The sequence below is a fragment of the Cryobacterium levicorallinum genome (assembly GCF_004402405.1).
Lineage (GTDB): Bacteria > Actinomycetota > Actinomycetes > Actinomycetales > Microbacteriaceae > Cryobacterium > Cryobacterium levicorallinum.
The window spans coordinates 1-55,990 of the sequence record NZ_SOFE01000021.1; the positions used below are offsets into that span (position 1 = coordinate 1).

At 65.6% G+C, this 55,990-nt stretch carries 57 protein-coding genes and 2 tRNA genes (1 of these 59 cut by a window edge); 32 read left to right on the forward strand and 27 right to left on the reverse strand.

Features of this window, described 5'->3' with window-relative positions; all coding sequences use genetic code 11:
• Window positions 1–458 (reverse strand): DUF222 domain-containing protein (locus E3O11_RS10105; protein WP_134495528.1); only part of this gene is annotated, 458 nt, incomplete at its 3' end.
• Between the two features lie 57 nt (window positions 459–515).
• On the reverse strand, window positions 516–818 hold the full coding sequence (locus tag E3O11_RS10110) for a hypothetical protein (RefSeq protein ID WP_092452389.1): 303 nt from the start codon (window positions 816–818) through the stop codon (window positions 516–518).
• A gap of 124 nt (window positions 819–942) precedes the next feature.
• On the opposite strand from E3O11_RS10110, the gene E3O11_RS18760 reads away from it, so the two are divergent.
• Window positions 943–1,155 (forward strand): GNAT family N-acetyltransferase, encoded by a 213-nt coding sequence (locus tag E3O11_RS18760; RefSeq protein ID WP_373866168.1) that lies wholly within the window; start codon window positions 943–945, stop codon window positions 1,153–1,155.
• Window positions 1,156–1,256: 101 nt separating this feature from the next.
• Here E3O11_RS18760 and E3O11_RS10115 read toward each other — a convergent pair whose 3' ends face one another.
• From E3O11_RS10115 to E3O11_RS10125, 3 genes are all read right to left on the reverse strand, one after another.
• Window positions 1,257–1,763 carry an SRPBCC domain-containing protein gene (locus tag E3O11_RS10115; RefSeq protein ID WP_092452531.1) on the reverse strand — a complete coding sequence of 169 codons (507 nt, stop codon included), beginning with the start codon at window positions 1,761–1,763 and terminating at the stop codon, window positions 1,257–1,259.
• Window positions 1,764–1,848: 85 nt separating this feature from the next.
• Window positions 1,849–3,450, reverse strand: coding sequence for a phytoene desaturase family protein (locus E3O11_RS10120; protein WP_092452392.1), 1,602 nt, complete (start codon window positions 3,448–3,450; stop codon window positions 1,849–1,851).
• A 135-nt stretch (window positions 3,451–3,585) separates the two neighbouring features.
• Window positions 3,586–4,551: a LysR family transcriptional regulator gene (locus E3O11_RS10125; protein WP_092452395.1), complete on the reverse strand. Its 966-nt coding sequence runs from the start codon at window positions 4,549–4,551 to the stop codon at window positions 3,586–3,588.
• A gap of 156 nt (window positions 4,552–4,707) precedes the next feature.
• On the opposite strand from E3O11_RS10125, the gene E3O11_RS10130 reads away from it, so the two are divergent.
• The 4 genes from E3O11_RS10130 (at window position 4,708) to E3O11_RS10145 (ending at window position 13,698) form a co-directional block, all read left to right on the forward strand.
• The gene (locus E3O11_RS10130) at window positions 4,708–8,289 is read left to right on the forward strand and encodes a proline dehydrogenase family protein (RefSeq protein WP_092452534.1); all 3,582 of its coding nucleotides are present in this window, start codon (window positions 4,708–4,710) and stop codon (window positions 8,287–8,289) included.
• A 122-nt stretch (window positions 8,290–8,411) separates the two neighbouring features.
• Window positions 8,412–9,434 carry a 3-oxoacyl-ACP synthase III gene (locus E3O11_RS10135; RefSeq protein WP_092452398.1) on the forward strand — a complete coding sequence of 341 codons (1,023 nt, stop codon included), beginning with the start codon at window positions 8,412–8,414 and terminating at the stop codon, window positions 9,432–9,434.
• 225 nt (window positions 9,435–9,659) lie between these two features.
• Window positions 9,660–12,698, forward strand: coding sequence for an alpha/beta fold hydrolase (locus E3O11_RS10140; RefSeq protein WP_241994696.1), 3,039 nt, complete (start codon window positions 9,660–9,662; stop codon window positions 12,696–12,698).
• A gap of 10 nt (window positions 12,699–12,708) precedes the next feature.
• Window positions 12,709–13,698, forward strand: coding sequence for an NAD-dependent epimerase/dehydratase family protein (locus tag E3O11_RS10145; RefSeq protein ID WP_092452402.1), 990 nt, complete (start codon window positions 12,709–12,711; stop codon window positions 13,696–13,698).
• 63 nt (window positions 13,699–13,761) lie between these two features.
• Here the strand turns inward: E3O11_RS10145 and E3O11_RS10150 are convergent, their stop codons facing one another.
• The 3 genes from E3O11_RS10150 to E3O11_RS10160 form a co-directional block, all read right to left on the reverse strand.
• Complete coding sequence (locus tag E3O11_RS10150) at window positions 13,762–14,124, reverse strand: GntR family transcriptional regulator (protein WP_369828635.1); 363 nt, start codon at window positions 14,122–14,124, stop codon at window positions 13,762–13,764.
• The gene (locus E3O11_RS10155) at window positions 14,121–15,113 is read right to left on the reverse strand and encodes a hypothetical protein (protein ID WP_092452405.1); all 993 of its coding nucleotides are present in this window, start codon (window positions 15,111–15,113) and stop codon (window positions 14,121–14,123) included. Before E3O11_RS10155 ends, E3O11_RS10150 begins: the two co-directional genes overlap by 4 nt.
• Before the next feature lie 141 nt (window positions 15,114–15,254).
• Window positions 15,255–15,629, reverse strand: coding sequence for a GntR family transcriptional regulator (locus tag E3O11_RS10160; RefSeq protein ID WP_092452408.1), 375 nt, complete (start codon window positions 15,627–15,629; stop codon window positions 15,255–15,257).
• 169 nt (window positions 15,630–15,798) lie between these two features.
• On the opposite strand from E3O11_RS10160, the gene E3O11_RS10165 reads away from it, so the two are divergent.
• Complete coding sequence (locus E3O11_RS10165) at window positions 15,799–16,569, forward strand: ABC transporter permease (RefSeq protein WP_092452411.1); 771 nt, start codon at window positions 15,799–15,801, stop codon at window positions 16,567–16,569.
• A gap of 9 nt (window positions 16,570–16,578) precedes the next feature.
• Here the strand turns inward: E3O11_RS10165 and E3O11_RS10170 are convergent, their stop codons facing one another.
• Entirely contained in the window at window positions 16,579–17,016 is a 438-nt protein-coding gene (locus tag E3O11_RS10170) for an Lrp/AsnC family transcriptional regulator (protein ID WP_092452413.1), read from the reverse strand.
• A gap of 226 nt (window positions 17,017–17,242) precedes the next feature.
• Between E3O11_RS10170 and ddaH the strand changes: the two genes are divergently transcribed.
• The 5 genes from ddaH to E3O11_RS10195 all read left to right on the forward strand — a co-directional run bounded on the left by ddaH (window position 17,243) and on the right by E3O11_RS10195 (window position 21,121).
• Window positions 17,243–18,097 carry a dimethylargininase gene (gene ddaH / locus E3O11_RS10175; protein ID WP_092452416.1) on the forward strand — a complete coding sequence of 285 codons (855 nt, stop codon included), beginning with the start codon at window positions 17,243–17,245 and terminating at the stop codon, window positions 18,095–18,097.
• Between the two features lie 26 nt (window positions 18,098–18,123).
• Window positions 18,124–19,386: an ornithine--oxo-acid transaminase gene (rocD, locus tag E3O11_RS10180; RefSeq protein WP_092452543.1), complete on the forward strand. Its 1,263-nt coding sequence runs from the start codon at window positions 18,124–18,126 to the stop codon at window positions 19,384–19,386.
• 152 nt (window positions 19,387–19,538) lie between these two features.
• Window positions 19,539–20,501 (forward strand): acetylxylan esterase, encoded by a 963-nt coding sequence (locus E3O11_RS10185; protein WP_092452419.1) that lies wholly within the window; start codon window positions 19,539–19,541, stop codon window positions 20,499–20,501.
• Window positions 20,502–20,546: 45 nt separating this feature from the next.
• Window positions 20,547–20,753: a ribbon-helix-helix protein, CopG family gene (locus E3O11_RS10190; protein WP_170851596.1), complete on the forward strand. Its 207-nt coding sequence runs from the start codon at window positions 20,547–20,549 to the stop codon at window positions 20,751–20,753.
• The gene (locus E3O11_RS10195; protein ID WP_092452422.1) at window positions 20,750–21,121 is read left to right on the forward strand and encodes a type II toxin-antitoxin system death-on-curing family toxin; all 372 of its coding nucleotides are present in this window, start codon (window positions 20,750–20,752) and stop codon (window positions 21,119–21,121) included. Before E3O11_RS10190 ends, E3O11_RS10195 begins: the two co-directional genes overlap by 4 nt.
• Before the next feature lie 37 nt (window positions 21,122–21,158).
• On the opposite strand, the gene E3O11_RS10200 is transcribed toward E3O11_RS10195, so the two are convergent.
• The 4 genes from E3O11_RS10200 to E3O11_RS10215 all read right to left on the reverse strand — a co-directional run bounded on the left by E3O11_RS10200 (window position 21,159) and on the right by E3O11_RS10215 (window position 24,809).
• On the reverse strand, window positions 21,159–22,553 hold the full coding sequence (locus E3O11_RS10200; protein WP_092452425.1) for an alpha-hydroxy acid oxidase: 1,395 nt from the start codon (window positions 22,551–22,553) through the stop codon (window positions 21,159–21,161).
• 12 nt (window positions 22,554–22,565) lie between these two features.
• Window positions 22,566–23,267, reverse strand: a complete 702-nt coding sequence (locus E3O11_RS10205; RefSeq protein WP_092452428.1) for a FadR/GntR family transcriptional regulator — start codon at window positions 23,265–23,267, stop codon at window positions 22,566–22,568.
• A 245-nt stretch (window positions 23,268–23,512) separates the two neighbouring features.
• A complete protein-coding gene (locus E3O11_RS10210; protein WP_092452431.1) occupies window positions 23,513–23,842 on the reverse strand; it encodes a metal-sulfur cluster assembly factor in 330 nt (109 codons plus the stop codon).
• Between the two features lie 40 nt (window positions 23,843–23,882).
• On the reverse strand, window positions 23,883–24,809 hold the full coding sequence (locus E3O11_RS10215) for a 2-hydroxyacid dehydrogenase (protein ID WP_092452434.1): 927 nt from the start codon (window positions 24,807–24,809) through the stop codon (window positions 23,883–23,885).
• Window positions 24,810–24,975: 166 nt separating this feature from the next.
• Between E3O11_RS10215 and E3O11_RS10220 the strand changes: the two genes are divergently transcribed.
• Window positions 24,976–26,256, forward strand: coding sequence for a peptide MFS transporter (locus E3O11_RS10220; protein WP_092452437.1), 1,281 nt, complete (start codon window positions 24,976–24,978; stop codon window positions 26,254–26,256).
• A gap of 83 nt (window positions 26,257–26,339) precedes the next feature.
• On the opposite strand, the gene E3O11_RS10225 is transcribed toward E3O11_RS10220, so the two are convergent.
• Together E3O11_RS10225 and E3O11_RS10230 are read right to left on the reverse strand one after the other, a co-directional pair.
• Window positions 26,340–27,749, reverse strand: a complete 1,410-nt coding sequence (locus tag E3O11_RS10225; RefSeq protein WP_092452440.1) for an MFS transporter — start codon at window positions 27,747–27,749, stop codon at window positions 26,340–26,342.
• 5 nt (window positions 27,750–27,754) lie between these two features.
• On the reverse strand, window positions 27,755–28,246 hold the full coding sequence (locus tag E3O11_RS10230) for a MarR family winged helix-turn-helix transcriptional regulator (RefSeq protein ID WP_092452444.1): 492 nt from the start codon (window positions 28,244–28,246) through the stop codon (window positions 27,755–27,757).
• Between the two features lie 84 nt (window positions 28,247–28,330).
• Between E3O11_RS10230 and E3O11_RS10235 the strand changes: the two genes are divergently transcribed.
• Together E3O11_RS10235 and E3O11_RS10240 are read left to right on the forward strand one after the other, a co-directional pair.
• On the forward strand, window positions 28,331–29,173 hold the full coding sequence (locus E3O11_RS10235; RefSeq protein WP_092452446.1) for an alpha/beta fold hydrolase: 843 nt from the start codon (window positions 28,331–28,333) through the stop codon (window positions 29,171–29,173).
• A gap of 9 nt (window positions 29,174–29,182) precedes the next feature.
• Entirely contained in the window at window positions 29,183–30,235 is a 1,053-nt protein-coding gene (locus E3O11_RS10240; protein WP_092452449.1) for a lipoate-protein ligase LplAB, read from the forward strand.
• A 71-nt stretch (window positions 30,236–30,306) separates the two neighbouring features.
• Here the strand turns inward: E3O11_RS10240 and E3O11_RS10245 are convergent, their stop codons facing one another.
• Window positions 30,307–30,645 (reverse strand): GNAT family N-acetyltransferase, encoded by a 339-nt coding sequence (locus E3O11_RS10245; RefSeq protein ID WP_092452452.1) that lies wholly within the window; start codon window positions 30,643–30,645, stop codon window positions 30,307–30,309.
• A 49-nt stretch (window positions 30,646–30,694) separates the two neighbouring features.
• Here E3O11_RS10245 and E3O11_RS10250 point away from each other — a divergent pair, with 49 nt between their 5' ends.
• Window positions 30,695–31,591 carry a DNA-methyltransferase gene (locus E3O11_RS10250; protein ID WP_092452455.1) on the forward strand — a complete coding sequence of 299 codons (897 nt, stop codon included), beginning with the start codon at window positions 30,695–30,697 and terminating at the stop codon, window positions 31,589–31,591.
• A complete protein-coding gene (locus E3O11_RS10255) occupies window positions 31,588–32,511 on the forward strand; it encodes an LLM class F420-dependent oxidoreductase (RefSeq protein ID WP_092452458.1) in 924 nt (307 codons plus the stop codon). The genes E3O11_RS10250 and E3O11_RS10255 overlap by 4 nt, the downstream gene beginning before the upstream one ends.
• Before the next feature lie 123 nt (window positions 32,512–32,634).
• On the opposite strand, the gene E3O11_RS10260 is transcribed toward E3O11_RS10255, so the two are convergent.
• Window positions 32,635–34,050: a GH1 family beta-glucosidase gene (locus tag E3O11_RS10260; RefSeq protein ID WP_092452461.1), complete on the reverse strand. Its 1,416-nt coding sequence runs from the start codon at window positions 34,048–34,050 to the stop codon at window positions 32,635–32,637.
• A gap of 180 nt (window positions 34,051–34,230) precedes the next feature.
• Here E3O11_RS10260 and E3O11_RS17645 point away from each other — a divergent pair, with 180 nt between their 5' ends.
• Together E3O11_RS17645 and E3O11_RS10265 are read left to right on the forward strand one after the other, a co-directional pair.
• Window positions 34,231–34,368, forward strand: a complete 138-nt coding sequence (locus E3O11_RS17645; protein ID WP_158251572.1) for a hypothetical protein — start codon at window positions 34,231–34,233, stop codon at window positions 34,366–34,368.
• 27 nt (window positions 34,369–34,395) lie between these two features.
• Window positions 34,396–35,100 (forward strand): amidase domain-containing protein, encoded by a 705-nt coding sequence (locus tag E3O11_RS10265; RefSeq protein WP_166787566.1) that lies wholly within the window; start codon window positions 34,396–34,398, stop codon window positions 35,098–35,100.
• Here the strand turns inward: E3O11_RS10265 and pgm are convergent.
• Window positions 35,097–36,713 (reverse strand): phosphoglucomutase (alpha-D-glucose-1,6-bisphosphate-dependent), encoded by a 1,617-nt coding sequence (gene pgm / locus E3O11_RS10270; RefSeq protein ID WP_092452467.1) that lies wholly within the window; start codon window positions 36,711–36,713, stop codon window positions 35,097–35,099. The genes E3O11_RS10265 and pgm overlap by 4 nt on opposite strands.
• Before the next feature lie 35 nt (window positions 36,714–36,748).
• Here pgm and pheA point away from each other — a divergent pair, with 35 nt between their 5' ends.
• Together pheA and E3O11_RS10280 are read left to right on the forward strand one after the other, a co-directional pair.
• On the forward strand, window positions 36,749–37,705 hold the full coding sequence (gene pheA / locus E3O11_RS10275; RefSeq protein WP_092452470.1) for a prephenate dehydratase: 957 nt from the start codon (window positions 36,749–36,751) through the stop codon (window positions 37,703–37,705).
• On the forward strand, window positions 37,702–38,193 hold the full coding sequence (locus E3O11_RS10280) for a hypothetical protein (RefSeq protein ID WP_092452473.1): 492 nt from the start codon (window positions 37,702–37,704) through the stop codon (window positions 38,191–38,193). Before pheA ends, E3O11_RS10280 begins: the two co-directional genes overlap by 4 nt.
• Before the next feature lie 32 nt (window positions 38,194–38,225).
• Here the strand turns inward: E3O11_RS10280 and E3O11_RS10285 are convergent, their stop codons facing one another.
• Entirely contained in the window at window positions 38,226–39,209 is a 984-nt protein-coding gene (locus E3O11_RS10285; protein ID WP_092452476.1) for a diacylglycerol/lipid kinase family protein, read from the reverse strand.
• A gap of 63 nt (window positions 39,210–39,272) precedes the next feature.
• Between E3O11_RS10285 and serS the strand changes: the two genes are divergently transcribed.
• The 5 genes from serS to E3O11_RS10310 all read left to right on the forward strand — a co-directional run bounded on the left by serS (window position 39,273) and on the right by E3O11_RS10310 (window position 43,154).
• Window positions 39,273–40,553, forward strand: a complete 1,281-nt coding sequence (gene serS, locus E3O11_RS10290) for a serine--tRNA ligase (RefSeq protein ID WP_092452479.1) — start codon at window positions 39,273–39,275, stop codon at window positions 40,551–40,553.
• Window positions 40,550–41,365, forward strand: coding sequence for an HAD family hydrolase (locus E3O11_RS10295; RefSeq protein WP_092452482.1), 816 nt, complete (start codon window positions 40,550–40,552; stop codon window positions 41,363–41,365). The genes serS and E3O11_RS10295 overlap by 4 nt, the downstream gene beginning before the upstream one ends.
• 122 nt (window positions 41,366–41,487) lie before the next feature.
• Window positions 41,488–41,572 (forward strand) — tRNA-Ser (locus tag E3O11_RS10300).
• A gap of 86 nt (window positions 41,573–41,658) precedes the next feature.
• The gene (locus E3O11_RS10305; protein WP_092452485.1) at window positions 41,659–42,963 is read left to right on the forward strand and encodes an LCP family protein; all 1,305 of its coding nucleotides are present in this window, start codon (window positions 41,659–41,661) and stop codon (window positions 42,961–42,963) included.
• Window positions 42,964–43,065: 102 nt separating this feature from the next.
• A tRNA-Ser gene (locus tag E3O11_RS10310) sits at window positions 43,066–43,154 on the forward strand.
• Window positions 43,155–43,384: 230 nt separating this feature from the next.
• Here E3O11_RS10310 and E3O11_RS10315 read toward each other — a convergent pair.
• Complete coding sequence (locus E3O11_RS10315) at window positions 43,385–43,960, reverse strand: hypothetical protein (protein ID WP_092452488.1); 576 nt, start codon at window positions 43,958–43,960, stop codon at window positions 43,385–43,387.
• Between the two features lie 176 nt (window positions 43,961–44,136).
• On the opposite strand from E3O11_RS10315, the gene E3O11_RS18765 reads away from it, so the two are divergent.
• On the forward strand, window positions 44,137–44,517 hold the full coding sequence (locus E3O11_RS18765) for an integrase core domain-containing protein (RefSeq protein WP_092452491.1): 381 nt from the start codon (window positions 44,137–44,139) through the stop codon (window positions 44,515–44,517).
• Between the two features lie 10 nt (window positions 44,518–44,527).
• On the opposite strand, the gene E3O11_RS10325 is transcribed toward E3O11_RS18765, so the two are convergent.
• The 3 genes from E3O11_RS10325 to E3O11_RS10335 form a co-directional block, all read right to left on the reverse strand.
• Window positions 44,528–44,755 (reverse strand): transposase, encoded by a 228-nt coding sequence (locus E3O11_RS10325; RefSeq protein ID WP_166787567.1) that lies wholly within the window; start codon window positions 44,753–44,755, stop codon window positions 44,528–44,530.
• Window positions 44,756–44,948: 193 nt separating this feature from the next.
• Window positions 44,949–45,419: a cyanase gene (gene cynS, locus E3O11_RS10330; protein WP_092452497.1), complete on the reverse strand. Its 471-nt coding sequence runs from the start codon at window positions 45,417–45,419 to the stop codon at window positions 44,949–44,951.
• Between the two features lie 34 nt (window positions 45,420–45,453).
• The gene (locus E3O11_RS10335; protein ID WP_092452499.1) at window positions 45,454–46,113 is read right to left on the reverse strand and encodes a carbonic anhydrase; all 660 of its coding nucleotides are present in this window, start codon (window positions 46,111–46,113) and stop codon (window positions 45,454–45,456) included.
• Between the two features lie 115 nt (window positions 46,114–46,228).
• Between E3O11_RS10335 and cynR the strand changes: the two genes are divergently transcribed.
• Entirely contained in the window at window positions 46,229–47,101 is an 873-nt protein-coding gene (gene cynR / locus E3O11_RS10340) for a transcriptional regulator CynR (RefSeq protein WP_206750979.1), read from the forward strand.
• Window positions 47,102–48,058: 957 nt separating this feature from the next.
• On the opposite strand, the gene E3O11_RS10350 is transcribed toward cynR, so the two are convergent.
• From E3O11_RS10350 to E3O11_RS18445, 3 genes are all read right to left on the reverse strand, one after another.
• Window positions 48,059–48,754 carry a hypothetical protein gene (locus E3O11_RS10350; protein WP_092452507.1) on the reverse strand — a complete coding sequence of 232 codons (696 nt, stop codon included), beginning with the start codon at window positions 48,752–48,754 and terminating at the stop codon, window positions 48,059–48,061.
• Between the two features lie 72 nt (window positions 48,755–48,826).
• The gene (locus E3O11_RS18770) at window positions 48,827–49,312 is read right to left on the reverse strand and encodes a DUF2243 domain-containing protein (RefSeq protein ID WP_198415589.1); all 486 of its coding nucleotides are present in this window, start codon (window positions 49,310–49,312) and stop codon (window positions 48,827–48,829) included.
• 431 nt (window positions 49,313–49,743) lie between these two features.
• Entirely contained in the window at window positions 49,744–49,866 is a 123-nt protein-coding gene (locus E3O11_RS18445) for a hypothetical protein (RefSeq protein ID WP_255411816.1), read from the reverse strand.
• On the opposite strand from E3O11_RS18445, the gene E3O11_RS10365 reads away from it, so the two are divergent.
• Together E3O11_RS10365 and E3O11_RS10370 are read left to right on the forward strand one after the other, a co-directional pair.
• Entirely contained in the window at window positions 49,822–51,291 is a 1,470-nt protein-coding gene (locus E3O11_RS10365; RefSeq protein WP_241994697.1) for a multicopper oxidase family protein, read from the forward strand. The genes E3O11_RS18445 and E3O11_RS10365 overlap by 45 nt on opposite strands.
• A gap of 47 nt (window positions 51,292–51,338) precedes the next feature.
• Window positions 51,339–51,761: a DUF302 domain-containing protein gene (locus tag E3O11_RS10370; RefSeq protein ID WP_092452517.1), complete on the forward strand. Its 423-nt coding sequence runs from the start codon at window positions 51,339–51,341 to the stop codon at window positions 51,759–51,761.
• Window positions 51,762–52,168: 407 nt separating this feature from the next.
• Here E3O11_RS10370 and trxA read toward each other — a convergent pair whose 3' ends face one another.
• The gene (trxA, locus tag E3O11_RS10375; protein ID WP_134477884.1) at window positions 52,169–52,525 is read right to left on the reverse strand and encodes a thioredoxin; all 357 of its coding nucleotides are present in this window, start codon (window positions 52,523–52,525) and stop codon (window positions 52,169–52,171) included.
• 570 nt (window positions 52,526–53,095) lie between these two features.
• On the opposite strand from trxA, the gene E3O11_RS10380 reads away from it, so the two are divergent.
• The 3 genes from E3O11_RS10380 to E3O11_RS10390 form a co-directional block, all read left to right on the forward strand.
• The gene (locus E3O11_RS10380; RefSeq protein WP_092452524.1) at window positions 53,096–53,476 is read left to right on the forward strand and encodes a hypothetical protein; all 381 of its coding nucleotides are present in this window, start codon (window positions 53,096–53,098) and stop codon (window positions 53,474–53,476) included.
• 93 nt (window positions 53,477–53,569) lie between these two features.
• Window positions 53,570–55,315: a SulP family inorganic anion transporter gene (locus tag E3O11_RS10385; RefSeq protein ID WP_092452528.1), complete on the forward strand. Its 1,746-nt coding sequence runs from the start codon at window positions 53,570–53,572 to the stop codon at window positions 55,313–55,315.
• 417 nt (window positions 55,316–55,732) lie between these two features.
• The coding region annotated (locus tag E3O11_RS10390; protein ID WP_134495530.1) for a hypothetical protein crosses the window boundary (this coding region is incomplete at its 3' end): on the forward strand, window positions 55,733–55,990 show 258 of its 430 nt. The annotated region continues 172 nt past the right edge of the window.

The window sequence follows — 55,990 nt, forward strand, 5'->3', positions numbered from 1 at the left end:
ATGGGGGTGCGGGATCGCGCCGACAGGTAGGTGTCGAAGAGGGTGTCCATAACACCGCGGAGTTCGGCGGTGACGTCGGCGCGCAGCGGGTAGAGCCCGTTGCGGAGCAGGCCGAACGTCAGTGTGCTCTTTGCCTCGACGGCGTCGTCTCCCGGGGCGGTGCCGTCGGGGTCGAGCCGGCCCTGCCACTCCATCGCCTGCGCCCGCAGCATGTCGGGAGCGAAGCGGATGCCCGCGCCCGGCAGCCCCGCAGTTTCCGGCGTGATCGCTCCAGTCGCCGACGCGACCAAAGCGCGTTCGACGCGGTCGAGGTCGTCCGGACCAACCCGGCCCTGCAATGCGGTCAGGGCGGTGGCGATGATCTCCGCCGATTCCACCCCGAGGTCGCCGCTGACGAGCCCGTCGGCGATGACCGAGTACCGGGCGGGGACGGGCAGGCCAAGAGGCGTGCGCTCCACCGTGGTCTCGCCGAGCTTCAGGCGACGTTTGGCCTCACGGCCGGAGATGCCGGCGAGCTAGGTGATGAACTCGACCCAGTTGCGGCATCCGTTCTTGAACGCGAGCGACCCACTGCCGAGGTCGGTTTCGGCACGGGCACCAATGTCAGTGGTCGCCCGTACTCTTGCACCATCAACCTTGCGACCCAGCCCTTCCAGGGCCGCGAGCACCGCGACAGCCTCGCTGTCGTGGAGTTGACCAAACCGCACCCCGTCGAGAACGGAGGTCAACAATGCACCCGCCTGCGCAGTCACCGCGACCCGAGAACCCTCGTACTCCGGCATCGAACCGGCTGCTGCGGGCGGGGCGGTGAGGGTCATGGCGTCGGTGCCTCCTTCACCCCTAATTATGGCCGAAAGAGCACCTGAAAGCGAGAGATTCTCAGTAATATCATAAAGATTTTTCAGAGTTGTATACGACCTTCGGGAGCGGGGTGCCGCCGCCCTGCTCGCTTACGGCTTCGACGACGTGGGGCTGACCCAAATCTTCGCCGAAACGATGACCGTCAATGCAGGATCTCGTGCAGTGATGAGTCGCCTCGGCCTGACCTATCTAGGCACTCGCGACGAAGGGATCGCCGGCCCTATCCCCGGCTCCGACCAAGGCAATGTCGATTATGCAATCACGAGAGACCACTGGGCTGCGGGCGCGCGCTGAGGAAGCCGCCGAGCCAGCAGTGCCAGGCACCGGACGTCGTCGCAACCCCGGGTCTGCGCCGTGAGGCCGCAGACCCAGAGCAATTCGCCGAACGTTAGCGTTCAGGCGGTGCGAGCAGGAACGATCAGGTCCTTGTAGAACTGGGCGTGCGCGGGGTAGTAGTGCTCCCACTGCGGTAGCGGCAGACCGGCGCGCGAGGCCACCAGGCGATCGAGGTAGTAGTCCCATCCGGGGCCAACCGTGGAAGCTTCCGACGGGCTCCGCAGGCGCTGCCCGAAGGTCAGGTTGGTCATGCCGTCGCCCTCGACCAGGTGGAACATGGCCCGCCAGGAATCCTCACCCTTGCCGAAATCACCGTTGAACCGGTGCGGAGCCTGGCATTCGCGAACGCTCACGTACTCCCACTTAGCATCGGGTTCGGCGGTCATCTTGAACTTGACCGCTCCGGTGGCCGGCGAACCGGTAAAGGTGCCGATCCACTTCTCCAGCTCGGCCGGGCGGGTCAGGCTCGCCCAGACTTGTTCGATCGGCGCATTGAAGAGCCGATTGAGCATGAGGTACAGGCCGTCCTCGCGGTGAACGAGACGACCGGTGGGCTTGGCTGACATGGTGACCTCCACTTTGAGTGAAACGCGAGTCTTCTCTCAGGCTAGGCCACTTTCAACCCGTCGGCTACAAGCGTTGATCCGTCTACTACGCACCCTCGAGCACGGCCATCGCGGCGTTGTGGCCGCCGAGCCCGCTGACCCCGCCGCCGCGCCTCGCACCGGCCCCGCAGATCAATATGCGCGGATGCGAGGTGGCTACTCCCCAGCGCTCGGCTGGCGTGCCGCGCGGCTCGTCATCCTCGAGGAACGGCCAGGACAGCCCGCCGTGAAAAATATTGCCGCCGGGCAGATTCAGCGCCTGCTCGAGGTCGAGCGTGGTCTTGGTTTCGATGCAGGGACGACCGGCAGCATCCGTCATTAAGAGGGGTTCGATCGGCTCGGCCAGCACCGAATTGAGCGAACGCAGCACTGCGGCCTGCAACTGCGCCCGCATCTCGTCGTTGTTGGTCTCGGTGAGCGCGCGATGGGGCGTGTGCAGGGCGAAAACGGTGAGCGTGTGCGCCCCGGCCTGGGCGAGTTCGGGCGAAAGAATGCTCGGATCGGTCAGCGAATGACAGTAGATCTCGCACGGCAAAACGGAGGGAATCTCTCCGGCCAGCGCCTGCTCATACGCGGCCTGCAATTGCTCGTACGACTCGTTGATATGAAAAGTGCCGCCGAACGCGGCCTCGGGCGCGACGCTCGCGTCCAACAGTTGCGGCAACCGGGTCAGCAGCAGGTTGACCTTCACCTGCGCGCCCTCCGGCTTTTCTATTACAGCGGATGCCGTTTCTCCAGCGCCCAGTAGCTCCCGCAGCGACCAGGGCGCGACGTTCGCCAAAATCACCCCGCCGTGCGCCCTCTTGACGCGACCCTCCTGGAAGTACTCCACGGCTCCATCGGCGCTGACCGATGTGACTTCAGCCCCGACTTCAAGTCGCGCGCCGGCAGCGCGGGCCGCCCGCTCGAACGCCCCGGTCACGGCGCCCATGCCGCCGATCGGCACGTCCCAGTCCCCGGTTCCATTGCCGATCACGTGGAACAGGAAGCAGCGGTTCGCGTCGAGACTGTGGTCGGCGAGGCTCGTGAACGTTCCGATCAGCCCGTCGGTGGCCACGACGCCGCGCACGAGGTCGTTCTCGAAGCGGTCGCTGATGGTCAGGCCGAGCGGCTGCTCGATCAGCGCGGTCCAGAGCTCGTCGTCGTCGACCAGCCGCTTGGCCTCCGAGCGGGTGAGCAGCGGTTCGCAGACCGTGGGGAACACGGCGCGCGCCAGTCGAGCGGTGTCCTCGTAGAACGCGTTCCACGCGTCGAAATCGGCCGCAGCCCCGATGCGCGCGAACGAGTCCCTGGTCGCCGCGGCGTCGCCGTGATCGACCAGCAGCCCGGCTGCGCTGTCAGCCGACGCGCTGCCAGTAGACGCGACGCCCGGCATCGGCGTATATGACGAATACCGCCGTCGGGCGAGTTCAATGTCGAGCCCCAGCTCGCGAATGATTCTGGCCGGCAGCAGGCTCACCAGGTAGGAGTAGCGCGACAGGCGCGCATCGACGCCGGCAAAGGCATCCGTTGAAATGGCAGCGCCACCGACCTGCGGCTCCCGCTCGAGCACGAGTACGCTGCGTCCGGCTTGGGCGAGGTAGGTGGCGGCGACGAGGCCGTTGTGGCCGCCTCCGATGATCACGACGTCGTGTGTGGGTTCGCTCATGCGCCGAGCCTACCCACCGGCTCCGTGTCACCCCGCGCCCACGTCTGCACGCGAAAGCGGGTAAACGGTTGCTTCGGGGGTGCTGAAGCAGCACTTGACCCGCTCTCGCAGGAGGAGGAGGAGGAGGGCGGCCCGCTACACCGGCGCGAGGGGCTCGAACGGGCGCGGCGGCTCCAGCGGGTCGGATTCGGTGGGCTTTGCCACCTTGCTCACCGCCCGGTCGAGGGCGCCGCGCACCGCGACCACCCCCGGCCGCTGCGCGCTCGACCGGCGCGCGGCCGAAAACAGGGTGCGATGCGGGGTGCCCGGCAGATCGTGCAGCTGCACGGCCGGCATCCGCCCCGCCCAAACCAGGTCGGGCAGAATGCCCACCGCATTGCCCGATTCAATCAAGCGGATGTGCGCGATCAGGTCGGCGGTCTCAAACCGAACGTCCGGTTCGAACCCGGCGGAGCGGCAGAGCTGCGTGGCCCATTGCCGCGATGCTGTGCCGACAGGTTCCATCACCCAGGGCAGCCCGGCGGTCTCCTCCAGCGTCGCCGCACGCACGCGGCCCGAGCTGGCATCTTCGGGCGGCACCGCGAGCCGCAGCGCATCCGTGGCCAGATTGACCCGGTCGAGGTCGGGCCAGTGCGCGCGAGTATGGCCGGGGTACTGCTCGGCGAGTACGAGGTCGAAGTCGCGCGCGGCGACCTCGAACAGGCCACGTTCTGGCTCGCGCTCGGTCACTTCGACGCGCAGCGCCGGATAGTCTTCCGCCAGAAAGGTGAGCGCCCGGGGAATCACCGCAAGGGCCGCCGACTGGAACACGGCCACCCGCACGGTGCCCGACACGGTCGTGGTGCTCGCGCGCAGGTCCGCTTCGGCGAGTTCGAGTCGCTCCAGCAGGTAGGTGGTGTGCTCGACAAGAATCTCGGCCTGCGGCGTGAGCTGCACCCGGCGGCCGACCTTCTTCAACAGCACGACGCCGGCCTCCTTTTCGAGCAGCGCGAGCTGTTGCGACACCGCCGAAGGGCTGTAGGCGAGGGCCTCGGCGACCCCGGCGAGGGTGCCGCGAATCTTCAATTCACGCAGCAGTCGCAGCCGCCTGACGTCCAGCATCCACTGCCCCTTACACCCATCAACCCACCGAAAACCAAATCATTAGAAATTGTAACGAATATCATGCATAAACAATTGCTTTTGCTAAATATAGGCTGGCCTCAGACTTGAAGCATCAGAGCCACCCACCGCGAACGAAAGACTAGTCTCGTGACCATGACCAACGCCTCCACCCGTCCCGCCAACGAGGATTTCAGTTCGGAGGTCGTCAAGCTCGTTAAGAAATGGCTTGACGAAAGTGCCACCATCCCAGCGGATGCCGCGGCCGAGCGGCTCGCCGGCGTGCTGAAGGACCCCAACGGCCTCGACTTCACGGTGGGATTCGTCGACGGCGTCATGCGTCCCGAAGACAAGATGGTCGCCGGCTACAGCCTGCAAAAGGTCGCCAAGAAGGCGCCCGGTTTTCTGCCCGCACCGATGCGCGCGGCGATCGGTCTCGGTGGAATGCTCGGACCGGTGCTGCCCTGGGTCGTCATCCCGGCCGCCCGCACCGTGTTGCGCCAGATGGTCGGCCACCTCGTCGTCGACGCCACCCCCGACAAGCTCGGCCCCGCGCTCGTTCACCTGAAAGAAGGCGGCAACCGCCTCAACATCAATCTGCTCGGCGAATCCGTGCTCGGCGAGAAAGAAGCGCTCGAACGCCTCGAAGGCACCAAGCGCATCCTCGAACGCACCGACGTGGACTACGTCTCGATCAAGGTGTCCTCGATCGCCAGCCAGCTCTCGATGTGGGCGTTCGACGAGACCGTCGCCCGCGTGATCGAGCGCCTGACACCGCTGTTTGAGTTCGCAGCACAATCCGCTACCCCGAAATTCATCAACCTGGACATGGAGGAATACCGCGACCTCGACCTCACCATTGCGGTGTTCGAGGGCCTGCTCGACCAGCCGCAGCTCGCCCAGCTTGAGGCCGGTATCGTGCTGCAGGCCTACCTGCCCGATGCCCTCAGCGCCATTCAGGGTCTCACCCACTGGGCCCAGAACCGCCGCGCGGCCGGCGGGGCCCCAATCAAGGTGCGCCTGGTCAAGGGCGCCAACCTCGCCATGGAGCACGTCGATGCCGCCGTGCACGACTGGCCGCTCGCAACCTTCGGCACCAAGCAAGACAGCGACACCAACTACAAGCGGGTGCTCAACTGGGCGCTCACCCCGCAGAACACGGATGCCGTCAAGCTCGGCATCGCCGGCCACAACCTGTTCGACGTGGCCTGGGCGCACCTGCTCAGCGTCGCCCGCGGCGTCGACGACAAGGTCGAGTTCGAGATGCTGCTCGGCATGGCGACCGGCCAGGCCCAGGCCGTGCGCAAGGACGTCGGCCAGCTGCTGCTCTACACACCGGTCGTCGACCCTTCAGAGTTCGACGTGGCCATCAGCTACCTCATTCGCCGGCTCGAAGAGAACGCGAGCTCGGAGAACTTCATGTCGGCCGTGTTCGAGCTGACCAGCAACCCCGAGCTGTTCGACCGCGAAAAGGCCCGTTTCCAGGCCTCGCTCGACGCGCTCGATGACCGGGTCCCCACCCCCAACCGCGTGCAGGATCGTTCGAGCAGCTACGACCTTGATCGCCTGGCCGCCGCCGCAACGGATGCCCGCAGCCACGACGCCGAGACCGCCGCCGACGACGACCCGCAACTGACCGGCGTACTGCTCGGTATCACCCGCGGCTCGGTGCCCACCCACTCGACGTTCCACAACGAGCCGGACACCGACCCGTCGCTGCCCGCGAACCGCGCCTGGGGCCGTCGGATTTTGGCCCGCGCCGACGCATCCGTTCTCGGTACCGAGACGGTCGAGGCCGCCGCCGTTGCCGATGAGGCAGCGCTGAATACGATCATCGACGGTGTGCTCGAAGCCGGAAACGCCTGGGGCCAGAAGACCGGCGCCGAACGTGCCGCCGTGCTGCACCGCGCCGCCCTGGCGCTCGCCGCGAACCGTGACCGCCTGATCGAGGTCATGGCGAGCGAGTGCGGCAAGACCATTGCCGAGGGTGACGCCGAGGTGAGCGAGGCCATCGACTTCGCCAACTACTACGCCGAACGAGCCAAAGACCTCGACCGGGTGCAGGGCGCCATCTTCGTGCCGTCCAAGCTCATCGTGGTCACCCCGCCGTGGAACTTCCCGACCGCCATTCCGGCCGGCGGTGTCCTCGCCGCCCTCGCCTCGGGTGCCGGCGTCGTGATCAAGCCCGCCGCAGTAGCCCAGCGCACCGGCGCCATCGTCGTCGAAGCGCTCTGGGAAGCCGGCATCCCGCGCGAGCTGCTCGCGCTGGTGAACCTGCCCGACCGCGATCTCGGCGCCAAGCTCATCGCGCACCCCGCGGTGAACCGGGTCATCCTCACCGGCGGCTATGAGACGGCCGAGCTGTTCCGTTCATTCCGTCATGACCTGCCCCTGCTCGCCGAAACAAGCGGCAAGAACGCCATCATTGTGACGCCGTCGGCCGACTTCGACCTGGCCGCCGCCGACGTGGTGAAGAGCGCCTTCGGCCACGCCGGACAGAAATGCTCGGCCGCGAGCCTGGTGATTCTGGTCGGATCGGTCGCGAAGTCGGAGCGGTTCCTCGGCCAGTTGGTCGACGCCGCGACCTCGATCAAGGTCGGCCCGGCGAGTGACCCGGTCACCCAGATGGGCCCGATCATGATGCCGGCCGACGGCAAACTGCTGCACGCGCTCACCACCCTCGGCGCCGAAGAACAGTGGCTGGTAGAGCCCCGGCAGCTCGATGAGACCGGCAAGCTGTGGTCGCCGGGCATCCGCACCGGCGTCACGCCCGGATCGTATTTCCACCTGACCGAGTTCTTCGGACCGGTACTCGGCGTGATGCACGCACGCAATCTGGAAGAAGCCATCCGCTTTCAGAATGCCGTCGACTTCGGCCTGACCACCGGACTGCACTCGCTCGACGCCGACGAGCTGGCCCTCTGGGTCGACACGATCGAAGCCGGCAACCTCTACGTCAACCGCGGCATCACCGGCGCCATTGTGCAGCGTCAGCCGTTCGGCGGCTGGAAGCGCTCGGCCGTGGGCGCCGGCACCAAGGCCGGCGGACCGAACTACCTGCTCGGCCTCGGCAGCTGGGTCAACGAACCCGGCCGCAACAGCTCGACGCTGCACCTGCGTGGCCTGGAGCAGCGAGTCACCGACATCATCGAAGCCAGCCAGCCGTTCCTCGACTACGCCGACTTCGACGTGCTGCGCCGCTCGGCCGTGAGCGACGCCCTGGCCTGGCGCGAGGAATTCAACGTCGTGCGCGACGCCACCGGGCTCGGAGTGGAGCGCAACCTGTTCCGCTACCGCGCGCTGCCGGTCACCGTGCGCCTGACCGAGTCGGGAACGCTCGCCCAGCTGCTGCGCGTGATCGCCGCCGCAACGCTGTCCACGTCGCGCTTCGACGTCTCGAGCACCATTCCGGTTCCGCCAGCCGTGCGCAATATCCTGGCCGACCGCGAGATTCCGGTGTTCATCGAAAGCGACGAGGAGTGGCTCGCACGGGCCCGCACCGGCGGCATCACCGCCAGCCGGGTGCGTCTGATCGGCAGTGACCCGGTGCTCGGGGCGCGGGAGGCGGCATCCGCTCTCGCCGAGGCGCTGGCCGGCAGCCCGGACATCGCGGTGTATTCGAACGCTGTCACCCAGGCCGGCCGCATCGAGGTGCTGCCGTTCCTGCGCGAACAGGCCATCTCGATCACCGCGCACCGGTTCGGTAACCCGAGCACGCTCTCGGACGGTGTGATCTAGCCCGTCTGCCTGTGTGCCCCGAGCGGGCACACAGGCCACGTGCGGTTTACATACAGTTTCGTGGGTCAAACTGTTAGGGGACGTATGATTACCGCTGTCCACAATTCGACAGGGGTTCACGCTTGAACGGAAACGCGACGACGACGCATCGAAACGTCGCCTTGTTGTCGGTCGCGAGTCTGATGGCGCCGCTGATCACGACGTCAGAAGAAATCGACCGACGGTTGAAGCCCGTATTGACGCGCCTCAAACTGCCGACCGGGCTGCTGCAGCGCGTCGCCGGTGTCTACGAGCGACGCAATTGGGGCCCGGACGAGACCTTCGATGACGCCGCGGTCAAGGCCGGCAAAATCGCGCTAAAAGAGGCTGGCATCAAGCCGAGCGACGTGGGCCTGCTCATCAATACCTCGGTCACCCGCAAGCACCTCGAACCCTCTGTTGCCGTGCGTATTCACCACGGCCTCGGCCTGCCGTCGTCGGCGATCAACTTCGACATTGCCAACGCCTGCCTCGGCTTCGTCAACGGCATGACCCTCGCCGCCCAGCTCATCGACAGCGGGCAGATCAAGTACGCCGTGATCATCGACGGTGAAGACGCCGACGAGATCCAGACCAACACGATTGACCGCCTCGGTCGCCCGGGTATCAAGCGCAAAGACTTCATGAGTGAGTTCGCCAGCCTCACCCTCGGCTCCGGCGCTGCCGCCGCCGTGCTCGGTCCAGCGGATGCCCACCCCGCCGGCCACCGCATCCTCGGCGGAGTCACCCGCGCGGCCACTCAGTTCAACGGACTCTGCGTCGGCAGCGTCGATGGCATGTTCACCGACGCGAAAGCGCTGCTCAAGGGCGGCATGGAACTGGTCGTGTCGGCCTGGACCGAGGCGAAGCGCGACTGGAGCTGGTCCAACATGGACCGCTACATCGTGCACCAGGTCTCGGACGTGCACACCAACGCCATCGTCAAGGCGACTGGCATGGACAAAACCAAGGTTCCGCTGACCTATCCGAAGCTTGGCAATGTCGGCCCGGCATCGATTCCGATCACCCTCTCCCAGGAGGCGTCGAAGCTGCAACCGGGCAACCGGGTGCTGCTGATGGGCGTCGGTTCCGGCCTCAACACCGCCATGATGGAACTCGTCTGGTGATCGTGTTGGCCTCCAGCCACTTCGTCCGGATGCCTCTGGGCACCGGAGCCTACGTTGCCGCAGGAGGTAGCCATTCGGTTGGCTGGGCTGGACGAGGCACCTCGCGAGGTGCCACCTTTGGCCCCATTAAATGACTGGACGAGCATCCGCTACACTGTCACGGCCAAGCAACCAGCAGCAGGATTTCGGTAGTCAGGTGCATGACCCAATCGGAGAAGAAACACTGTGACCACTTCCCGCGCAACCGCAGCTAACCGCCTTCCGCGCCTGGTGCCAGCCCCGGCGACACTCCCGCCGGCCGGACTGACGGGGCTCGACCCAGAGTGGTCGCGCCTGATCGAGGTTCCGGAAGGCAGCGCTGCAGGCGGCCTAGGGGGTGGGTTGGGCAGCGATTTGGGTGCCGCGGCAACCGGCAGCACGGCGAGTGGCGTGACGCACGGCTGGCACCTGCTCGACAATGGCCCGCAGCTCGACGCGCTCGGCGTGATTCCGGTCGGAACGATTCTGTGCGTGCACGGCAACCCGACCTGGTCCTACCTCTGGCGCGGCCTGCTGTCGTCGGCAACGGATGCAGCGGCGTCGGGTGCGCTCGCCTGGCGCGTGATCGCCGTCGACCAGCTTGACATGGGTTTCTCCGAGCGCACCGGAGGTTTTCGCCCACTGGCCCGCCGGGTGCAGGACCTCGGCGACCTCACCGACGCCCTCGACCTGGCCGGCCCGGTCGTCACCCTCGGCCATGACTGGGGAGGAGTCGTCTCGCTCGGCTGGGCCGTCGACCACCCCGAACTGCTGGCCGGAGTCATGCTGCTCAATACGGCGGTGCATCAGAGCGCTGGCGATCCGATTCCGGCGCCACTGCGGCTCGCCCTCGGTCGTGGAATTCTCGGCCCGGCGACCGTGGCGACGCCGGCGTTTCTGGCCACGACGCTGGCGCTGGCGCATCCGTCGCTATCGACCGAGGTCAAGCGAGGCTACCGAGCTCCGTATTTGACGAGCGCTCGACGCGGGGGAATCGGCGGGTTCGTCGCCGACATTCCGGTCGCACTGAGCCACGAAAGTCGGCCTGAACTCGACCGCATAGCGGAGGGCGCGCGCGCCCTCGCGGTGCCGACGCTGCTGCTTTGGGGTCCCCGCGATCCAATCTTCAGCGACCGCTACCTCGACGACCTGGCCCGGCGGATGCCGCACGCCCGCGTGCACCGGTTCGAGGGCGCTGGGCATCTGCTGGCCGAGGATGCGGACTACAGTGCTGCCGCGCTGCTCTGGCTCGGCGACGCTGTCGCGGTCACTCCCGACGATGCGGCTAATGCGGTCACGTCCCCCTCCCGGACTGGCGATCTCGGCAAGCTCGATCAGCGGATGGGAGCGTCCAGCACGCTGCTCACCGCCACTTCGGGCGCCGAGGCGGTCGCACCATCTCCGTTGGCCGAGACCGCCGTAGGGGGACCGCAAGCCGCGTGGGAAGCCGCGGGGACGCATCCACTTTGGTATTACCTCGACGAATTGCAAAACTCCGACGAGACCGCCCTCGTCGATATGCAGCCGGCCTCGCGCACCGTCAGCTGGCGCTTACTGTCGCGGCGCGTACGCCAGATCGCGGCCGGTCTCGTCTTCATTGGCGTCAAGCCCGGCGACCGCGTCTCGCTGCTGGTTCCGCCGAGCGCCGACCTCACCGCGGTGCTCTACGCCTGCGTGCGCATCGGCGCGATCGTCGTCGTAGCGGATGCCGGCCTCGGCCTGGCCGGCCTCACTCGCGCCGTGCGCGGCGCTCGTCCCGACTTCGTCATCGGCGCAGCTCCCGGCCTCATGGCCGCCCGCGCCCTCGGCTGGCCCGGACGCAAAATCTCCACGGCGCGCTTCCCGGCTCCGATGGCCGCGCTCCTGAGCATTGAGCAGACTCTCGCCGAGCTCGTGCAGTTGGGCCAGGCGCGCCTGGACGCCGACGACGCACTCCCGCCCGGCCCCGCACCGACCGACCCGGCCGCCGTACTGTTCACCTCCGGATCGACCGGCCCGGCCAAGGGCGTCGTCTACACGCACGGCCAGCTCTCTGCTGTGAGCAATGCCCTCTTTCTGCAGTACGGAGTAGGCGTCGGAACCGGTCTCGTCGCCGGATTCGCCCCGTTCGCCCTGCTCGGCCCGGCCCTCGGCGCCCGCTCGGTCACCCCCGATATGGACGTCACGGCCCCCAAAACCCTCACCGCCACCGCCGTCGCGGCCGCCGTGGCCGCCATCGACGCGACGGTCGTCTTTCTCTCGCCCGCCGCGCTCGTGAACGTCGTCGCGACCGCCGGCGCGCTCACCCCCGCCGATCACGCGGCCCTCGCCGGGGTTCAGCGTTTTCTCTCGGCCGGCGCGCCAATCTCCGAGAGCCTGCTCGCCCAGGCCGCGACGCTCATGCCGCAAGCGACCGCGCACACCCCGTACGGCATGACCGAGGGCCTGCTCATGGCCGACATCACGCTCGAGGGCATCCGGGCTGCCACTGCGAGTGTTTCCATGCCTCGCAGAGCGGATGCCGCAGCGCACGACGGCGAGTCGGACCCGTCCACTGCCTCACTGCCCGACACTGCGGTCTCGGCAAGCTCGACCGGCGGAGATGGTGAGGCCGCGCTCATTGCAACGTCGGCTGAAGTGAACCCGGCCGGGGGAGTCTGCGTCGGGGGGTCGACGCAGACCACGCGCATCCGGATCAGCGCGCTCGACGCGAGTGGGGCATCCGTTGGTGAGTTGTCGGAGCAGCCCAACGTGACCGGCGAGATCGTCGTGTCGGCGCCGCACGTCAAGGACCACTACGACCGGCTCTGGCTCACCGAACGGGCCTCGCGTCGCGGCGGGGTGCCCGGCGAACGCTGGCATCGAACCGGCGACGTCGGTCACCTCGACAGCGCTGGCCGCCTCTGGGTCGAGGGCCGCATGCCGCATGTCATCGTGACCGCTGGTGGCGTCGTCACCCCGGTCGGTCCGGAGCAGCGCATCGAAACGCTGCCCGACGTTGCTCGTGCGGCCTTCGTCGGGGTCGGCCCGGTCGGTACCCAGCAGCAGGTCGCCGTGATCGAAACCGTGCCGCCGGCCCGCAGCGTGCACCGGGCATCCGCTCCGCTCGCCGCCGCCGTGCGCGCCGCTGTCGGCTCGCCGGTCGCCGCGGTGCTCGTCGTGCCCGGACTGCCCACCGATATTCGGCACAACTCCAAGATCGACCGCAGCCGGCTGTCGCGCTGGGCCACCGGCATCCTCTCTGGCGGTCGCTGGACTAAGCCATGAGGGGCGCGCCATGAGAGTGCTGGTGACCGGAGCCAGCGGCTTTCTCGGTCGCGCCGTCGCTGAGCGCATCAGCGCGGCCGGGCACGAGGTGCGCACCTTTCAGCGGCGGCCATCCGGCGTGGCCGGCGTCGAGGACGTTCACGGCTCCATCACGACGCCGGCCGACACCCCGTACGCCGGTCTCGCCTATGCCGTCAGCGGCATGGACGCGGTCGTGCACCTCGCCGCGAAGGTCTCGCTCACCGGGGATCCGGACGAGTTTGCGGCGGTGAATATCGGCGGCACCCGCACGGTGCTGCAGGCTGCGCAGCAGGCCGGCGTCTCCCGGTTCGTCTACGTGTCCTCACCGTCGGTCGCTCATGCCGGCAGTTCGATCATGGGTTCGGACGCGCTGCCGGCCGCGCCGGAACACGCTCGCGGCGACTACGCCCGCACCAAGGCTCACGCCGAACTGCTCGCGCTGGCCGCCGATGCTCCCGGATTCAGCGTGGTCGCCGTGCGCCCGCACCTGGTCTGGGGTCCCGGCGATACCCAGCTGATCGAGCGCATCGTCGACCGTGCGCGCTCCGGTCGGCTGCCGCTGCTCGGCCACGGCGCTGCACTGATCGACACGACCTACGTCGATAACGCGGCTTCGGCCATTCATGCCGCGCTCGACGCAGCTGTCACCGTGCATGGCCAGAGCTACGTGATCACCAACGGGGAACCGCGCCCAGTTGCGGACATCCTCGCCGGAATCTGCGGCGCGGCCAACGTGCCGGCGCCGACCTGGCGGGTGCCGGCATCCGCTGCCCGCGGTGTCGGCTCGCTCATCGAGGCCATCTGGCGGCGTCGCCCGGGTGTCGACGAGCCGCCAATGACCCGGTTTCTGGCCGAACAGCTCTCGACCGCGCACTGGTTCGACCAGCGCCGCACCCGCGCCGACCTTCACTGGACCCCCGCGGTCTCACTTGACGAGGGCTTCGGGCGTCTCGCCGCGCACTATCGCGCTCGCCCCTAGCTGCGACCCGCTCCGCCCACCACTGTGCTCGGGCCCAGACCGCTTTGGTGTGGGCGGCAGGCGCTACGCGCGAAACCCGAGGGCCGCGCGCGCGAACGTGAGCGCCTCCTCGGGGGCCACGCCGAGCTTGCGCGCCCGGGCGGCGAACGCGGCGGCGGCGGCCTGCACGTGCTGCTGGGCGGCATCCCCACTGGCGGCGATGAAGGAACCGTTGCGGCCGCGCGTCTCGATTACTTCGTCGCGCTCGAGCTCACGGTAGGCGCGGGCCACGGTGTTGGCGGCGAGCCCCAGATCGTCCGCGAGTTTGCGCACGGTCGGCAGCTTGTCGCCGGGGGCCAGTGAACCCGCACGAACGGCGGCGAGTACCTGCACCCGCAACTGTTCGTAGGGCGGTGTGGCGGAGCGCGGATCGACCAGCAGCATCATGCCGAGGTCTTCTCTCGGCTGTCTTCGTCGGGCCAGTTGTCGGCGGTTGGGCCGCGCCGGCGCCGGTCGAGTTCCCTGGCTGTCTCGGGCCACAGTCGACGCAGGTAGTGCGTGGTGCTGCGATTGCGCAGGCTCGTCACGCTCCAACCGATTAGGGCGAAGACCAGCACCGGTCCCATTATCGTGAACGATTCGACCAGAATCTCCCCGACCGAGCCGGGCTCCGGCAGATAGATCGAGTCGCTGAGTGACAGGAACAACACGCAGGTACTGACGGCCGCAATGATGCCCGGGATCCCGACCAGGCTGCGCAGGGTGGTGCTGCGAAAGGCATCGCTCCAGGCCAGTTCGATGGATGTGCTGGCCGGCTGGCCGCGATCGAGCAGCGCCCCGGCTGCCGCCCAGGTGAGCAGGCTCGCTGCAGCCGCGAGGGCCAGGAGCAGTCCGGCCGGCCAGAGAATAGTTCGCACCGAAACGTCATCGAACACCCGCTCAGGGTTGATCGCGATGACTCCGAGCACGGCAATGTAGCCGAGGGTGGCCAGCGCCAGGAATCCCAGCGAAAACGTGCGGTCGAGCGGCGTGACATAGTCGGCCAGCCGGGGCGACAGGCTGCGCGCGAGTCGCGGCGCCTCGGGAACCGGGGCGAAGGCCGCATGCGAATCGTTGAGGATCACGGCGCTTGTCGACGCAACCGTCATCGTGACCCCGACCAGAAGTCCGTTCCACGGGCTCTCGCTCCCGCCCATCGAGACGAGCGCCGCCGCTCCGACGACGAGTCCGATCATCGCTCCGACGACCCCGGCACGTTCCCGGCGATAGAGTCGGCGCGACAGCTCGGGAACGATCCCGGGCACCAACGCGAGCCCGACCTGCTGAGAGTAGGCGTGCAGCATCCGTCTGCGCGGTTCGGCTCTTGAGATATAGGCCAAACGGATGCCGAGACCCGCCATCACCAGCGCTGCCAAAATCACCAAGACCGGATTCACAAAACCCTCCCTTTGTGTGCGTTTTGTACCAGAGTAGCAATACAAACAACTGTGGCAATAGGTGCTCGGCAGGAAAAGCTGTCCTGGCCGTGCCTGACCGCGAAAACTCAATGCACCCAGAAAGAGCACAGCACCAGCGGTTCAGGCGCTGGGACGCTCCAGAGCTTCGGTGACGAGAGCGAGCGCCTCCTCCCGGCTCACCCCGAGCTGCTGAATGCGAGCGGCGAACGACGCGGCGGCCGCCTGGGCCTGCCGCGCCGCCGCATCGCCATTGGGAGCGATGAATGACCCGAATCGGCCGCGGGTTTCAATGACGGCGTCACGCTCCAGCTCACGATAGGCGCGGGCGACCGTGTTCGTGGCGAGGCCGAGTTCAGCGGCGAGGGCACGCACGGTCGGCAGGCGAGTGTCGTGGGCGAGCTCGCCGGAGCGCACGGCCGCAATCACCTGGCTGCGCAACTGTTCGAACGGCGGCGTACTCGACTGGGAATCAATGGCAACAAAGGAAGCGGGCACGGGACCCTCCGTTCAACGTTATGGACAATTTTGCCCCGCTACAACGGATGCTGCAACAGCATACCGTTGGTACGTTCCTCCAGAATGTCCGAGAGCGCGGGTGCCTGCCTGCCTCAACGCCCACGAAGCACCGTTCGTGAGGCCGCGGCGGCTCGGTAGGCTCGAACCCATGACTTTCCCGGCCGATCTGCCCGCCCAGCTGGCCGGGCTGCTGCCCACCCTGGTCGGTGTCATGCTGCTTCTGGCGGTGGTCGTGACGGTGCTGCGCGGCTATCGCACGCAGCATCCGTTCGCGCCGGCGTTGGCCCTGCTGCGCGGTACCCTGCAGCTGGCCGCGATCAGCCTGATCCTCAGCGGAATCATCAACGATCCGCTCTGGGTCGGTGTCGGACTGCTCGTCATGTTTGCGGCGGCCGTTGGCACGGTGGCCCGGAGGATCGGCTTCAACCGGCGCCACCTGGTACGGGTTGCTGCGGCGATGGGGCTCGGTGTTGTCGTCACGCTGACGATCGTGTTCACGACCGGAGCGATTGAATTTTCGCCGCGCTACGTGCTCGCCATCGGCGGCATCGTCATCGGCAATGCCATGTCGATCGCGACGCTGAGCGGTCGGCGCTTCACCGAAGCGGTCGGCGACCACTGGGACGAGGTCGAGGGCTGGCTCGCGCTCGGCGCCACACCGAGCCAGTCCACCCGGGAACTCGCCCGGCAAGCGGTCTATTTCGCCATCATCCCGTCCACGGATCAGACCAAAACCACCGGCCTCGTGACGTTGCCCGGGGCGTTCGTCGGCGCGCTCTTTGGCGGAGCATCGCCGCTGGAGGCCGGCCGGTTTCAGATCGTCGTGCTCGCCGGCATCCTCTGCGCCGGGTCGATCGCCGCGGTGACCCTGCTGCACTTGGTCGGCCCGGTGCGCCAAAAGCCCGTCCCCACGGTCTAGCCCTCGAAATTACTCGACCGAACGGTGAATCAGGCGGGACAAGACGATCGCGCTCCGGGTGTGGTCGACGTTGGGCGCGAGGCGCACCTTTTCGAGGGCCGCCTCGAGGCCGGGAATGTCCCGGGCGCGAATGTGCACCATGGCATCGGCGCTGCCGGTGATCGTTCCGGCATCGACCACCTCCGGCACGCCGGAGAGAATGCGCAGCAGTTCGTCGGGCGCCACCGTGCCGCGGCAGAACAGCTCGACATAGGCTTCCGTGCTCATGCCGTCGACGGCCGGGTCGACCTGAATGGTGAAGCTGCGAATGACCTTGTCGGCCACCAGCCGATCAACGCGCCGTTTCACAGCGGATGCCGACAGCCCCACGACGGATCCGATATCGCCGTAGCCGGCACGCGCATTCTGGCGCAGCAGGTCGAGAATGCTGTGGTCTAGGTTGTCCATGGGCCGAGTCTAGGCGATCGCTGTGCGCAAACGTGCGTCCCGACGGTCATTCTCGAAGATTTATTGCGCAGATCAGCGTGAAACGTTGAATCGTGCTGTGTGAGACTAAGACTGGCGTCCCGGAACGATCGTGGTTCGATCGCGCCGGGCTCTCGTGAGCGACCTGGTCCGCCATTCACCCTACGTTTCGTGGGTTTTCAGGTCCGCGAAACGACGAAGGAGCCTCATGTCGATCAACTCAGCCACCCCCGTCCTCTCCGAAGAATCGGCCGTTCCGGTGCGCACCGCCACCAAGCGCACCATTCTCATGTGCAAGCCGCAGTTCTTCACCGTGGTCTACCGCATCAACCCCTGGATGGACCCGGCCCTGCCCACCGACACCTCGCTCGCCGTCGAGCAGTGGCAGACCCTGTACGACACCTACGTCGGCCTCGGTTACGACGTGCAGCTGATCGAGCCGATCGACGGCCTGCCCGACATGGTCTACGCGGCCAACGGCGGATTCGTCATCGACAACCAGGCCTACGGCGCCAAGTTTACCCACGTACAGCGCCAGCCCGAAGGTCCCGCCTACATGGACTGGTTTGGCGCCAACGGCTTCGACGTGCGCGTGCCGATCGAAACCAACGAGGGCGAGGGCGACTTTTTGCTGGTCGGCGACGTTATTCTGGCCGGCACCGGCTTTCGTAGCGATTCGAACAGCCATGCAGAGCTCTCGATTATCGCCGGCCGCCCGGTCATCACCCTGCGCCTGATCAACCCGAGCTTTTACCACCTCGACACCGCCGTTGCCGTGCTCGATGACAGCAATATCGCGTACCTGCCGAGCGCGTTCGATGCTCCGAGCCTCGCGATTCTGCAGGAACGTTATCCCGACGCCATTATCGTCACCGAAGAGGATGCCTCCATCCTCGGACTCAACTCCTACTCCGACGGCTACAACGTCGTCATCGCCGCCCGCGCCAAGGACTTCGAACAGCAGCTGCGCGCCCGCGGCTACAACCCGATCGGCGTCGACCTGTCCGAGTTGCTGCTCGGCGGCGGCGGCGTCAAGTGCTGCACGCTCGAGCTGCGCCGATGACCGCGCCCAACCTGAAGGAGCACGATATGACCACGAACCTGACCGCCGAGACCGTGCCCGTAGCATCCGTTTCGCCTGAAGCCACCGCACTGATCGCCCAGGAAAGCGCGCACGCCGCGCACAATTACCACCCGCTCGAGGTCGTTGTCGCGACCGGTGATGGCGCTTGGGTAACGGATGTCGCCGGTCACCGTTATTTGGACTGTCTCGCCGCGTATTCCGCCGTGAACTTCGGGCACTCCAACCCGGTTCTGCTTGACGCCGCCCGTGCGCAGCTCGGCCGCATCACGCTGACCAGCCGCGCCTTCTACAACGACCAGCTCGGCCCGTTCGTCACCGCGCTCTCCGAACTCGCCGGCAAAGACATGGTGCTGCCCATGAACACCGGCGCCGAGGCCGTCGAATCCGGCATCAAAGTCGCCCGCGCCTGGGGCTACCGAGTCAAGGGCGTCGCGCCCGATCTGGCCAACATCATCGTCGCCGCCGGCAACTTTCACGGCCGCACCACCACCATCATCAGCTTCTCCGACGACGAATCGGCCCGCGCCGGTTTCGGACCGTTCACACCCGGTTTTCGCACCGTGCCCTACGGCGACGCCGCGGCGCTCGAGGCTGCCATCGACGAGAACACCGTCGCCGTGCTGCTCGAACCGATCCAGGGCGAGGCCGGCATCGTCGTGCCGCCGGCGGCCTATCTGCCGGCCGTGCGCGAGATTACGACGCGTCTGAACGTGCTGTTCATCGCCGATGAAATCCAGTCGGGGCTCGGCCGCACCGGCTCGACCTTCGCCTGCGACCTGGTCGGCGTCGTGCCCGACCTTTACCTGCTCGGCAAGGCCCTCGGTGGCGGCATCGTGCCGGTGTCGGCGGTCGTCGGCAACACCGACGTACTCGGAGTGCTGCACCCCGGCGAGCACGGCTCCACCTTCGGTGGCAACCCGCTCGCCGCCGCCGTGGGCCTGGCCGTCGTGAAAATGCTGGCCACGGGCGAATACCAGAAGCGAGCGACCGAACTCGGTGCACGCCTTCATGCCGGGCTCTCGGCGCTGATCGGCCACGGCGTGGTCGAGGTGCGCGGCGTCGGTCTCTGGGCCGGCATCGACATCGACCCCGCGCTGGCCCCGGGCCGCGTCGTCTGCGAGGCTCTGCTCGCCCGCGGCGTGCTCGCCAAGGACACCCACGGCTCGACCATTCGGCTCGCCCCGCCGATCGTCGTCTCGGCTGACGACGTGGACTGGGCTGTCGAGCAGTTGCGCCTGGTGCTGGCCGACCTCACCGCCGCGAAGTAGGCCTCCGGTCGGTTCGCGGCACCGGCCCGGCCCGCCCCGTTCCGCGGGGATCGCGGCTCGGCGAACGCGCGTTTCCTGAATCAGCCACCGCAAGAGCGGATGCCCCCGCGTGACGGCTACGGCGCCAGGCGGGCGGCTCTAGGCTGAAGGGCATGTACACCGACCTGCCCGAAGCCGAACTCCGTGCCTATCGCAGCGGCCAGGCCGACCCGGGCGACTTCGACGCGTTCTGGGCCGACACCCTCGCCGAGGCCGAGGGCCATCCGCTTAATGTCACAGCCTTGAAGGTCGACGCCGGGCTCAGCACGCTGGACGTGTTCGACCTGACCTTCGCCGGCTTCGGCGGGCAGCCGATCAAGGCCTGGCTGCGGGTGCCCGTCGGCGCGAGCGGTCCGCTGCCGACCATCATGCAGTTTCACGGCTACGGCCGGGGACGCGGGCAGGCTTTCGAGAATCTGCTGTGGGCATCCGCCGGTTTCGCCCACTTCGAGATGGACCTGCGCGGGCAGGGCTACGGCGGCAGCGCCGGCGACACTGCCGATGACGCCGGGAGCGGCCCACAGGTCCCAGGGTTCATGACTCGCGGCATTGACTCCCGCGAGACCTACTATTACCGCCGCCTCTTCACCGACGCCGTGCGCGCCGTCGCGGCGGCCCGCAGCCTGGCGCTCGTCGACGAAGCCCGCGTCGGCGTGATGGGCACCAGTCAGGGCGGTGGAATCGCACTCGCCGTGGCCGGACTGGTTCCGGACCTTTCCGCCGTGGTCGCTCGGGTGCCGTTTCTGTGCGACTTTCCGCGGGCATCCGTTATCACCGACGCGCAGCCGTACCGCGAGCTGGGCCAATATCTGGCGACCCACCGGCTCAAGGTGGCTCGTGTGCACGACGTGCTGTCCTACTTCGACGGCGTCAATTTCGCCAAGCGGGCCACCGCGCCGGTGACCATGACGGCGGCACTGATGGATCCGATTTGCCCGCCATCGACCGTCTTCGCGGCCTACAACAACTATGCCGGCCCGAAGCAGATCACGGTCTGGCCATACAACGGGCATGAGGGCGGCGCCTGGGAAGACGACGCGCTCGCACTGCGGGCGTTCCGCGAGAACCTGGCCTGACGTTCGGCTCTTGCCGCCAAAAACCAATGGCGGTACCATTTTGGTATGGCTATCAATGTGCGCATCCCGGAGGAGCTCGATCGTCAACTGGAAGAGCTCGCGGCGGCACAACACGTGTCGAAGCACGCTCTGCTGCTGCAGGGGGCAACGCTGATTGTCGACCGCTACTCGCGTCGAGATGAAATCGAGTCGGGCCTACAGTTCGTACTGACCCATGACGCCGAGTTGCTGCAGCGGCTCGAAGACGCATGACCCGATACCTGGAGGTCGCCGACGCGCTTCAGGTGACCGAGCGCTACGGATTCCACGTACGGGACGCCGGCCTCCTCGCATCTGCGCTGGCCCGGCCGTCGGCGTCCATGTTTGGAACGGATGCCTACCCGACGTTTGATCGCAAGGCCGCAGCCTTGCTCGAATCGCTCGTGCGTAATGATCCGCTCGTGGACGGAAACAAGCGCACCGGTTGGACCCTGATGGTTCTCTTTTTGTGGATCAACGGATTTGCTCACGATTTCACCGCCAACGAGGGGTTCGACTTCGTGATCGGCGTCGCCGAAGGAATTATCGACCTCGACGAATCTGAACGCCGCATCGCGGCGCATCGGGTCCAACGGCCATAAGCCGCGGCGCAACCCGGACCGGGCTGCGCCGCGGGGGCTATTTCGGCGGTGCCGTCTTCCTCGGCGCCCGCTTGACCGGCGTGACCGTCACGGCAGCGGATGCACCGACGCTCTGTTTCGGCGCAGCGGCTGTGCCTACCGGAGCCTTGCGTACCGGAGCCTTCCGCGCGGGAACAGCCTCGGCCGCGGCGACCATGGGAGCGGCGACCGGCATCAGCCGGGACAGCTGCGTCACGTGCCCGGGGTTCAGCTCCTCGAGCGAGTTCACCCCGAGCAGCCGCATCGTGCGGCTGACCTGCTCCGACAGAATCTGGATCGTGCGGTCGACCCCGGCCTCACCGCCGGCCATCAGGCCGTAGAGGTAGGCGCGGCCGATCATGGTGAAGCGCGCGCCGAGCGCGATCGAAGCCACGATGTCGGCGCCCGACATGATGCCCGTGTCGAGGTGCACCTCGGTGTGCGCACCGACCTCGCGCGCGACCTGCGGCAGCAGGCGGAACGGAATTGGCGCCCGGTCGAGCTGGCGACCGCCATGGTTCGAGAGGGTGATGCCGTCGACGCCGAGATCGACGAGGCGCTTGGCGTCCTCGAGGTTCTGCACGCCCTTGACGACGACCTTGCCGGGCCACTGCGCCTTGATCCAGGCCAGGTCCTCGAAGTCGACCGTGGGGTCGAACATCGTGTCGAGCAGGTCAGCGACCGTGCCGCTCCAGCGGTCAAGACTCGCGAAGGCGAGCGGTTCGGTGGTCAGAAAGTTGATCCACCACTCCGGCCGGGGCAGCGCGTTGAGGACCGTGCCGAGGGTGAGCGCCGGCGGAATCGAGAAGCCATTGCGCTTGTCGCGCAGCCGGGCGCCCGCCACGGGCACGTCCACGGTCACCAGCAGCGTGTCGAAACCGGCCTTCGCGGCCCGGTCCACGAGGGCCATCGACCGGTCGCGGTCCTTCCACATGTACAGCTGGAACCAGTTGCGGCCGTTCGGGTTGGCGGCCTTGACGTCTTCGATCGAGGTGGTACCCATGGTCGACAGCGCGAAGGGGATTCCGGCCCGAGCCGCCGCGTGCGCCCCGGCGGTCTCGCCCTCGGTCTGCATCATGCGGGTGAATCCGGTGGGCGCGATACCGAACGGCTGCGAAACCTGCGCCCCGAGCACATCCCAGCCGGTCGTCACGGTCGACACGTCGCGCAGGATCGACGGGTGGAACTCGATGTCCTCAAAGGCCTGGCGGGCCCGGCCGAGCGATATTTCGGCCTCGGCCGCGCCCTCGGTGTAGTCGAAGGCGGCCTTCGGCGTGCGCTTCTGGGCGATGGCGCGCAGGTCCGCGATCGTGAGCGCGGCGGCCAGCCGGCGCTTCTTCGCGTTGAGCTCCGGGCTCTTGAATTTCATCAGCGGGGCGAGATCTTTGATTTTGGGGATGCGTCGTTGAACCATGGTCGTCCTTCTCTAGTGATCGCGCAGGTGGGTTTCGGCGTAGTAGCCGGAGATGTGGGCGTGCATCGCGAGGCGGGCGGCATCCGCTTCACCGGACAGAATGGCGGCCAGAATGCCGCGATGCTCCAGCATCAGGCGAGCGGATGTTGCCGGCCAGTTCTCGAGGCCCGCCGCGCCGGCCCGCGCGTACCCCTCGATCGCGCTGCGGAGGCCGGCCATCGTCGCCGTGACGACCTGGTTGCCGCTCGTTTCGGCGAGGGAGAGGTGGAACGCCGCGTCGAGGGCGAGAAATTCGGCTTCGGTGAGGGTCTGGTTTTCCATCGCGGTGAGGATCTGCGCGGAGGCGGCTAGGTCGGGGGAGCCTGCGGCCGCGAGGTCGGTGACGATCGAGCCCTCAAGCACGAGTCGGGTTTTGACCACGTCGGCCACCGCAAAGCCCTGGGCCGCGACCTGCAGGCGCATGAGCGCGGACATGCCGCCGCCGGGGCGGGCGACGATAATCGCGCCCGCCGAGGGACCGGAACCGGCCGCGGTGCGGATCAGACCGACCACTTCGAGCACGCGTAGGGCCTCGCGTACACTGGATCGGCCGACGCCCAGGTCGGCGGCAAGGGTGCGCTCGGGCGGCAGGTGGTCTCCCGGGCTGAGCCGGCCGTCGAGCAGGTCGCGTTCAACAGCGTCGAGCACGACCTGCCAGGCGCGTGGAGCGGTCATGGGATCTCCTCTCGATCAGTGTGGTCTGACCACAGGTTACAGGAGGATCACCCGGTCGCGCGATAGGCAAATCGTCATAACTTGGGAGCGCCCGTTTGGTGCGCACGCGTCTGCACCAAGCGACAGCGCGACGCGCGTCGCCCGGGCGCACCAGGGCGGAGGGAAGCAACTCGCGCGGGACTCAGGCATCCGTTCGAGGCAGGAGCACGTGGCCGGGTTGCCCCAGCCGCAGAGACAGTGGGTGGTTACAGCCTCAGACCGAGGGCGCTGATCATGTCGCGACCGTCGTCGGTGATCTTGTCGGGCGTCCACGGCGGCATCCAGACCCAGTTGATCCGATGGCGTTCGACCACGCCGACGAGGGCCTGCTCGGTTTGCTCCGTCAATACCTCCTGCTCGGGGCAGCCGGCCGAGGTGAGGGTCATTTGGATGACGAGCGTGTCGGTGTCGTCGTCCCAGGCCAGGCCGTAGATCAGGCCGAGGTCGAAGACGTTGATGCCGATCTCGATGTCCATCACGTTTTTGAGTGCTTCTTCGATGTCATCCTGGCGTGCCGGAGTGAGTGCTGAGACCATGGTCCCAGCCTACGGTCGCGGCGGGGCGCGCAGTGCCCGACTAACTCGTCAACACGACGTTGATCGGGGTCTCGCCGCGCAGCATCCGTTCTATTTGCTGGCGAACGAGCAGGGCCATGCGTGGCAGCATCGCGCTCGAGGCGCCGCCCACGTGGGGGGAGATGATCACGTTGGGCAGCGCGAAAAGTGGATGCCCCGCCGGCAGCGGTTCCGGATCGGTCACGTCGAGCGCGAGCCGGATTCGGCCGCTGGTGGCGTGAGCGAGCAGCGCCTCCGTGTCGGCGACCGGGCCGCGGGCGATGTTCACCAGCAGGGCGCCGCCCGGCATGAGCGACAGGAACGCGTCATCGACCATGCCGGTGGTTTCCGGCGTGAGCGGCACGCCGACCACGACGATATCGGCCCTCGAAAGCAGTTCGGGCAGGGACTCGAAGCCGTAGATCGTGCCGCGTTCGTCGGTGCGGGCGGTGCGGGCGACGCGAATGACCGTGGTTTCGAAGGCAAGCAGCCGAGTTTCGATGGCGTGGCCGACGCCGCCGTAACCGAGCAGCAGCACGGTGCGGTCGGCCAGGCTCGCGTGCTGCGCTGGCGCCCACTCGCCCCGCTCGGCGGCGCGTACGAAGTCGTCGATGCCGCGCTGGGAGGCCAGAATCAGAGCGAGGGTGAGCTCGGCGGTCGAGGTCTCGTGCACGGAGGCGGCGTTGGCGAACACGTGCCCGGCGGGCAGCAGCGTGTCGATGCCGTCGTAGCCGATGGACTGGCTCTGCACGAGCCGGGTGCGCACGCCCGCGAGGTGGGCCACCCGGTTGGCGGCGCCCATGTACGGTGTCACGACAAGGTCGATCTTGGGAATAGGTGCCGGGCCTTCCATCGCCCACTCGATGACCTCGACGCCATCGGGCAGCTCGCCGAGGGCGGCGCGCAGGTCGGGGTCGGGCAGGCTGACGCGCAGGGTTTCGGAGCTCATCGGTCAAGCCTAGACGGACACCGGTGCTCGGAGCCGAGGGTGGCGTGTAGAGCGGCGAGGTCGCCTGGACCATCCCGCGCCCGTGTCGGGGGTTCCGGCGGTGTGCCTCCTGCTTCGGCAGGAGCCGGTCGATGTTTTCTCCCGGGGCGATTGATAATCATGGCGCATGAGCAAAGTCGTCGACCACGCCGCTGCCCGCGATGACCGCTCCTTCTTTGGACAGCCGCGTTCACTCGCCAACATCTTCGGCGTCGAGATGTGGGAGCGGTTTTCCTTTTACGGCATGCAGGGCATCCTGTTGTTGTATTTATACTTCTCGGCGGCCGACGGCGGCCTGGGAATCCCGCAGACCACTGCGGCCGGCATCGTCGGTGCATACGGCGGTGGCGTCTACCTCGCAACGATCCTCGGCGCCTGGATCGCCGATCGTCTCCTCGGCTCGGAGCGGGTGCTGTTCTGCAGCGCCATCGCCATTATGCTCGGCCACATCGCCCTGGCCGTCGTGCCCGGAATCGGTGGGCTCGTCGCTGGCCTCATCCTGGTGGCTATCGGCAGCGGTGGACTGAAGGCGAACGCAACATCCGTTGTCGGCACGCTCTACGCGCCGGATGCCGCCCGGCGGGTTTCCGATCCTCTGCCGCGTTCACGCTGGCCCCGCTACACCGTCATTGCGATCGCGACGCTCGGCGTTATTGTCGTGCTCGGGCTCACCGGGATGATTACCGCGAGCAATCTGGTCACCATCGTGATCGGGCTGACGATCGTCGGGACAATTGCCTACTTCGTGGTGATCCTGACGAACTGCCAGATCACCACGGTCGAGCGCAAACGGGTCTACGCCTTCATTCCGCTATTTATCGCTAGTGCGGCGTTCTGGTCGCTCTACCAACAGCAATTCACGGTCGTCACGATCTACTCGGACGAGCGACTCGACCGCGCGCTGTTCGGCTGGGAGATGCCGGTGTCCTGTGTGCAGTCCATCAATCCCGTGCTCATCATCGTGCTCTCCGGCATCTTCGCCGCCCTGTTGACCAGGTTGGGAACGCGGCAGCCCTCCACGCAGATCAAGTTCGTGGTGGGAACCGCGGTGATGGGCGGCGCCTTCCTGCTGTTCCTGCCGTTCGCCGGCGGTGCCGCGAACTCGACGCCACTCCTGGCGATGATCGGAATTCTGCTGGTCTTTACAATTGCGGAGCTGCTGCTCTCACCGGTCGGACTCTCGGTCGCCACCAAGCTCGCGCCGGAGGTCTTCAAGACACAGATGGTGGCTCTGTTCTTTCTCTCGGTCGCGCTCGGCTCCGCCGTGTCGGGTGTGCTCGCCACCTGGTACGCCACTGCGCCAGGGCGGGTCTACTTCAGCGTGCTCGGCAGCATCGCGATTGTGCTCGGGCTCCTGCTCGTTCTGATCTCCCGCCCGGTGCTGCGCCTGATGGGTGGGGTTCGCTAGGCCGTCCTTCAGCGGACAACTTTGTCGGGTGCTGCGGGGTCGTAACCCATCGAAGTTGTCTACTCAGTGGCAACCGCCCGAAGTTAGCGCGGAACCGTCGCCTCGACGATCGCGATCTCCCGGGTCGCGGTCTCTCGATCGAGGTCGGGCTCCGATCCCTCGGGCGCGGCCGGCGCCTGCTCCTGCTCCAGCACGGCGGACCGGCCTCGGCGCCTCGGCCGCACCGACGGCGCCTCGCGCCCGTCGCCGGCGTGCAGAACGCGCACCCGGGGCGCCGAGAACGGATGCACCTGCACCCGAAGCCGGCGATACCGCACCATCCAAAACAGCACGACCAGTGCGGCCAACAGGCCGGAGACCCCGGCGAGGCCGAGCGCCCAGCGCGGGCCGAAGGCATCCGCTACCCAGCCGACCAGCGGGGCGCCGAGGGGAGTGCCGCCGACGAAGATGGCCATGTAGAGCGCCATGACGCGGCCGCGCATCTCGGGGCGGGTCGTCGTTTGCACGTAGGCGTTCGCGGTGGTCATCAGGGTGAGCGACGACAGGCCGACCAGGGTGAGAGATATGGCGAAAGTGGCATATGTCGGCATAATGGCCGACAGGGCGCAGGCCAGGCCGAACAGGGCGGCGCCGAGCACGATCAGGCGGAGCCTGGCGCGGCTGCGCCGGGCGGCGAGGAGCGCGCCGATGACAGCGCCGATGGCCATGATCGAGCTGAGCAGGCCGAACTCTGCAGCGCCCTGGCCGAACTCGATTGTGGCCATGGTCGAGGTGAAGATGGCGAAGTTGAGGCCGAAGGTGCCGATCAGAAAGACCGCGATCATGACGACGACGATGTCGGAGCGACCCCGCACGTAGCGGAAGCCGGCGAAGAGTTGGCCGCGCTCCCGGCTTGCCTTCGGTTGGCGACGTAGCTGGTGGGTGCGCAGCAGCGTCATGGCGAAGACGGTCGCGGCGAAGGTGACCGCGTTGATCATGAAGACCCAGCCGGCGCCGACGGCGACCGTGAGCAGACCGGCGGCGGCCGGCCCGATCAGGCGTGCACCGTGGAATGACGCTGAGTTCAGCGCGACCGCGTTCGACAGCTGGTCTTCGGCGACGAGCTCGGAGACGAAGGTCTGACGGGCGGGCGCGTCGATGGCGGCGACGACGCCGAGGCCGAGGGCGAACAGGTAGACGTGCCAGAGCTGGGCCACCTCGAGCACGGTCAGAATGCCGAGGCCGAGCGCGAGCAGGCCCATCAGGGTCTGGGTGAGAATGAGCAGCTTGCGCCGGTTGAAGCGGTCGGCGATGAGGCCGGACCACGGCATGAGCACGAGCTGCGGGCCGAGCTGCAGCGCCATGGTGATGCCGACCGCTGTCGCGTCGTAGTTGGTGAGCTGGGTGAGAACGATCCAGTCCTGGGCGGTGCGCTGCATCCAGGTGCCGATGTTCGACACCAAAGCCCCCGCGAACCAGATGCGGTAATTGACGACGCTCAGCGAGCGAAACATGGCACTCAACTGTCGGCGAGCTCCTTCATGATGATGGTCGCGTCGGCGAGGGTGCTGCGCTGGGCGGGACTGAGCTGGGCGACGCGTTGCACCAGCCAGGCATCTCGACGCTTGCGGGTCTCGGTCATCATCTCGCTCGCGGCATCCGTTGTGCGCAGCACAATTTTGCGGCCGTCGAGGGTGGAATCGGTGCGGGCGACGAGGCCGGCATCGACGAGGCATTTGACCGTGCGGGTCATTGACGGCGGGGTGACGCGCTCGAACTCGCTGAGTTCGGTGAGCGTTAGCGGGCCGTGCACGTAGAGCACGCCGAGGGCTGAGAACTGGCCGCTGCCGAGTTCGTTCTCGGCCTTCTCCTGGCGCAGGCGGCGGGCGAGGCGGCCGTTGGCCAGACGAAATTCGTGGCTGAGCTCGGCGGTGTTGTTCGCCGCGGCGGGCTCGCTGTTCAGGGGCGGCTGCGCCTTGATGACGCCGAGGGCCGCGGTCTTGGGGTGCATTCGTGATTCCATATGTCCTTAGCATAGCAAATTAGCTATGCTAAGGATATTGGCAGCAGGCCCGGAACAGGGCAGACTATCCTCGTGCCCACATATACGGATGCCTCTGGCCTGGTCGTCACCTACTACGTCTGGCCGATCGACGCCCCCAAAGCCGTGATCCAGCTCGCCCACGGCGTCGGCGAACACGCCCAGCGCTACGCGGCGCTCGCCGCGGACCTTAATCGAGCCGGCTACAGCGTCTACGCCGACGACCACCTCGGCCACGGCCAGACCGGGCTAGCCCAGCATGGCGGTGACCACACGAAACTTGGTCGGCTGGGCGCCGGCGGGCTGCGCGCGGCCGTGGCCGGCGTGCATGAGCTGAGTGGAATCATCCGCTCAGAAAACCCGACACTGCCCCTCGTGCTGCTCGGACACAGCTGGGGATCGTTCATGGCCCAAATGATCGTGAACGCGCACGCCGCCGAGTACGACGCGATCGTGCTCTCCGGCAGCGCCTACCGCTGGCCGGGCTATCTCGACGGCGGCGACCTTAACCGCAAGCACAAAACACTCGGCACGACCGGAGTCGAGTGGCTCAGCCGGGACCCGGCCGTAGCGCAGGCGTTCGTGGCCGACCCGCTGACCACGGCGACGCCGCTCGCCAAGCTGTTCGGCCTGCGTGAGGCTGCCCGCCTGTTCGGCCGGCCAGCGAAAAATCTGCCCAGCGAACTGCCCATGCTCGTGCTAGTCGGCGGCGACGACACCGTCGGCGGCGAACGCAGCGCGCTCAAACTGGTGACCTCTTATATCAAGCGGTCGGGGTTGCGCGATGTGCGCCTGATCGTGTACCCGGGTGCGCGCCACGAGGTCTTCAACGAGATCAACCGCGACGAGGTCATCGGCGACCTCGTCTCCTGGCTCGACGAACGATTCACGCCGTAGGCTGAAACCATGCATGGTGAATATAAGGTTCCGGGCGGCAAACTGGTCGTCGTTGATCTCGATGTCGTCGACGATGTCATCGCCAATTTTCGTCTGGCCGGGGATTTCTTTCTCGAACCCGACGATGCCCTCGAGGACATCAACGCGGCGGTGACCGGCCTGCCCGCCGGCAGTACGGCCGCTGCGATCGCGGACGCCGTGCGTGGCGCGCTGCCGGCCGGCGCGATTCTGCTCGGCTTCTCGCCGGAGGCCGTCGCGGTCGCCATTCGTCGGTCGCTCGCGCAGGCGAGCACCTGGCGCGACTACGACTGGCAGATCATCCACGCCCAGACGCCGGTCGCGCCCGTGCTGCAGATGGCCCTCGACGAGGTGCTCGCCACCGAGGTCGGCGAGGGACGACGCCAACCCACCCTACGCATCTGGGAGTGGAACGAACCGGCCGTCGTCATCGGCAGTTTTCAGTCGCTCAAAAACGAGGTCGACCCCGAGAACGCCGCGAAGTACGGCTTCACCGTGGTTCGGCGCATCAGCGGCGGCGGCGCCATGTTCATGGAGGCCGGCTCGGTCATCACCTATTCGATCTACGCGCCGACCGACCTCGTGCAGGGCATGAGCTTCGCCGACTCCTACGCCTTTCTGGACGAGTGGGTCATCACCGCGCTCAAATCGCTCGGCATCGACGCGCACTACCAGCCGCTCAATGACATCACGAGCCCGACCGGCAAGATCGGCGGGGCCGCCCAGAAACGTCTCGGAAGCGGCGCCGTACTGCACCACGTCACCATGAGCTACGACATGGACGGCGAAAAAATGGTGCAGGTGCTGCGCATTGGCCGCGAAAAACTCAGCGACAAGGGCATTACGAGTGCCGCCAAGCGCGTCGATCCGTTGCGCAGCCAGACCGGCCTGAGCCGTGCCGAGATCATCGAACGCATGAAGGAGACCTTCACCGGCCTCTACGGTGCCTCCGAGGGCGACGTCACCGCCGAGGAATACGCCAAGGCCACCGAGCTCGTCGCGAACAAGTTCAGCACCGAGGAATGGCTGACCCGGGTTCCCTAGATGAGCGGATGCCGACATCCGCTCACCCAGAATCGGCTGCCGGCTGCCGGCTGCCGGCTGCCGGCTGCCGGCTACCGGCCGCGGGTCAGCAGGTCCTGGTACTCCGCGTGCGTGTCGATCCAATGCGCCACATACGAACAATCGGCCACCACGGCCAGGTCGGTGCGCACGCGCACGTCGTCGAGCGCCTGCTCGACCAGGATGCTCGCCAAACCGTGGGCGCGCCGGGTCGGGTCGACCTCGGTGTGAGTGAAATGCACCGCCGATTGCGTGGTGACGTAGTCGGCCAGGCCGACGCAGTCGTCGCCGAGCCAGACCGTGTACCTGTTCTGCTCGGGGGTGTGGCGCACCTGCAGAGTGCCGGCTTCAGCCAGATCCTGCGAGTGGATGGTAGCCGATTCAGCAGTCATCCAGACAGACTAAGCCGATAGACGGCGCGGAGGCTGAAAGAATAGACAAATGCCTTTCTCGTGGACACCGACCAGTCCGAGCCGTGTCATCCACGCCAACAACCTCAAGGTGTTGCCGAGCCTGCCGGACGGTGCCTTCACCCTGATCTATCTCGACCCGCCGTTCAACACCGGCCGGTCACAGAAACGCCAGACCACCACGTCGGTGCGTTCGGTCGCCACCGATGGATCCCACGCGACCGGAACGATCACCGGATTCAAGGGCCAGCGCTACGAGCGCATCAAGGGCGACCTGCTCGGCTACGACGACCAGTTTGAGGACTATTGGGCTTTTCTGGAGCCGCGCCTGATCGAGGCCTGGCGGCTGCTGGCCGACGACGGCACGCTCTACCTGCACCTCGATTACCGCGAAGCGCACTACGCCAAGGTGCTTCTCGACGCCCTGTTCGGCCGGGAATGCTTTCTCAACGAGCTCATCTGGGCTTACGATTACGGTGCCAAATCGAAGAACAAGTGGCCGACCAAACACGACACGATTCTGGTCTACGTGAAGAATCCGGCCAGCTACTACTTCGACTCCACGACCGTAGACCGGGAGCCGTATATGGCCCCTGGTCTGGTCACGCCCGAAAAAGTCGCCAAGGGCAAACTGCCGACGGATGTCTGGTGGCACACCATCGTCTCGCCCACCGGCAAGGAGAAAACCGGCTACCCCACTCAGAAACCGGTCGGAATCCTGCGGCGCATCATCCAGGCGTCCAGTCGCGAGGGCGACTGGGTGCTCGACTTCTTCGCTGGCAGCGGCACCACCGGAGCCGTCGCGGCCGCCCTCGGCCGTCGCTTCGTACTGATCGACCAGAACCCCGAAGCACTCGTCGTGATGCGTGCCCGGTTCGAGCTGGTGCCAGGCGTCGAATTTCTAGAACTAACTCAGGAGAACCCATGAAATTTCGCATTTTCACCGAGCCCCAGCAGGGTGCCAGCTACGATGACGTCCTGGCCGTCGCGCAGGCCACCGAGCGGCTCGGCTTCGACGCATTCTTTCGCAGCGACCATTACCAGGTCATGGGTGACGGTGATGGCCTGCCCGGCCCGACGGATGCCTGGACCACCCTCGCCGGGTTGGCGCGGGAGACAAAACGCATCCGTTTGGGTACCCTGGTCTCCTCGGTGACCTACCGGCCGCCGGGAATTCTGGCCATCCAGGTCGCGCAGGTCGACCAGATGTCGGGTGGGCGCGTCGAGCTCGGCCTCGGCACCGGCTGGTTCGAGCAGGAGCACCTCGCCTACGGCATCCCGTTTCCGGACAAACGGTTCGGCCTGCTCGAGGAACAGCTCGAGATCATCACCGGGCTGTGGAACACCCCGGTCGGGGCCCGCTACGACTTCGCCGGCGAGCACTACACCCTCGTCGATTCGCCGGCGCTGCCGAAGCCCACACAGGCGCGAGTGCCGGTGATCGTGGGTGGCGGCGGTGCCAAGCGCACCCCGAAACTCGCGGCTCGCTTCGCGACCGAGTTCAACCTGCCGTTTCCCGACTTCGCCGACATTGCGGGCAAGTTCGACGGCGTGCGGGCGGCCTGTGAGGCCATCGACCGCGACCCGGCCGAGCTCACCTACTCGGCGGCGCTGATCGCCGTCGGCGGCTCGGATGAGACGGAGTTCGCCCGCCGGGCGGCCTCGGTCGGTCGCGAGCCGGCCGAGCTGCGTGAGCACGGCCTTGCAGGCACCGCCTCCGAGATCGTCGACCGACTCGGCGCTCTCGCCGATTCCGGCGTCGAGTGCGTCTACCTGCAGATCATGGATCTGTCCGACCTCGAGCACCTGGAGTTTTTGGCCGCCGAGGTGGTTCCGCAGCTGCGCTGAGGCGCGCCGAGCGGATGCCGCGGCGCCGGCATCCGTCGGTGGCAAGCGTTTGGGGAGCTCGCACGTGTTCGAACCAGTGCCAACCTCCTAAACACGTGCCGCGAGGCCCGGGCGGCGCCCGGCTCAGCCCCCCTGTGCCGCCCGAATGTGCGCCGCGTACATGCGCCCACTGTCCTTCACCGTGCGTTCGAGCGTCTTGTAGTCGACCCGCACGATGCCAAACCGTTTCTCGTAGCCGTACGACCACTCAAAGTTGTCGAGCAGTGACCAGACGAAGTACCCGCGCACGTCGGCGCCGGCCGCGATAGCCTCGCCCACCTTGTTGATGTGCGCCACGATGTACTCCGTGCGTTCCGCATCGTGCACGGCGCCGTCGGCGCTCACCGTGTCGTCGTAGGCGGCACCGTTCTCGGTGACGTAGAGCGGCGGCAGGCGGTCGTACTCCTGGCCGAGGCGCACCAACAGCAGACGCAGGCCGTCGGGGTTGACCTCCCAGTCCATCGCGGTGCGGGGCAGTCCGCGGCTGGGGAAGGTGATGTACTTCGATCCGATCCACGGCGAACCGACGGGCCGGTCGGCGCCTCCGGCGTGACCATCGGTCGCCGAGGCATCCGCATGGCCGCTCACGAGGTCATCGTGATAGTGGTTGACCCCCAGAAAATCCAGCGGGGAGCTGATGATGGAAAGGTCATCGGAGTGGATGACCTCGGCGAGTCCGAAAGGCTCGAGGTCGTGCAGGGTGTCGTCGGGGTAGGTGCCGCGCAGCAGTGGGTCGAGGAAGATGCGGTTGGCGAGCGAGTCGAGTCGACGGGCCGCTTCAATGTCGATCGGGTCGGCCGCATCGCGCGGTACGGCATTTGTGAGATTCAGGGTGATCCCGAGGTTCTGCGCCCCGGCCGAGCGCAGCGCGTTCACCGCGAGCCCGTGCGCGAGGTGCTGGTGATGCACCGCAGCGACCGCAGCCCGGCCATCTTGCCGGCCCGGCGCATGGGCGCCCGATCCGTAGCCGAGCAGTGAGGAGCAGAACGGCTCGTTGAAGGTGGTCCAGTGGGTGACCCGGTCGCCCAGCGCGGAGTAGACATCCCTTGCGTAGTCGACGAACCGGTAGGCGGTGTCGCGGTTCGCCCAGCCGCCTTCCTCCTCGAGGGCCTGCGGCAGGTCCCAGTGGTACAGGGTGAGCCAGGGAAGAATGCCGGCGCCGAGCAGCTCGTCGACCAGGCGGGAGTAGAAGTCCAGCCCCTCGGGGTTCATCGCTCGATCGCCCGGGCGCACGCGGGCCCAGCTGGTCGAGAACCGGTAGGCGTCGAGGCCGAGCGAGGACATGAGCCGCACATCGGCGGGCATCCGGTGGTAGTGATCGACCGCTGTCTCAAGGTCGTCGTCGCCCGCGATGGCGCCCTTCACCCGCGCGAACGCATCCCAGATCGAATCTTCCTTGCCACCGGCGTGGCCGGCGCCCTCGATCTGCGCGGCGGCCGTCGCCGACCCCCAGAGAAATCCGTGCGGCCAGGTGAACGGTGTGGGTGTGATCTGCGACATGACAAAACGGTACCCCGCGGCGAGACATTGGACCAGTGCTTTGACGATGGCTCGCGTAACTGCGGATATCAAGTCGAACCCTCCCCGCAATCGCCCAGAACGGGTCGTCGCGGCTGAGATCTCGGCAGGGATGCACGCGGCATTCGGGGCTCTCAGATTCGGCGCAGCTAAGCTCGAAACATGTTGCAGAACAACGAACCCACCGAGGCCGATCAGCGGCGCACCCGGCGCCGGTTTTTGATCGGGGTTCTCATCGTTGGAGTGGTCGTCGCGCTCGCGGCGATCGGCCTTTATCTGAGCGCCGCGCTCAGCGTTTAAACAATCAGAAGTGAGTACAACGTGCAGTTGACAAGGTGGCAGCGACTCGGCCTGACGACGGCCGTGGGTGCCGTGCTCGCGGTCGGCGCGACGGCGCTCGTCGTGCAGGCCCTCGAAGGACCGGCCGACCCCACCAAGACGGCGCAGACACCGGATGCCGCAACCCCAGCCACAACGCAGGAACCGGTTCGCGCCACCCCCGCCGACACGGCCGCTGCGGCCACGGTCGAGGCGGAGCCTGGCCTCAGCGCCCCCGTCGCCGCGCAGATCGATTACCTCCTCGCGCACTGGAGCCTGGAAAACTACAACACAGCCGAGTGGGGCGTGCTCGGGGAGAACGACTGCGTCAACTTCGCCAGCCAGGCCATGATCGCCCGCGGCTGGACCATGGACAGCGTCTGGTCGAGCCCGAAGAACGGCAACGCCTACGACGCCTCGGCCGCCTGGCGCAGTTCCACAGCATTCATGAATTACATCGCGCATACCGGCAAGGCCGCCGCCCTGACCGATCAGCAGCGTGATCAGGTCAAGGTCGGCGACATCGTGCAGTTCGACTGGGACAATTCCGGCGACCGCGACCACACCGCCATTGTCACCAGGGTGGAGAAGGTCGGCGACACGATCGAGATCTCGTTCGCCGGGCACACCCTCGATTCCGACTTCCGCTCGGTCGACACGGCAATCACCGTGGATCACCCGGGCGGCACGGCGTACTACTGGAGTGTTCCTTAGGCGATCGCGGCGTCGACGATGGCCTTGGCCTCGAGCTGAACCTGCGCCAGGTGGTCGTCACCCAGAAACGACTCGGCGTAGATCTTGTAGACGTCTTCGGTGCCGCTCGGCCGCGCCGCAAACCAGGCGTTCTCGGTGGTGACCTTCACGCCGCCGATCGCAGCGCCGTTGCCGGGCGCAACGCTGAATTTGCCGGTGATCTTCTCGCCGGCCAACTCCGTAGCCGTGATCATCGAGCCGTCGAGCTTGGCCAGGGCGGCCTTCTGCGCGGGCGTGGCCGCGGCATCCACTCGCGCATAGGACGGTGCGCCGAAATGCTCGGTCAGTTCCGCATACCGCTGCGAGGGCGTCTTGCCGGTGACCGCGAGAATCTCGGCGGCCAGCAGGGCCAACAGAATGCCGTCCTTGTCGGTGGTCCAGACGGTGCCGTCGAAGCGCACGAAGCTCGCGCCGGCGCTCTCCTCGCCGCCGAAAGCCACCGAGCCGTCGATGAGGCCGGGCACGAACCATTTGAAGCCGACAGGAACCTCCCACAGGTCGCGGCCGAGAAAGCCGGTGACCCGGTCGATCATGGTCGACGAGACGAGAGTCTTGCCGACTGCGGCGTCGATCTTCCAGCCTTCGCGGTGGCTGTACAGGTAGTCGATCGCGACGGCCAGAAAGTGGTTCGGGTTCATCAGGCCAGCGTCGGGCGTGACGATACCGTGCCGGTCGGCGTCGGCGTCGTTGCCGGTCAGAATGTCGTACTCGTCTTTGTGCGCGACAACGGATGCCATCACCGACGCGCTCGACGGATCCATCCGGATCTTCTCGTCCCAGTCCAGCGTCATGAATCGCCAGGTCGGGTCGACCTTCGGGTTGACCACGACGAGGTCGATTTCGTAGCGGTCGCGGATGGCGCCCCAGTAGCCGACGCTCGCGCCGCCGAGCGGGTCGGCGCCGATGCGGATTCCGCTGGTGCGGATGGCCTGCATGTCGATGATGTTTTCGAGGTCGTTGACGTAGTTGCCGCGAAAGTCGTAGGTTTCCACGGCGCTCGGCTCGCTCCGTAGCACGCCGTCGAGGCCGCCCGCGATGAGCTCGTTGGCGCGGCCCGCGATCCAGGAAGTGGCGTCGCTGTCGGCCGGACCGCCGTGCGGCGGGTTGTACTTGAAGCCGCCGTCCATTGGCGGGTTGTGGCTCGGGGTGACGACGATGCCGTCGGCCAGGTCGCCGTGCTCGCCGCGGTTGTAGGCCAAAATGGCGTGCGACAACGACGGGGTGGGCACGTAGTCGTCGAACTCGTCGACCAGCACACGCACGCCGTTGGCGACGAGCACCTCGAGGGCGGTCGTGTAGGCCGGACCGCTCAGGGCGTGCGGATCGGTGCCGATGAACAGGGGCCCTGTAATGCCCTGGCCCGCGCGATATTCCACGATGGCCTGGGTGGTGGCGCTGATGTGGTCCTCGTTGAACGCGGTGTTCAGCGAACTCCCGCGATGCCCGGAGGTGCCGAAAACGACCCTCTGGGCTGGGACCCGGGCATCCGGTTTCAAATCGTAATAGGCCTTGACCAGCCCATCGACGTCGATCAGGTCAGATTCCAGGGCTCGGGTGCCCGCGCGTTCGCTCATGAGCACAGTCTGGCACCACCGGTAGGCTGTCAGCCATGCCCGACGCGCCGAATCCAGCCCAGACCCGCACCTACAGCTATCTGGGCCCGGCCGGAACCTTTACCGAAGCGGCCCTCGCGCAGGTGCCCGAGGCGCGCGGCCAGATCTGGCGCCCGGTCAACAACGTGGGCGAGGCCTTAGCTGATGTCGTCTCCGGCCGCAGTTTCGCGGCCATGATCGCCATCGAGAATTCCGTCGACGGCGGCGTCACCGCCACGCAGGACGCCCTGGCCAGCGTGCCAAACCTGCGCATTATCGGCGAATATCTGGTGCCGGTGAATTTCGTGCTCGTCGCCCGCCCAGGCGCGACTCTGGCCGACGTGCGGGTCATCAACGCGCATCCGGTCGCCTACGGGCAGTGCCGCATCTGGCTCGAACAGACCCTGCCGAGCCACGGCCACATCCCCGCATCGAGCAACGTCGCCGCTGCCTCCGCCCTCTTAAGCACCGATCAAGCGGATGCCGCGATCGCCCCGCCCGGAATCGACAAACACCACGACCTCGTCGTTCTCGCCTCGAATATCGGGGACAACCCCAACGCCGTCACTCGGTTCGTGCTGGTCGGCCGCACCGCCGAACTCACCGCACCGACCGGCGCCGACAAGACCAGCCTCATCATCGAGCTGCCAAGTGACCGCTCCGGTGCCCTGCTCGAAATGCTCGAGCAGTTCGCCACCCGCGGCGTGAACCTCAGCCTCATCCAATCCCGGCCGATCGGCGATTCCCTCGGTCGCTACCGCTTCGTCGTCGATGCCGAGGGGCACATCCTCGACGAACGGGTCGCCGACGCGTTGCTGGGCCTACGCCGGTTCAGCCCCAAGGTGATCTTTCTCGGGTCGTATCCGCGGGCCGACAAGCGCCCGATCGAGTTCACCTCGCGCTACGACGACGGCATCTTCATCGAGGCCCGCGACTGGCTGCGCGGACTGATCGCGGGGGAGCCCACCCAATGACCGACCCGCGCTTTGACCCGAATCACGATGCCCGGTATCAGCGTGGCTATGAGCCCGGTGGCTCGGCGGATTCCGGTGGCTCGGCGATGACCGAACTGTTCGCGCCCACCTCTCCCAACCAGCCAGAAGCATTCGTCGGCACAGCCGGGCGCGACTCGGGCGCGCTTCCCGTGCCTGCAGACGGTACAGCTGACGACGACGAGCCTCTCGACCAATACGAGCCGCGTAATCCGTTCATCATCGCCTTGTGGATTCTTGGGCCAGCCCTCATCATCGGCGGGATGATCCTGCAGGTGCGCACGATTACTGCCACCTATTTCAGCTCGGGCTTCGCCGGATCCTCGAGTGCGGAGGTACCCATCGAGATGGTGATGCAGCAGTTGATCTACGCTCTCGCGCCCGCAATGATCTCCACCGGTCTACTCACCGTTGTGGGCCTGCTGTTCGTCCACGCCCTGCGGTGGCGTTCCCGATCGTCGCGCCGATAGCTAGCTCAGCCATCTCACTCAGGCCATCTCACTCAGGCCGGCACACGCACGATCAGCGCGCCAGCATCGGCGTGTAGCCGCACCTTCTGCACCAGCCCGAACTCGTCGCCGTCGAGCTCGAAATCCTGGGGGTGCTCAAGAGCGATGCGAATATCGGGCCCGCGCAGGGTCGTCATCACGCGCTCATTCGATGACTCCGTAGCCGCAATCATGCGTCGCCCCACCGCCGAGCGACGCAGCACGCCGTTCTCCCAGGTCACCCGTCGCCAGATGGTGAGCCAGCCGAGCACACCCTTGGGCTGCAGTACGGCAATGTCGAGAATCCCGTCGTCGAGGCGAGCGTGAGGCAGAAACTGAATATTTCCCGGCAGCAGCCCGCAGTTGGCGACGAGAATGGCGCTCACCTGCGCCGGGCGGTCGGTGCGTCCGGCAACGCTGTAGCGGATGCGAAATGGCCGCGCCTTCGGCAGTGCCCGCGCAACCCCGTCCACGTAGGCGAGCCAGCCCACCTGCTTCTTCAGGTCGTCGCGGGTGTGGGCGATCATCTGCGCGTCGAGGCCGACACCGGCCATGACCAGAAATACGTGTTCCTCGACCGCCCCGGCCTCGGTGGTGATGCTGGCGACGCCGAGGTCGATGGACTTGTCCTCGCCGCTGAAGGCGATCGCGGTGGCCGCGTCGATGCTGCCGAGCGGCAGATCGAGGTTGCGGGCGAGCAGGTTGCCGGTGCCCGACGGCACGATGGCCATGCGCACGCCGGAATCACGCAGCGCCTCGGCCACGGCGCGAACGGTGCCGTCGCCGCCGGCCGAGACGACCATCGAGGCTCCGCCGTCGAGTGCCTGTTTGGTGGCGGCCTGACCGACGTCATCCTTGCTCGTTTCAAACCACTGCGTTTCGCCCCAGCCGGCAGACTGCTCGGCCGCGGCCACGCTGGCCCGCAGCTTGGCGAGGTCAACTTTCACCGGGTTGTAGACGACGGCGGCGTGCTGGTTGCGGCGTTCGGAGGCGGTCACGAGGCCTAGGCTACTGGGTTGACTCCGCGTTTGCCCGTCAGCGCGCACTTGTAGACTGGCCGGGTGATTGATCCGGTGCTGTTACGCGAAAACCCTGACCTCTTCAAGCGTTCGCAGGGGGCCCGTGGTGACTCCGTCGAAGCGGTAGAAGCCGCGCTCGCCGCCGACGCCGAACGGCGTTCTGCGATCACAGCCTTCGAAGACCTGCGGGCAGCCCAGAACCTGTTCGGGAAGCGTGTCGCGGCCGCGCCCAGTGCGCAGAAGAAGGCCCTCGTCGCCGAAGCGCAGAGTCTTGCCGCCGAGGTGAAGGCAGCCGGGGTCATCGCCGGCGAGGCCGATGCCCGCTTCACGGCAATCGTGAAAACCATCGCCAACCCCATCATCGACGGCGTTCCGGCCGGTGACGAGGCCAACTTCGTGACCCTGCGCACCCACGGCGAGGCCCCCGTGTTCGACTTCGAACCGCGCGACCATCTAGAACTCGGCGAATTGCTCGGTGCCATCGACATGCCCCGCGGCGCCAAGGTTTCCGGCACCCGCTTCTACTTTCTCAAAGGCATCGGCGCCCGCCTCGAAATCGCGCTCATGAACATGGCGCTCGACCGGGCACTCGAAGCGGGCTTCGTGCCGCTCATCACCCCCACCCTCGTGCGCCCCGAAATCATGGACGGTACCGGTTTTCTCGGCGAGCACAACGACGAGGTCTACTACCTGCCCGCCGACGACCTGTACCTCACCGGCACGAGCGAGGTCGCTCTTGCCGGCTACCACAAAGACGAGATCCTCGACCTGTCCGAGGAGCCGCTGCGCTACGCCGGCTGGAGCACCTGCTACCGCCGCGAGGCCGGTTCGGGCGGAAAAGACACCCGCGGCATCATTCGCGTGCACCAGTTCAACAAGCTCGAAATGTTCACCTACGTGCTGCCCGAAAATGCCGAAGCCGAGCACGATCGCCTCGTGGCCCTGCAGGAGGGCATGTTGCAGTCCCTCAGCCTGAGCTACCGGGTGATCGATGTGGCCGCCGGCGACCTCGGGTCGAGCGCCGCCCGCAAGTTCGACATCGAGGCTTGGGTGCCCAGCCAGAACGCGTTCCGCGAGCTGACCAGCACGAGCAACTGCACCACCTACCAGGCGCGCCGCCTGGACATCCGTTATCGCACCGAATCGGGCAAGACTGCGCCGGTCGCGACCCTCAACGGCACGCTCGCCACCACCCGCTGGCTCGTCGCCATGCTCGAAACGCATCAGCAAGCGGATGGCTCGGTGAGCGTCCCCGAGGCGCTGCGGCCTTACCTCGGCGGCCTCGAGGTGCTCACGCCCCTCCAGGTGAAGGGCGCGAAGTGACGTCGATCGTCAGCGAAGAGCCGTGGCTGGTCGCCCTCGACATCGACGGCACCACGATGCACGAGGACGGCTCGATCAGCCAGTCCGTGATCGACGAGGTCGCCCGGCTCGCCTTGCAGGGCCACGAGGTTATGCTCGCCACCGGGCGCTCGGCCGCCGCTGCCCTGCCGGTTCTCGACCGACTCGGAATTTCGCCGCGCTACGTGGTCTGCTCCAACGGGGCCATCACGATGCACCGCGACGCCACCGCCCCGCTCGGCTACCGCCGTGAATGGGTGGAAACCTTCGACCCGAGCGATGTGCTCACCTCGATTCGGGCGCACCTCGGCTCGGCCCGCTTTGCGGTCGAAGACGAGCATGGCTTTTACCGCTACACCGAACCGATTCCCGATGCCACGATCGGCATGGACAGTGAACGGGTCGACTTTGACGAGCTGCTGAAACACCAGGCGACCCGCGTGGTCGTCATCTCGCCCGACCACGACATGGAGGATTTTCTCCAGGTGGTCGAGCGCATGGGGCTGAACCGGGTGAGCTATGCGATCGGGTGGACCGCCTGGCTCGATATCGCCCCCGACGGCGTCAACAAGTCAACCGCGATGGAGCGGGTGCGCGTGGCCATGGGTGTGCCGCGTGAGCGCGTGATGGCCGTCGGCGACGGACGCAACGACATTGACATGCTGCAATGGGCCGCCGAATTCGGTCGTGGCGTGGCCATGGGCGAGTCGCCCGACGACGTTCTCGCCGCTGGGTCGGAGATCACCGGCAACGTGACCAGCGATGGCCTGGCCACGGTGTTGCGCACGCTCTGACTCGCATCCAGCCGTTTTTCAGGCACCTCTGTCAGCCTGAGCAGTCTGCCATCCGCTAGAATCGGGCCAGTTCGCCCAATTCTTCCCGGCAGGGCATTTTCGTGCTGGGAATGGGCAAACCGGGAGGGCTGTCCGAGCGGCCGATGGAGCCAGTCTTGAAAACTGGTGGGCAGAAATGTCTCGTGGGTTCGAATCCCACGCCCTCCGCAGCACCAGTGAAACGCACCACCACCGGCGCACAATGATTGTCGCCTCAGGCTGACCCAAGCCCACAACCCGATGAGAGGACATGAGTGAGCGACCAACTTCGCCCCCGCAGTGCCGGTTCCAAGAACCTCAAAACTGTTGCCCGTCACGGCCGGCTCAAAAAGTCGAACGCTGCGGTTGCCGTTGCGAAATTCATTGCGGGCAGCGTGGCGGTCGTTCTGGTCAGTGGATTCTCCGTGGCCGCCATTGCCACCTACGACGTCGTTCAGAGCGCGCCACCGAGCGTGCACCTGGCCAATGAGGGCAACGGTCCGGTTCCGTCGATCGGCGCCATCGACGGGGGCGTGAACATGCTCGTCGTCGGCAGCGACAGTCGCGTCGGCCAGGAGGCCAGGTTCGGCCCGGAGGATTCCACCGGCGACCTCAACGACGTGACCATGCTGCTGCACATCTCCGAAGACCACAGCAACGCCTCGGTCATCAGCTTTCCCCGCGACATGTTCGTCGCCATCCCCTCCTGCCCAAAGGAAGACGGCAGCGGGTCGCACAGCGCAATGAGCAGCCAGAAGATCAACACGACGCTCACCTACGGCGGACTCGCCTGCACCGTGCTGACCGTCGAGAAACTCACCGGCCTCTCCATCCCGTTTGCGGCCGAGGTGCAGTTCAGCGGCGTCATGGCCATGTCCTCCGCCGTTGGCGGCGTTCCGGTCTGCGTGGCCACCCGCATCGAAGACGAGTACACCGGGACCTTCCTCGACCCGGGAGAGCACACGCTCGAGGGCTACGAGGCTCTGCAGTTTCTGCGCACCCGCCACGGCCTCGGCGATGGTGGCGACCTCACCCGCATCAACAACCAGCAGTTGTTCATGTCGTCGCTCGTGCGCACGATCAAGAGCGCTGACACGCTCTCTGACCCGACCAAGGTGTACGCCCTGGCCAAGGCGGTCACGGCCAACATGCGCCTCTCCGACAGCCTGAGCAGTGTGACGACCCTCGCGTCCATTGCTATCGCGCTCAAGGACATCGACCTCGACCAGGTTGTCTTCGCGCAGGTGCCGACCGGCAGTACGACCGGCGGGGTGAAAGCCGTGCAGCCGGCCTTCGACAACCTGTTCGAGGCGGTTGCCGCCGACCAGCCGCTGACCCTGAGCGGAACCACCGGGCGCGGCACCGAGGCCGATCCGAACGCTCCCGTTGAAGCCGAGCCGGAACCGTCCGCGACCACCGATCCCGCGGCAACGGCCGATCCTTCGGCGACCGCCGATCCGACTGCGACCGAGGCTCCCGTCGCCACCGAAGACCCGGGCGTGGTGCTGTCGGAGTCTGTGACCGGCCAAACCGCTGGCGACTACACCTGCACCAGGGGCCGTACGCTCGAAAACCAGTAGCCGGGCCTGGCATCCGTTTTCGGGCCGTGATTTTTCATGGTCAGAACGGATGCCCGGGGTGCGGCTAAGATGGGGGAGTGTGTTTGCGCAAGCGGACACCAAGGAGACGTCGCATAGTTCGGCTTAGTGCACCACCCTGCTAAGGTGGAGTACCCGCAAGGGTACCGAGGGTTCAAATCCCTCCGTCTCCGCATCGAGGAATTCACGTAATTCCGGCGTTTAGTTCACGAAATTCTTGCGGCAACAAAAAACCGGCGATCGCATCGCCGGTTTTCTGCGTTAAGGCGCCGATTCTGGGAGTGCTAGCCCCAAGAAATGCTGTGATCGGCGCGTGGTCGGCGGTTAAACACCGCTTCGCCCTGTTTTTGGCAGGGCGAAGCGACTTTTGCTGCAGGTAACGGAATTGTTGACGACCGGGCGGCTAGCTGGGTGGTGGTGACGGCGCCGTGTCGGTGGGTGGCGTCGCCGCCGTGATTTCAGCGCTGGAATAGTACGTGCTCGCGAAGGACTTGTTCTTCGAGGTGAGCGGCACTCGGGCCAGCTCGCTCTGAATGAACGTCAAAATCTTTCGGATGTTGGCTGAGACGAGTGCGAGTGTCACGGCCAGCGACGCAAAGGTATTGCCACGCGCACGCCGTTTCATGGGGGAGGGGATGTCTTCGGTTGCGGAGTCCTTGATGAATGCGTTCTGCGATTCGACGGTGTTGCGCAGTGCGTAGAAACCTTTCCACACTGGACTTTTGTGGGGGTAGGTCTGCCCGTACTTCAGGGCTTTGTCCTTGGCGGGGTCTTTCCCGGCGGGTATCACGACGGTCTTCTTGCGGATGGGCTCGATGAGTTCGCCGGTCTTGTGGTCGACGGCTAAACCGTCGTAGTTCTTGGGGTCAGGATAGAGGTATTGGCGTGAGCCGTCGGGCCGGCGCTTGCCCTTGGGCTTGGCGCGGTACTTTTCACGTTCGGCGATTCGCTGGTCTCGCAGTTCTTTGGCTTGACGCACGGGGTTTGAGTCGCTGGAGAGGATGGCGTCGTCTTCGGGCGTTTCCTAGTCAACGGGCACGCCGGTGTCGGCTGCCTTGCGGTCCTTTCGGTACAGGTCGAGGGCGTGGATAAGGTCCTGGGGCATGTAGTGCACGTACCACTGGCCGCCGACTTGGATGAGGTCCTCGTAGAAGGTTGTCTGGCCGTGCTCGTCCTTGTCGTAGTCGAAGACCGGCTTGGCGCCAATTTCGGCCAGAGTGGCCTAAAGGGTGTCTGAACCGGCCCGAGTTCCCCGACCGGTTCTACAGCCTCGCCGAAGCACGCTCGTTCTGCACCGAATTCTACGACTGGTACAACGGCGAACAACGTCATTCGGGCACTGGTATGCACACCCCGTTCAACGTTCACCACGGCCGCGCACCCGCTATCCATCACGCCCGCGCCCGCGTCCTCACGACCGCATATGCCGAGCATCCTGAACGCTTTGTGCGGCAGCACCCGCAGCCACCAACGTTCCCGACGACGACCTGGCTCAACGAACCCGAAAAGGAAGGAACGAACTCAATGACCGGCTAAAGAAACTGACTCACAAAGGTTGACATCTTCCCGGCATCGGCTCAGCCGCGGCGGCGACAGAGCGGGCCTCGTTCTCGGCGTTGAACTGCTTCACCCACAGGCCCAAAGACTGATCCGTGATGCCGAGCTCGTCGGCGACGTGCTTGTTCGGCCGGCCCGTCGTGATGACGAGCTGCACGGCCTCCGCGCGAAATTGAGGGGAGAACGAGCGCTTGGGCTTTTTCTCGTTACTGGTCAATTCGTTCAACTTCCTAGATCACGATGCCGTGTCCAAGAACAGTGCAACGCGCCAAACGGCCGCCCACCCGCCTCGACGTTGCGCGTGCGATGTCGATGGTGCGTCGGACGAAATCCATGATTTGTCGTTGCCTGCGAGGTTGTTTCATGGGATAGACGGCGGCCCCGATCGCGAGGCCGCCGCCAGGCCTGGTTTAGAAGGGTTTGGTGGGCAAGTATTTTCCGTCGAGGGTGATCACGGCACGTGAACCGCCTTCGGGGTCTTCAACTTTCTTGATGTCTAGTTTGAAGTTGATGGCGCTGATGATGCCGTCACCGAACTGTTCGTGGACCAGGGCCTTCAAAGTGGAGCCGTAAACGTGCATCATTTCGTAAAACCGGTAAACGGTGGGGTCGGTCGGGATGCCGCCGGGGTTGCTGCCGCGCAGCGGAATAGTCTGCAGCAAAATTGCGGCGTCCTTGCCCAGACCCAGCCGATCAGCGACGATTTCCGCAGCGGCTTCGGGCAACGGATGCTGACCGAGCAGGGCGGCGGTGACGAAGACAAGGCTCAGGCCAGTGCCATCGGTCAGTTCCTGCCAGGAGAGGTCCTTGCGCATCTTGGCGTCGATGATGGCGGCGGTCAGTTCCTCGCGCGGAGCCTGGGTGTTCTGGGAATGAATCATGGTGTTTTCCTTTTCTTTTGGTGATGTGAGGTGGTTAGGCGGCCAGGCCGGAGACGGCAGGCGTGGCATGGTCCTGCGTATTGCCCGCAAGTGGGACAAAATGGCCGGTGCCACCGTGCAGGGTGTCCATGGAGCCGGTTTCGATGTCGTAGACCCAGCCGTGGAGGTTTAGCCGGTTTTGATCCAGGGCTAGGGCGACGGAGGGATGGGTCCTGATGTTGGTCAGCTGGGCGATGACGTTGCCGCGGACCATGGCCTTCAACGACTCCTGGGCCGATCCGTGGGTGCGGGCGGCGTTGACGGCCTTCGCCGCGTCGGCGTGGGCAAGCCAGTTGGCCACAGCCGGCAAGTGGTCCAGGTTCGTGTCGGTCGCGATGGCAGTCATCGCTCCGCAGTCGGAATGGCCACAGATGATGATGTCCGTGACGCCCAGGACGGCGACCGCGTACTCGACTGTCGCGGAGACACCGCCGGGCTCCGGGCCGTAGGCGGGCACGATGTTGCCGGCGTTGCGGATCACGAACAGGTCACCCGGTTCCTGTTGGGTCAGCAGCTCTGGCACGACCCGGCTATCCGAGCAAGCAATGAACAAGGCCTTCGGGTTCTGGCCGGTGGCCAGCTCCTTGAAGAGTCCAGAGCGCGCCGGAAAGGCTTCCCGTTGGAATTTCAGAAAGCCTTTAATGATGTCTTGCATGGGCTGTCTCCTCGATGTTTTGGGGGATAACTCAAGGATGACGGAAACTATATATAGTGTCCAAGACCTCTTTATGATGGAGTCAATAAGTAATTTCTATAGTTGGAGAATTGTGATGTTGCGCCACATTCGTTACCTGGCCGCGGTCGCGGAACACCAGAACTTCACTCGTGCGGCCGAGGCGCTCCACGTCTCCCAACCGACGCTGTCGCAACAGATCAAGCAACTGGAGAACTCGTTAAACGTTCAACTCTTGGATCGGTCCGGACGGACCGTGCGGCTGACAGACGCTGGCGCGACCTTCCTGCGCTATACCCAACGCGCGCTGCGGGAACTTGACGCCGGAACCCGGGCCATCCACGACGTGCAGGACCTGAGCCGTGGATCGCTCCGGTTGGCGATGACTCCCACGTTCACCGCGTACCTGATCGGTCCACTGGTCGAACGTTTCCGCACCCGCTATCCCGGCATTAACTTGAGCGTGCAGGAGATGACCCAGGACCGCATCGAGGTGGCGCTGGCCGAGGACACCCTCGATCTAGGCATCGCATTTGCCGAGGTGCGTTCGTCCGAGATCGAGGCCCAGGCGTTGTTCGTCGAAACCCTCGGCTTAGTTGTCGGCAACAACCACCCCCATGCCGGACAGCAGGCACCCATGACCCTGCGGGAGTTGGAACAGGAGCAGCTTGTGCTGCTTAGAAGCGATTTTGCGACTCGGCGCCACATCGACGGGTACTTCCGGGACCACGGGGTTGCCCCGCGCATCGCGATCGAAGTTGACTCCGTCAGCGCGATCATGGAAATCGTTCGCCGCGGCCAGCTCGCCACCATGCTGCCCGAAGCCATTGCCCGCGAACAGCACGGGCTCAACCCGGTTGCCGTACTGCCAGCCATTCCACACCGTACCGCAGCCCTGCTCAGACGAAAAGGCGCGTACATGAGCGCAGCCAGCCGGGCCTTCACCGAGCTGATATCGACGTGGAGCTAGCCGCCTGACCCTGCCGCGGCCAACGCAGCCACCCTCAAAAGACCTGTCCAACACCACCGATACGTCACAGAGAAAACCAACGAGGGCGCTGGGTGGCACGAAACATCATCGCGGGGATGTCCTGTCTCGGGACGTCCCTGAACTTTATGTCTCGGGACCTCCTTGACACTCATTTCTTAGGTCGTTTCTGGCGTTTCCGGGACACGTTGTGTTCGCGGCAGAATCGGGTCACAGCCCCTCGAGGGGCGTCGTCGGGCCCGAAAGCGATGATGAGGCGGAGGTCGGTGCGGGATGGGTTATGTGTCATTCCCTATCGTGCGGGTTCCGCGTCCCGCTGCCGAACCAAGCCCTCGAGACGGGGTGCAATAACGAAAGTCAGCGAGGTGCTGAGACAGAACTGTCAGATTGGGAACGAGACTTTACACGTGGGGTGTGACACCCCCGTGTTGGCCTTCAAAAACCACAGGCCGAACCCTTGTAAGCCGGAGCGAAGAAAATCGCGGTCCTCCGCGTCCCAACTCCAGCATGACTAAGGTCCCGGTCGCGTCCTGGGCGAGGGTCTGGTCGATCTGCAGGCCGATTTCGGTCCCCGGCACCATCTCCCCGGAGGCCAGGTGCGATGCGATGAGTTTCTGTGACACGTTGTATGCCACGGTAAGCGCCCTCCCTCGATAGCGGTGCCCACCGACATCCGTCGGTATGAATTGGCCTCCGGGGCATGCCACTGATCCGAGGTAGGCCACTCGTGGCACCGGGGCTAGCCTTCTCAGAGAGAATGGACATCCGCGATACCGGATAGATGGGCGACTCAAGCGGACTACACCGCTACCCGCTTGAGCGCATTTGAGTAGGCCGGGCGATCTTGATCATTCTGTCGACGGATGAGGTCCAGGACCGTGCGGCACTGTGCGCGCTCGCACGGCGCCTGGACCTCAGTTTTGAGCCGTTCGCTCGCAGCTAGTGCAGGACTCCGCAGGCAACCGGGTCAGTTGCCTCGGCGGGGAGGGTGGGGTCGAGCTCACTTGCACCCTCGGGAACGCTGAGGTTGTATGTTCCGTTGCCGTCGTAGTCGTTTCCGTGGATTACGACAACACCTTCACCGTCGCGGATGGCCTCGGCAATCTGCGCGGCGGTGCCGATCCCTTCGGCTCCCGGATAGCCTGTTCCCGCCACGTCCGTGAATCTGATGTTGGTCCGGAGGTAGTTATAGGAGCCATTTTTCGAGACAGGGAATCGGGAAACGTCCAGAAAACTGGCCGGCGTAGTGTCTCCACTGGTGTTCAAGGACACCACAACGGGGCCGTACGCCGGAACACCCTCAACGGTGTTCAGTCGTCCGTCACCGTTGCTGTCCAACGCGAGCGTGGGACACTCATTCAAGGCCTGTTCGCCGTAGTGGATGTGCTGTGCGTGCGGAGCATCGGGCGTCAAACCCCTCGCGCGGATCCCGATCGCCCGGATCGTCTCGCCGCGAACGACCGCGACCGCCGTTCCAGACGCTCCTGAGCCGTTAAGCTCTGTGAGGTGGGCGGTCAGCACCACGTTGCCGCGCACCGATTTTGGGACATGCGCTGATGCCGGCGCAGCGCCCAGTGACATGGCGATGAGCGCAGCTGCACTCGCGCCCAGCACCAGTCTGATGTTCTTCTTCACGATTCACTCCTATGTGTCCTCGCCCATCGGGACGATCCCGACGGTAAATGCGACAGCGTTGATACGTAACCCTCAGCCGAATGCCTTGGCATTATTGGAACGAACGCACGCACGCATGCCTGCGGCGAAGAGTATCCGCAAATCGGGTTTCCGGACAGTGGTGATTGCTGACTCTGTACGCATGCTTGCGCATGCCCCTTGCCGCTCCTCGCCGCACGGGTCTTGCCCCACCCTGCTCCGTGTCGGCCCGCGGTATCTCTGTGTGACGTCGCTGTTTATCCAGATCTCGTCATCAGAGCACTCAGCGCTAACACAAAGCGCGCGATCGGCGGTGGGCGACCTCTCAGACGTTGCCGGCGTCGCGGCGCTGGGGAGCATGTGGTGCCACTGCAGGATCTGATGCAGCAGGCTCCCATCCACGAATTCACCCAATCCGATACCGAAGATGGTGCCGGGTAGACCGATCCCGCGGGGCTGTGCGCGCGTCCCCCCGATCGGGGTCGAGATGGTGACGAGCTTGGCGCTAACAATGGCCTTCCGATTCCACCCGTTCGTCATGGCTTCACGCTATATCCCGCGACGCCGGGGCCGAGTTCGAAGCTGTCAAGTCCTCGCGTTGGGCCCTTTTTGTTGCGTGAGTTTTAGCCGGTTGCACCGGTGTGTGAGGTACGTGCCGTTTCACGTGCGCGGACGATCTACTCAGCCAAGACTTATACCTCTAGGGGTATGGTGGAGATGCGGATCAGTAAACGAAAGGAAGTAACTCAGATGATGTGGGGTAACGGAAGTATGGGATGGTCCTGGGGGTTCGGCCTACTAGCTATTGCCGGTGTCGCCGTGCTTATTTATGTCATTGTTCGTTTTTTGTCGAACAAATCCGGAAGCGATGACACGCGATCTGCTCCGAGGCAAGCTAATTCGGCCGGTGCCAGGCAGATTCTTGAGGAGCGGTTCGCTCGGGGGGAGCTCACTGCGGAGCAGCTGCGTGATCAGCTGCGGGTGCTCGAGGAGGGCCGGTAGTGCCCGGTCTTAGTCGCCGTAGCGCCCTGATCCTCGGCGGGGTCGGGATTGCGGCCACGGCTGTGGGCGGAGCGGGTTTCTTTGTCAATCAACGGATCTCCTCGACGACGTCACCGGCTATACCGTCCGGGAGCGACCTCGTCGAGCCCCCGGAGCTACGAAGCGTCCGCGGTACTCTCACCGTTGATCTCGAGTCTTCCCCCCAACAGGTGACCATTGCTGGTCGTGATGTGCGTGCGCTGAGTTACAACGGTGGCGTGCCCGGCGGCCCCACACTGCGCGTTCGAGCGGGAGACACCCTCAACGTCAGCCTTCGCAATGGGCTGGCAGATCCGAGCAACCTGCACGTGCACGGTCTCCATGTCTCGCCCGAGAACAACAGCGACAACATGTTCGTCACCGTCGCAGCCGGCGCCTCCTTTGATTATCAGTACGAATTGCCCGCCAATCACCCGCCGGGCGTGTACTGGTATCACCCGCACCACCATGGTTTCGTGGCCGATCAGGTATTCGGCGGGCTTTACGGCGCCATTATTGTTGAAGACCCCGACCCCATCCCGGCCAGCCGGGAACGTGTCCTCGTCATTTCCGACATCACCCTTGATTCCGCGGGAACAATTCCAGCGGCCACAGCGATGGAGAAAATGTCCGGACGCGAGGGAGACCTCGTCCTGGTCAACGGTCAGCTCACCCCCAGTATGACTTCCCGCCCTGGTGAGCGGGAACGATGGCGCATCGTAAATGCCTGCGTGTCCCGCTATCTGCGGCTGCGCCTCGACGGGCAGCAGCTGTCCCTCCTCGGAATTGACTCCGGACGGTTCGAAGCCGCGCACGACGTCGACGAGGTCGTGCTGGCCCCGGGGAACCGGGCCGACCTTCTCGTCACCGGCACGGCCGGCAGCTCCGTGCTGCGTACGCACACCTATGACCGAGGTATGTCCGGCGGAATGATGATGGGAGGCGGAAGCTCCGCTGGAGCCGACGACGTCGCGCTGGCCTCCTTTGTCGTGACCGGTGACGACGTCACGACAGTCGCCGCCATACCCGGCCAGCCCGCTCCACGAGACCTTCGCACGGCTACCGTAACCGCTCGACGCGAGTTGATCTTCGCGATGGGAATGGGCGGGGACACGGGCAGTGGCATGGGTGGAAACATGGATGGCGGAATGGGTGGAGGAGTGGGTGGGGGCATGATGTCAGCCACGATCAACGGCCAGGTATTCGATGCCACCCGGGTCGACACGACCGTGCAATTCGACAGTGTGGAGGATTGGTTGCTGACAAATACCAGCCCGCTCGATCACCCCATGCACCTGCACGTGTGGCCGATGCAGATTATCGAACAGTCAGGCCAGCCCGTCAAAACCATCATGTGGCAAGACGTCGTGAACATCCCGGCACGCAGCACCGTGCGAGTACGTATCGCGTTTGACGACTTCAGCGGACGTACCGTGTACCACTGCCACATTCTTGACCACGAAGACAGAGGAATGATGGGAGTTATCACCGCAAACTGACAGTAGCCGCAACCATCAATTCGAAAAAAATGGATTAGGAGAAATCAATGAACTACGCACACACCATCACCGTCTCGCTGCCCTACGAAGTAGCCGTCTCCAGGGTGCGGGAAGAACTAGCCAACCAAGGATTCGGCGTTCTTACCGAAATCGACGTCCACGCGACCTTCGAAACGAAACTCGGCGTGGAAAGTGCGCAGGCACTGGGCGACTACCTGATCTTGGGTGCCTGTAACCCCGCCCTCGCCGAACAGGCGCTCACTGCAGAGCCCGACATGGGCTTGCTGCTTCCGTGTAACGTCGTCATTCGACGAAGCCCGTCAGCGACTATCACCACGGTTCAAGCTATCAACCCACAAACCATGGTCCAGCTGAGCAATTCCCCGGGGATACAGAACGTTGCTGATCAAGCCGATCAGCGTCTTCTCGCCGCGCTAGCCGCTCTCCAAGGAGAAAGCAGCAGCAAGTAATACGCGGTCTAGCCCGCTGAAGCACGGCCAGAATTTTATGGCCGTGTCAGGCGCTAGCCGCGCTGGTGGTCCGATTGGCGATCTGGCAGGCTTCACTAAAAGATGGGCCGGGTGCCGTTAGCGTCCGAGTAACCGGGACCAGAATGATCCGGTCGATTTTTCTTTGACATGCCCGGCGCATTGTTGGTTGCGTGGCACACCGCGCATGACCTGATCAATGTGCTGACCGCAGCCCGCCCACGTTGTCTTTTGGCACACTTTGCACGTTACGGCACGACACATAAGGATCTCCATTCAATTCGGTGAACTAATCATAAAATAATACACCAGGGGGTATTCTGGCCGGGTGGTGACAGGACGGGCCGCCTGTGAGCCTGCTGCGAAGTGGTTTCGCGGGGGCGCGAGGTTTAGCGGGTGGCGATACTGGCGCGCACGTCGTCCATGTTGAGGTTCTCGACGCCGGCAATGAGCTCTTCCAGGCTGGCCGCGTTCAGGGCGCCTGCTTGGGAAAAGACGAGTACGGAGTCCCGAAACGCCATCAGCGTGGGGATGGAACGGATGCCCGCGGCTGCGGCCAATCCCTGTTCCGCTTCGGTGTCGACTTTTCCAAAGGTGATTGCGGGGTGTTTTTCAGACGCCGCGCTGAATGTCGGGGCGAAACTGCGACACGGGCCACACCACTCGGCCCAAAAATCAACCAACACGATGGGACTCTGGGCAATGGTCGCGTCAAAGGTGGTCTCGGTGAGATCCGTAATAGACATAAAAACAGTATATACCTACTAGGGTATTTTGCATACCGCATGGGGTATACGCCAACTTGGCAGATATCCAGCGCGGAAACGGCCTACAAAGAGTTGATCACACACACCTGGCCGACGTATTCGGAGACCGCGTCCCATCAGATCACCTCTCGCCGGGAGCGGAACATGGCCAGAATGCAGGTGCGCCCCTGGGTGAGGTTGCCGACGGATGCCTCGGTGCGCGAGGTCACGGATCGAGCGTTGGCGAGGTCGCCGAAGGTTCAATCGGCGACGACAGCATGGTGACAAGTCTTGCAGCTTCAGGCGAGTGTAGGCGCCCTCGCGCTGTGGATCCCACATGCAGGGTTTTCTGGCACAGGACCTGGATGTTTATAGTTTTGGCTCCCATTTTTACACGTTTCCCACCAGATTCGCAGCAATTTGAACCCCTGAATCCCCGGTAAGCACCGGGACTCAGGGGTTTTTCCGTGCCTCGAAATCGCGCAACCTGTGAAAAGGTGCAGCCTGGTTGAGACGCTTGGCGATCGAGGGCTGACCGGGTGATCGTGCAGCCAACCTATGCTGAATCACATGGCAACCGCAGACGCCACCCTGCTCTGCATCATCCTGGTATTTCTCGCCATCTTCCAGCTGCTGCTGATCGCAGGCCTGCCGCTCGGGCGGTTCGCCTGGGCCGGCCGGCACGAGGTGCTCCGGACATGCCAGCGCATCGGCAGCGCCCTCTCGATCGCGCTCTACCTCGTGTTTGCACTCCTCGTACTCGAACGGGCGGAGCTGACGTCTTTCATCTACAGCGCGAGCTTCATCGGCGTGGCCGTGTGGGTGCTCACTGGGTACTCCACGCTCAGTGTGATCATGAACGGGATCTCCCGCAGCAAATCGGAACGCCTTGTGATGACGCCGGTGAGCCTTATGCTGGCGGGACGGTGCCTGGTCGTCGCGATCAGATAAACATCCGCTCAAATCAGCATCCGCTCGACGTGACGGCAGCGGCACACTCGATGAAGTCCAGACAGCAGACGAGGACCGGACTACCGTGAAGTCATGCCAATCGGAGGATTCCGCGGCGTTGCCTTCAGCCTGATCCCGGGGTTGAACACCGCCCTGCACTACCAGCGCGCGTGGCTGATACCTGATCTGCGCGCCGGCATCGTGCTCAGCTTCCTGCTGATCCCGGCCGGTATGGGCTACGCGGAGGCCTCCGGGCTGCCCGCGTACACCGGCCTGTACGCGACGATCGTGCCGCTGCTGCTCTACGCCGTCTTCGGCCCATCGCGCATCCTCGTGCTCGGTCCCGACTCGGCGCTCGCCCCGATCATCGCAGCGTCGATCCTGCCGTTGGCGCTCGGCAATACCGAGCGAGCGATTGCCCTCGCCGGACTCCTCGGCCTGATGGTCGGCCTCATCCTGCTCGTTGCCGGAGTGCTGCGACTCGGCTTCGTCACCGACCTGCTCTCCAAGCCGATCCGGGTCGGCTACCTCAACGCCGTTGCTTTGCTCGTGATCATTTCGCAGATTCCCAAGCTGCTCGGGTTCTCCATCGACGTTCCCGGCCCGATTCAGGGGATGGGCGCAATCATGCAGGCCGCTGCGGCGGGGAGCATTGTCGTCGCCGCGATGCTGCTCGGCCTCGCCTCCCTCGCCGTCATCGTCGGGTTGCGTTTCCTGCTCGGAGGGCGCATCCCCGGCGTGCTGATCGCGGTCGTCGCGTCCATTGTGGTTACGGCGATCTTCTCGCTGCAGAACGTGCTTCCGATCGTCGGCGCCATGCCGCAGGGGCTCCCCGCACCGGCGCTCGGCGGCCTCGTCTGGGGCGACGTGGTTTCGCTGATCGGACCGGCGCTGGGCATAGCGCTCATCGCCTTCGCTGACACCGGGGTGCTCTCCCGCACGCTCGCGGCGCGCCGCGGTGACAGTGTGAACGGCAGCCAGGAGATGGCCGGACTCGGACTCGCCAATATCGGGGGCGGGTTCTTCGGCGGCTTTCCGATCTCCGCCTCCACCTCACGCACGCCCGTCGCCGAGCAGGCAGGGGCGCGATCCCAGCTGACGAACGTCGTTGGTGCCCTGATCATTGTCGTCTTCATGCTTGTTGCCCCCGGCGTAACCGGGTACCTCCCGTCGGCCACACTCGGCGCCGTGGTCATTGTGGCCGCCGCCAGCCTGGTCAATGTTTCGGGCGTCTCGCGATTGTGGCGGATCGACAAAACGGATGCCCTGCTTTCGATCGCCGCGTTCCTCGGCGTTTTTCTGGTGGGCGTTTTGCAGGGCATTCTCGTCGCGATCGGACTGTCTCTGGTGGCGTTCGTGATCCGTGCGTGGCGTCCGTATCGGGCGGAGCTCGGGCGCATTCCGGGTGTGCGCGGGTACCATGACCGCTCCCGGCATCCGGATGCCGATCGCGTTCCCGGCATCGTTATTGTGCGTTTCGACGCCCCGCTGTTCTTTGCCAACGGGGGTATCTTTGATTACTACGTGCGCTCGGTGGTGCGGCGGGCGGAGCGGGAATCGGAGGCCGATGGCACGCCGATTCACACCGTCATCCTTGCCGCCGAGCCGATCACCGATATCGATACGACCGCCATTGACGAACTGCTCGAGCTTGACGAGTACCTCGCGTCTCGGGGGGTGACGCTCGTGCTCGCCGAGATGAAGGGGCCGGTGAAGGACCGGCTGCAGGCCTTCGGACTGGGCAACAGGTTTCCACCCGAGCGGCTCGCGCCGACGGTGGGCGCCGCGGTTGATGCTGCGAGTGGGGAGCTTCGCGACGATATCGGCGGAGCGATTTGAGGTGGTCGCGGAGGCCTCTGACTCGGGGCGCTGCGACCTCACCAACGAAGTAGACCACTACATTTAGTCCCTTCGCTCGGCTCAAACTCGCGCTCGATCGCTGGCCCGTCCGACGCGCGCATGGCTCTCGCTGCAAAGCAACTACGATTTCCCTGCGAGACCCGGCCATTTCGGTTGGTCGAGCTTGCCGAGACCGCCATGAACCAGCGCGAGCAGGCCTGCGAGACCCGCCCGTTTCCGTTGGTCGAGCTTGCCGAGACCGCCGTGGACTGGCCTGAGCCGTCTCGGCAACGCGCGGTCTGCCCGAATGCATATTCGCACAGAAATTCAAACATATCTGAGAATCTCTCGACTCTGGCGCATGGTTTTGGTATCCTTCTTCTATGAGCCAGAGCGGCGATACTCCCCAGCCGGGCCGTGTCGATCCGTTCTTCGCGGCTCACGGCTCACGGCTACCCGCCGTCCACACCCGAGGAGCGCGCCGAGTTCGAGGTGTTCTGGGCGCAGTGTCAGGCTGATTGGCGGCTCCAACTGGCCGAGGGGCTCGGAGACTGCGCCCCATACGATGACCTCGACCTGGAACCGGTGAGCCCGGCAGCAGTGAGCCCGGTGGCTGGCCGCCCGGAGTTGATTGACGGCCCGCCCATTCCGGCCGACCTCGATCTGACCGAGGTG

Coding starts and splice junctions, on each gene's coding strand:
- E3O11_RS10110 (WP_092452389.1), bottom strand. CDS start 818: ATGACCCTCACCGCCCCGCCCGCAGCAGCCGGTTCGATGCCGGAGTAC.
- E3O11_RS10115 (WP_092452531.1), bottom strand. CDS start 1,763: ATGTCAGCCAAGCCCACCGGTCGTCTCGTTCACCGCGAGGACGGCCTG.
- E3O11_RS10120 (WP_092452392.1), bottom strand. CDS start 3,450: ATGAGCGAACCCACACACGACGTCGTGATCATCGGAGGCGGCCACAAC.
- E3O11_RS10125 (WP_092452395.1), bottom strand. CDS start 4,551: ATGCTGGACGTCAGGCGGCTGCGACTGCTGCGTGAATTGAAGATTCGC.
- E3O11_RS10130 (WP_092452534.1), top strand. CDS start 4,708: ATGACCAACGCCTCCACCCGTCCCGCCAACGAGGATTTCAGTTCGGAG.
- E3O11_RS10145 (WP_092452402.1), top strand. CDS start 12,709: ATGAGAGTGCTGGTGACCGGAGCCAGCGGCTTTCTCGGTCGCGCCGTC.
- E3O11_RS10150 (WP_369828635.1), bottom strand. CDS start 14,124: ATGATGCTGCTGGTCGATCCGCGCTCCGCCACACCGCCCTACGAACAG.
- E3O11_RS10165 (WP_092452411.1), top strand. CDS start 15,799: ATGACTTTCCCGGCCGATCTGCCCGCCCAGCTGGCCGGGCTGCTGCCC.
- E3O11_RS10170 (WP_092452413.1), bottom strand. CDS start 17,016: ATGGACAACCTAGACCACAGCATTCTCGACCTGCTGCGCCAGAATGCG.
- ddaH (WP_092452416.1), top strand. CDS start 17,243: ATGTCGATCAACTCAGCCACCCCCGTCCTCTCCGAAGAATCGGCCGTT.
- rocD (WP_092452543.1), top strand. CDS start 18,124: ATGACCACGAACCTGACCGCCGAGACCGTGCCCGTAGCATCCGTTTCG.
- E3O11_RS10185 (WP_092452419.1), top strand. CDS start 19,539: ATGTACACCGACCTGCCCGAAGCCGAACTCCGTGCCTATCGCAGCGGC.
- E3O11_RS10190 (WP_170851596.1), top strand. CDS start 20,547: ATGGCTATCAATGTGCGCATCCCGGAGGAGCTCGATCGTCAACTGGAA.
- E3O11_RS10195 (WP_092452422.1), top strand. CDS start 20,750: ATGACCCGATACCTGGAGGTCGCCGACGCGCTTCAGGTGACCGAGCGC.
- E3O11_RS10200 (WP_092452425.1), bottom strand. CDS start 22,553: ATGGTTCAACGACGCATCCCCAAAATCAAAGATCTCGCCCCGCTGATG.
- E3O11_RS10205 (WP_092452428.1), bottom strand. CDS start 23,267: ATGACCGCTCCACGCGCCTGGCAGGTCGTGCTCGACGCTGTTGAACGC.
- E3O11_RS10210 (WP_092452431.1), bottom strand. CDS start 23,842: ATGGTCTCAGCACTCACTCCGGCACGCCAGGATGACATCGAAGAAGCA.
- E3O11_RS10215 (WP_092452434.1), bottom strand. CDS start 24,809: ATGAGCTCCGAAACCCTGCGCGTCAGCCTGCCCGACCCCGACCTGCGC.
- E3O11_RS10220 (WP_092452437.1), top strand. CDS start 24,976: ATGAGCAAAGTCGTCGACCACGCCGCTGCCCGCGATGACCGCTCCTTC.
- E3O11_RS10225 (WP_092452440.1), bottom strand. CDS start 27,749: ATGTTTCGCTCGCTGAGCGTCGTCAATTACCGCATCTGGTTCGCGGGG.
- E3O11_RS10230 (WP_092452444.1), bottom strand. CDS start 28,246: ATGCACCCCAAGACCGCGGCCCTCGGCGTCATCAAGGCGCAGCCGCCC.
- E3O11_RS10240 (WP_092452449.1), top strand. CDS start 29,183: ATGCATGGTGAATATAAGGTTCCGGGCGGCAAACTGGTCGTCGTTGAT.
- E3O11_RS10245 (WP_092452452.1), bottom strand. CDS start 30,645: ATGACTGCTGAATCGGCTACCATCCACTCGCAGGATCTGGCTGAAGCC.
- E3O11_RS10250 (WP_092452455.1), top strand. CDS start 30,695: ATGCCTTTCTCGTGGACACCGACCAGTCCGAGCCGTGTCATCCACGCC.
- E3O11_RS10255 (WP_092452458.1), top strand. CDS start 31,588: ATGAAATTTCGCATTTTCACCGAGCCCCAGCAGGGTGCCAGCTACGAT.
- E3O11_RS10260 (WP_092452461.1), bottom strand. CDS start 34,050: ATGTCGCAGATCACACCCACACCGTTCACCTGGCCGCACGGATTTCTC.
- E3O11_RS17645 (WP_158251572.1), top strand. CDS start 34,231: ATGTTGCAGAACAACGAACCCACCGAGGCCGATCAGCGGCGCACCCGG.
- pgm (WP_092452467.1), bottom strand. CDS start 36,713: ATGAGCGAACGCGCGGGCACCCGAGCCCTGGAATCTGACCTGATCGAC.
- pheA (WP_092452470.1), top strand. CDS start 36,749: ATGCCCGACGCGCCGAATCCAGCCCAGACCCGCACCTACAGCTATCTG.
- E3O11_RS10280 (WP_092452473.1), top strand. CDS start 37,702: ATGACCGACCCGCGCTTTGACCCGAATCACGATGCCCGGTATCAGCGT.
- cynS (WP_092452497.1), bottom strand. CDS start 45,419: ATGATTCATTCCCAGAACACCCAGGCTCCGCGCGAGGAACTGACCGCC.
- E3O11_RS10335 (WP_092452499.1), bottom strand. CDS start 46,113: ATGCAAGACATCATTAAAGGCTTTCTGAAATTCCAACGGGAAGCCTTT.
- cynR (WP_206750979.1), top strand. CDS start 46,229: ATGTTGCGCCACATTCGTTACCTGGCCGCGGTCGCGGAACACCAGAAC.
- E3O11_RS18770 (WP_198415589.1), bottom strand. CDS start 49,312: ATGACGAACGGGTGGAATCGGAAGGCCATTGTTAGCGCCAAGCTCGTC.
- E3O11_RS10370 (WP_092452517.1), top strand. CDS start 51,339: ATGAACTACGCACACACCATCACCGTCTCGCTGCCCTACGAAGTAGCC.
- trxA (WP_134477884.1), bottom strand. CDS start 52,525: ATGTCTATTACGGATCTCACCGAGACCACCTTTGACGCGACCATTGCC.
- E3O11_RS10380 (WP_092452524.1), top strand. CDS start 53,096: ATGGCAACCGCAGACGCCACCCTGCTCTGCATCATCCTGGTATTTCTC.
- E3O11_RS10385 (WP_092452528.1), top strand. CDS start 53,570: ATGCCAATCGGAGGATTCCGCGGCGTTGCCTTCAGCCTGATCCCGGGG.